General features: G+C 64.3%; 58 protein-coding genes and 1 pseudogene (1 of these 59 only partly in view). 27 read left to right on the top strand and 32 right to left on the bottom strand.

All coding sequences use genetic code 11. The features are described 5' to 3' along the window. Positions 1–1,007, bottom strand: partial view of an acetate--CoA ligase gene (gene acs, locus ACIPHM_RS23380; protein WP_400333714.1) — the 5' portion only. 976 nt of this gene lie to the left of the window's left edge; the window shows 1,007 of its 1,983 coding nt (coding positions 1–1,007); it begins with the start codon at positions 1,005–1,007; its stop codon lies off the left edge, out of view. Positions 1,008–1,334: 327 nt separating this feature from the next. Here acs and ACIPHM_RS23375 point away from each other — a divergent pair, with 327 nt between their 5' ends. From ACIPHM_RS23375 to hemP, 13 genes are all read left to right on the top strand, one after another. Beyond that, positions 1,335–2,252, top strand: coding sequence for a DMT family transporter (locus ACIPHM_RS23375; protein ID WP_400333735.1), 918 nt, complete (start codon positions 1,335–1,337; stop codon positions 2,250–2,252). A 215-nt stretch (positions 2,253–2,467) separates the two neighbouring features. After that, a complete protein-coding gene (locus ACIPHM_RS23370) occupies positions 2,468–3,043 on the top strand; it encodes a TIGR00645 family protein (protein WP_400333712.1) in 576 nt (191 codons plus the stop codon). Positions 3,044–3,058: 15 nt separating this feature from the next. Continuing rightward, positions 3,059–4,582, top strand: a complete 1,524-nt coding sequence (locus ACIPHM_RS23365) for a fumarate hydratase (protein ID WP_400333710.1) — start codon at positions 3,059–3,061, stop codon at positions 4,580–4,582. A 328-nt stretch (positions 4,583–4,910) separates the two neighbouring features. After that, entirely contained in the window at positions 4,911–5,390 is a 480-nt protein-coding gene (gene bfr / locus ACIPHM_RS23360) for a bacterioferritin (RefSeq protein WP_400333707.1), read from the top strand. 115 nt (positions 5,391–5,505) lie between these two features. Beyond that, the gene (murI, locus tag ACIPHM_RS23355) at positions 5,506–6,375 is read left to right on the top strand and encodes a glutamate racemase (RefSeq protein ID WP_400333705.1); all 870 of its coding nucleotides are present in this window, start codon (positions 5,506–5,508) and stop codon (positions 6,373–6,375) included. A 113-nt stretch (positions 6,376–6,488) separates the two neighbouring features. Further along, on the top strand, positions 6,489–6,749 hold the full coding sequence (locus ACIPHM_RS23350) for a bacterioferritin-associated ferredoxin (RefSeq protein WP_400333703.1): 261 nt from the start codon (positions 6,489–6,491) through the stop codon (positions 6,747–6,749). A gap of 400 nt (positions 6,750–7,149) precedes the next feature. Beyond that, on the top strand, positions 7,150–7,866 hold the full coding sequence (locus tag ACIPHM_RS23345) for an energy transducer TonB (protein WP_400333700.1): 717 nt from the start codon (positions 7,150–7,152) through the stop codon (positions 7,864–7,866). A 39-nt stretch (positions 7,867–7,905) separates the two neighbouring features. Continuing rightward, positions 7,906–8,643 carry a MotA/TolQ/ExbB proton channel family protein gene (locus tag ACIPHM_RS23340; protein WP_400333698.1) on the top strand — a complete coding sequence of 246 codons (738 nt, stop codon included), beginning with the start codon at positions 7,906–7,908 and terminating at the stop codon, positions 8,641–8,643. A gap of 27 nt (positions 8,644–8,670) precedes the next feature. Then, complete coding sequence (locus tag ACIPHM_RS23335) at positions 8,671–9,096, top strand: ExbD/TolR family protein (protein WP_400333695.1); 426 nt, start codon at positions 8,671–8,673, stop codon at positions 9,094–9,096. Positions 9,097–9,345: 249 nt separating this feature from the next. Beyond that, on the top strand, positions 9,346–10,242 hold the full coding sequence (locus ACIPHM_RS23330) for a pirin family protein (protein WP_400333692.1): 897 nt from the start codon (positions 9,346–9,348) through the stop codon (positions 10,240–10,242). A 168-nt stretch (positions 10,243–10,410) separates the two neighbouring features. Then, positions 10,411–10,821, top strand: a complete 411-nt coding sequence (locus ACIPHM_RS23325; RefSeq protein ID WP_400333690.1) for an OsmC family protein — start codon at positions 10,411–10,413, stop codon at positions 10,819–10,821. Positions 10,822–10,919: 98 nt separating this feature from the next. Further along, positions 10,920–11,390, top strand: a complete 471-nt coding sequence (locus ACIPHM_RS23320) for an SRPBCC family protein (protein ID WP_400333687.1) — start codon at positions 10,920–10,922, stop codon at positions 11,388–11,390. Positions 11,391–11,555: 165 nt separating this feature from the next. Next, positions 11,556–11,798, top strand: coding sequence for a hemin uptake protein HemP (gene hemP / locus ACIPHM_RS23315; RefSeq protein WP_400333684.1), 243 nt, complete (start codon positions 11,556–11,558; stop codon positions 11,796–11,798). Between the two features lie 390 nt (positions 11,799–12,188). Here hemP and ACIPHM_RS23310 read toward each other — a convergent pair whose 3' ends face one another. The 3 genes from ACIPHM_RS23310 to ACIPHM_RS23300 form a co-directional block, all read right to left on the bottom strand. Next, entirely contained in the window at positions 12,189–12,596 is a 408-nt protein-coding gene (locus ACIPHM_RS23310; RefSeq protein ID WP_400333682.1) for a heme-binding protein, read from the bottom strand. A gap of 143 nt (positions 12,597–12,739) precedes the next feature. Beyond that, the gene (locus tag ACIPHM_RS23305) at positions 12,740–13,528 is read right to left on the bottom strand and encodes a YdcF family protein (RefSeq protein WP_400333680.1); all 789 of its coding nucleotides are present in this window, start codon (positions 13,526–13,528) and stop codon (positions 12,740–12,742) included. A 184-nt stretch (positions 13,529–13,712) separates the two neighbouring features. Continuing rightward, positions 13,713–14,210, bottom strand: a complete 498-nt coding sequence (locus ACIPHM_RS23300) for a Dps family protein (RefSeq protein ID WP_400333678.1) — start codon at positions 14,208–14,210, stop codon at positions 13,713–13,715. Between the two features lie 308 nt (positions 14,211–14,518). Between ACIPHM_RS23300 and ACIPHM_RS23295 the strand changes: the two genes are divergently transcribed. Continuing rightward, on the top strand, positions 14,519–15,169 hold the full coding sequence (locus ACIPHM_RS23295) for a thiamine phosphate synthase (protein ID WP_400333675.1): 651 nt from the start codon (positions 14,519–14,521) through the stop codon (positions 15,167–15,169). 112 nt (positions 15,170–15,281) lie between these two features. Here the strand turns inward: ACIPHM_RS23295 and ACIPHM_RS23290 are convergent, their stop codons facing one another. The 3 genes from ACIPHM_RS23290 to recG form a co-directional block, all read right to left on the bottom strand. After that, positions 15,282–16,730 carry a catalase gene (locus tag ACIPHM_RS23290; RefSeq protein WP_400333672.1) on the bottom strand — a complete coding sequence of 483 codons (1,449 nt, stop codon included), beginning with the start codon at positions 16,728–16,730 and terminating at the stop codon, positions 15,282–15,284. Positions 16,731–17,160: 430 nt separating this feature from the next. Continuing rightward, positions 17,161–18,105 carry a LysR substrate-binding domain-containing protein gene (locus ACIPHM_RS23285; RefSeq protein WP_400333670.1) on the bottom strand — a complete coding sequence of 315 codons (945 nt, stop codon included), beginning with the start codon at positions 18,103–18,105 and terminating at the stop codon, positions 17,161–17,163. A 123-nt stretch (positions 18,106–18,228) separates the two neighbouring features. Then, positions 18,229–20,568 carry an ATP-dependent DNA helicase RecG gene (gene recG / locus ACIPHM_RS23280; RefSeq protein WP_400333668.1) on the bottom strand — a complete coding sequence of 780 codons (2,340 nt, stop codon included), beginning with the start codon at positions 20,566–20,568 and terminating at the stop codon, positions 18,229–18,231. A 131-nt stretch (positions 20,569–20,699) separates the two neighbouring features. On the opposite strand from recG, the gene queA reads away from it, so the two are divergent. From queA to ACIPHM_RS23250, 6 genes are all read left to right on the top strand, one after another. Further along, entirely contained in the window at positions 20,700–21,782 is a 1,083-nt protein-coding gene (gene queA, locus ACIPHM_RS23275; RefSeq protein ID WP_400333666.1) for a tRNA preQ1(34) S-adenosylmethionine ribosyltransferase-isomerase QueA, read from the top strand. A gap of 161 nt (positions 21,783–21,943) precedes the next feature. Next, positions 21,944–23,074: a tRNA guanosine(34) transglycosylase Tgt gene (tgt, locus tag ACIPHM_RS23270; protein WP_400333664.1), complete on the top strand. Its 1,131-nt coding sequence runs from the start codon at positions 21,944–21,946 to the stop codon at positions 23,072–23,074. Between the two features lie 224 nt (positions 23,075–23,298). Continuing rightward, the gene (yajC, locus tag ACIPHM_RS23265) at positions 23,299–23,565 is read left to right on the top strand and encodes a preprotein translocase subunit YajC (protein ID WP_233179920.1); all 267 of its coding nucleotides are present in this window, start codon (positions 23,299–23,301) and stop codon (positions 23,563–23,565) included. A gap of 133 nt (positions 23,566–23,698) precedes the next feature. Then, complete coding sequence (gene secD, locus ACIPHM_RS23260; protein ID WP_400333661.1) at positions 23,699–25,591, top strand: protein translocase subunit SecD; 1,893 nt, start codon at positions 23,699–23,701, stop codon at positions 25,589–25,591. Positions 25,592–25,615: 24 nt separating this feature from the next. Beyond that, the gene (gene secF / locus ACIPHM_RS23255) at positions 25,616–26,590 is read left to right on the top strand and encodes a protein translocase subunit SecF (RefSeq protein ID WP_400333658.1); all 975 of its coding nucleotides are present in this window, start codon (positions 25,616–25,618) and stop codon (positions 26,588–26,590) included. Between the two features lie 210 nt (positions 26,591–26,800). Beyond that, a complete protein-coding gene (locus tag ACIPHM_RS23250) occupies positions 26,801–27,493 on the top strand; it encodes a cytochrome b/b6 domain-containing protein (protein WP_400333655.1) in 693 nt (230 codons plus the stop codon). A 90-nt stretch (positions 27,494–27,583) separates the two neighbouring features. Here ACIPHM_RS23250 and ACIPHM_RS23245 read toward each other — a convergent pair whose 3' ends face one another. After that, entirely contained in the window at positions 27,584–28,033 is a 450-nt protein-coding gene (locus ACIPHM_RS23245; RefSeq protein WP_400333653.1) for a c-type cytochrome, read from the bottom strand. Between the two features lie 212 nt (positions 28,034–28,245). Then, positions 28,246–29,619: an adenylosuccinate lyase gene (gene purB, locus ACIPHM_RS23240; RefSeq protein ID WP_400333650.1), complete on the bottom strand. Its 1,374-nt coding sequence runs from the start codon at positions 29,617–29,619 to the stop codon at positions 28,246–28,248. A 140-nt stretch (positions 29,620–29,759) separates the two neighbouring features. Here purB and ACIPHM_RS23235 point away from each other — a divergent pair, with 140 nt between their 5' ends. Then, entirely contained in the window at positions 29,760–30,386 is a 627-nt protein-coding gene (locus tag ACIPHM_RS23235) for a glutathione S-transferase family protein (protein ID WP_400333648.1), read from the top strand. On the opposite strand, the gene ACIPHM_RS23230 is transcribed toward ACIPHM_RS23235, so the two are convergent. The 12 genes from ACIPHM_RS23230 to ACIPHM_RS23175 form a co-directional block, all read right to left on the bottom strand. After that, a complete protein-coding gene (locus ACIPHM_RS23230; protein ID WP_400333647.1) occupies positions 30,314–31,609 on the bottom strand; it encodes a transglycosylase SLT domain-containing protein in 1,296 nt (431 codons plus the stop codon). The two genes, ACIPHM_RS23235 and ACIPHM_RS23230, sit on opposite strands and share 73 nt — an antisense overlap. Next, entirely contained in the window at positions 31,606–32,778 is a 1,173-nt protein-coding gene (locus ACIPHM_RS23225; RefSeq protein WP_400333644.1) for an EscU/YscU/HrcU family type III secretion system export apparatus switch protein, read from the bottom strand. The genes ACIPHM_RS23230 and ACIPHM_RS23225 overlap by 4 nt, the downstream gene beginning before the upstream one ends. A gap of 7 nt (positions 32,779–32,785) precedes the next feature. Next, positions 32,786–33,610, bottom strand: a complete 825-nt coding sequence (gene sctT / locus ACIPHM_RS23220; RefSeq protein ID WP_400333642.1) for a type III secretion system export apparatus subunit SctT — start codon at positions 33,608–33,610, stop codon at positions 32,786–32,788. 5 nt (positions 33,611–33,615) lie between these two features. Next, positions 33,616–33,882, bottom strand: coding sequence for a type III secretion system export apparatus subunit SctS (sctS, locus tag ACIPHM_RS23215; RefSeq protein ID WP_400333640.1), 267 nt, complete (start codon positions 33,880–33,882; stop codon positions 33,616–33,618). Positions 33,883–33,901: 19 nt separating this feature from the next. Next, entirely contained in the window at positions 33,902–34,552 is a 651-nt protein-coding gene (gene sctR / locus ACIPHM_RS23210; protein ID WP_400333637.1) for a type III secretion system export apparatus subunit SctR, read from the bottom strand. A 137-nt stretch (positions 34,553–34,689) separates the two neighbouring features. Further along, positions 34,690–35,772 (bottom strand): hypothetical protein, encoded by a 1,083-nt coding sequence (locus ACIPHM_RS23205; RefSeq protein WP_400333635.1) that lies wholly within the window; start codon positions 35,770–35,772, stop codon positions 34,690–34,692. Further along, complete coding sequence (locus tag ACIPHM_RS23200) at positions 35,762–36,244, bottom strand: hypothetical protein (RefSeq protein WP_400333633.1); 483 nt, start codon at positions 36,242–36,244, stop codon at positions 35,762–35,764. Before ACIPHM_RS23200 ends, ACIPHM_RS23205 begins: the two co-directional genes overlap by 11 nt. 44 nt (positions 36,245–36,288) lie before the next feature. Beyond that, positions 36,289–36,699: a hypothetical protein gene (locus tag ACIPHM_RS23195; RefSeq protein WP_400333630.1), complete on the bottom strand. Its 411-nt coding sequence runs from the start codon at positions 36,697–36,699 to the stop codon at positions 36,289–36,291. Continuing rightward, complete coding sequence (locus tag ACIPHM_RS23190) at positions 36,675–38,039, bottom strand: FliI/YscN family ATPase (protein WP_400333628.1); 1,365 nt, start codon at positions 38,037–38,039, stop codon at positions 36,675–36,677. Before ACIPHM_RS23190 ends, ACIPHM_RS23195 begins: the two co-directional genes overlap by 25 nt. Position 38,040: 1 nt before the next feature. Next, entirely contained in the window at positions 38,041–40,110 is a 2,070-nt protein-coding gene (gene sctV, locus ACIPHM_RS23185; RefSeq protein WP_400333626.1) for a type III secretion system export apparatus subunit SctV, read from the bottom strand. Continuing rightward, on the bottom strand, positions 40,107–40,496 hold the full coding sequence (locus ACIPHM_RS23180; protein WP_400333623.1) for a hypothetical protein: 390 nt from the start codon (positions 40,494–40,496) through the stop codon (positions 40,107–40,109). Before ACIPHM_RS23180 ends, sctV begins: the two co-directional genes overlap by 4 nt. Positions 40,497–40,652: 156 nt before the next feature. Beyond that, positions 40,653–41,312 (bottom strand): two component system response regulator, encoded by a 660-nt coding sequence (locus tag ACIPHM_RS23175; protein WP_400333620.1) that lies wholly within the window; start codon positions 41,310–41,312, stop codon positions 40,653–40,655. 322 nt (positions 41,313–41,634) lie between these two features. On the opposite strand from ACIPHM_RS23175, the gene ACIPHM_RS23170 reads away from it, so the two are divergent. The 5 genes from ACIPHM_RS23170 (at position 41,635) to ACIPHM_RS23150 (ending at position 46,083) form a co-directional block, all read left to right on the top strand. Beyond that, a complete protein-coding gene (locus tag ACIPHM_RS23170) occupies positions 41,635–42,180 on the top strand; it encodes a hypothetical protein (protein ID WP_400333617.1) in 546 nt (181 codons plus the stop codon). A 47-nt stretch (positions 42,181–42,227) separates the two neighbouring features. Next, positions 42,228–43,850, top strand: a complete 1,623-nt coding sequence (locus ACIPHM_RS23165) for an EscC/YscC/HrcC family type III secretion system outer membrane ring protein (protein WP_400333614.1) — start codon at positions 42,228–42,230, stop codon at positions 43,848–43,850. Next, positions 43,847–45,223, top strand: a complete 1,377-nt coding sequence (gene sctD / locus ACIPHM_RS23160; protein WP_400333612.1) for a type III secretion system inner membrane ring subunit SctD — start codon at positions 43,847–43,849, stop codon at positions 45,221–45,223. Before ACIPHM_RS23165 ends, sctD begins: the two co-directional genes overlap by 4 nt. Next, positions 45,198–45,437 (top strand): EscE/YscE/SsaE family type III secretion system needle protein co-chaperone, encoded by a 240-nt coding sequence (locus ACIPHM_RS23155; protein ID WP_400333609.1) that lies wholly within the window; start codon positions 45,198–45,200, stop codon positions 45,435–45,437. The genes sctD and ACIPHM_RS23155 overlap by 26 nt, the downstream gene beginning before the upstream one ends. Before the next feature lie 232 nt (positions 45,438–45,669). Next, positions 45,670–46,083, top strand: a complete 414-nt coding sequence (locus ACIPHM_RS23150; RefSeq protein WP_400333606.1) for a hypothetical protein — start codon at positions 45,670–45,672, stop codon at positions 46,081–46,083. 87 nt (positions 46,084–46,170) lie between these two features. On the opposite strand, the gene ACIPHM_RS23145 is transcribed toward ACIPHM_RS23150, so the two are convergent. From ACIPHM_RS23145 to ACIPHM_RS23095, 11 genes are all read right to left on the bottom strand, one after another. Beyond that, the gene (locus ACIPHM_RS23145) at positions 46,171–47,301 is read right to left on the bottom strand and encodes a TyeA family type III secretion system gatekeeper subunit (protein WP_400333604.1); all 1,131 of its coding nucleotides are present in this window, start codon (positions 47,299–47,301) and stop codon (positions 46,171–46,173) included. Beyond that, on the bottom strand, positions 47,294–47,983 hold the full coding sequence (locus ACIPHM_RS23140) for a hypothetical protein (protein WP_400333601.1): 690 nt from the start codon (positions 47,981–47,983) through the stop codon (positions 47,294–47,296). Before ACIPHM_RS23140 ends, ACIPHM_RS23145 begins: the two co-directional genes overlap by 8 nt. Beyond that, positions 47,959–48,597 (bottom strand): type III secretion system domain-containing protein, encoded by a 639-nt coding sequence (locus tag ACIPHM_RS23135; protein ID WP_400333599.1) that lies wholly within the window; start codon positions 48,595–48,597, stop codon positions 47,959–47,961. The genes ACIPHM_RS23140 and ACIPHM_RS23135 overlap by 25 nt, the downstream gene beginning before the upstream one ends. After that, positions 48,594–49,421, bottom strand: coding sequence for a type III secretion system inner membrane ring lipoprotein SctJ (gene sctJ / locus ACIPHM_RS23130; protein WP_400333596.1), 828 nt, complete (start codon positions 49,419–49,421; stop codon positions 48,594–48,596). Before sctJ ends, ACIPHM_RS23135 begins: the two co-directional genes overlap by 4 nt. Continuing rightward, positions 49,418–49,705 carry a type III secretion system inner rod subunit SctI gene (sctI, locus tag ACIPHM_RS23125; protein ID WP_400333594.1) on the bottom strand — a complete coding sequence of 96 codons (288 nt, stop codon included), beginning with the start codon at positions 49,703–49,705 and terminating at the stop codon, positions 49,418–49,420. Before sctI ends, sctJ begins: the two co-directional genes overlap by 4 nt. 83 nt (positions 49,706–49,788) lie before the next feature. Continuing rightward, entirely contained in the window at positions 49,789–50,238 is a 450-nt protein-coding gene (locus tag ACIPHM_RS23120) for a DUF1039 domain-containing protein (RefSeq protein WP_400333592.1), read from the bottom strand. After that, complete coding sequence (gene sctF / locus ACIPHM_RS23115) at positions 50,235–50,453, bottom strand: type III secretion system needle filament subunit SctF (protein ID WP_400333590.1); 219 nt, start codon at positions 50,451–50,453, stop codon at positions 50,235–50,237. Before sctF ends, ACIPHM_RS23120 begins: the two co-directional genes overlap by 4 nt. Next, positions 50,450–51,250 (bottom strand): helix-turn-helix transcriptional regulator, encoded by an 801-nt coding sequence (locus tag ACIPHM_RS23110; RefSeq protein WP_400333587.1) that lies wholly within the window; start codon positions 51,248–51,250, stop codon positions 50,450–50,452. Before ACIPHM_RS23110 ends, sctF begins: the two co-directional genes overlap by 4 nt. A gap of 218 nt (positions 51,251–51,468) precedes the next feature. Then, complete coding sequence (locus ACIPHM_RS23105) at positions 51,469–53,070, bottom strand: FMN-binding glutamate synthase family protein (protein ID WP_400333584.1); 1,602 nt, start codon at positions 53,068–53,070, stop codon at positions 51,469–51,471. A gap of 73 nt (positions 53,071–53,143) precedes the next feature. Then, positions 53,144–54,316 (bottom strand): tRNA 2-thiouridine(34) synthase MnmA, encoded by a 1,173-nt coding sequence (gene mnmA / locus ACIPHM_RS23100; RefSeq protein WP_400333582.1) that lies wholly within the window; start codon positions 54,314–54,316, stop codon positions 53,144–53,146. Further along, the gene (locus ACIPHM_RS23095; RefSeq protein ID WP_400333580.1) at positions 54,313–54,789 is read right to left on the bottom strand and encodes an NUDIX hydrolase; all 477 of its coding nucleotides are present in this window, start codon (positions 54,787–54,789) and stop codon (positions 54,313–54,315) included. Before ACIPHM_RS23095 ends, mnmA begins: the two co-directional genes overlap by 4 nt. A 469-nt stretch (positions 54,790–55,258) precedes the next feature. Between ACIPHM_RS23095 and ACIPHM_RS23090 the strand changes: the two are divergent. Continuing rightward, positions 55,259–55,614 (top strand): annotated as a pseudogene (locus tag ACIPHM_RS23090) (NAD(P)(+) transhydrogenase (Re/Si-specific) subunit alpha); the annotation flags it as partial.

Genomic DNA, 55,614 nt, shown 5'->3' with positions numbered 1-55,614 from the left:
AACACGACCTGCGTGGCTCCCACGGCCAGCGGGCCGTAGGCGATGTAGGTGTGACCGGTGATCCAGCCGATGTCGGCCGTGCACCAGAAGACGTCGTCCGGCTTGATGTCGAAGGTCCACTGCATCGTGAGCGACGCCCACAGCAGGTAGCCGCCCGTGCTGTGCTGCACGCCCTTGGGCTTGCCCGTCGAGCCCGAGGTGTAGAGGATGAACAACGGATGCTCCGCGCCCACCCACTCCGGCTCGCATTGGTCCGATTGGCCAGCGACGAGATCCTGCATGACTTCGTCGCGACCGGCCTGCATCGTCACATTGCCGCCCGTGCGGCGATAGACGATCACCGACTTCACATGGTCGCAGCCGCCCATCGCGAGCGCTTCGTCGACGATGGCCTTTAGGGGCAGCGCCTTGCCGCCGCGCATCTGCTCGTCGGCGGTGACGATAGCCACGGCGCCCGCGTCGATCACGCGCTCGTTGAGGGACTTGGCTGAAAAACCGCCGAACACGACCGAGTGGGTCGCGCCGATGCGCGCGCACGCCTGCATGGCGACCACGCCCTCGACCGACATCGGCATGTAGATGACCACGCGATCGCCCTTCTTCACGCCCTTGGCCTTGAGCGCGTTCGCAAAGCGGTTCACGCGCGCGAGCAGGTCGCGATAGGTGACGGAGGTCACCGTGCCGTCGTCGGCTTCGAAGAGGATGGCGGGTTTGTCGCCCAGGCCCGCTTCGATCTGGCGGTCCAGGCAGTTGTAGGAAGCGTTGATCTGACCGTCTTCGAACCACGTGTAAAACGGGGCGTTGGTCTCGTCGAGGACTTTGGTGAACGGCTTGTGCCAGGCCAGATTCTCGCGCGCCTGACGCGCCCAGAATCCCTCGTAATCTTTCTCGGCCTCGGCGCACAGCGCCTCATAGGCGGGCATGCCGGAAATGTTCGCGTTGGCGACCAGCGCCGCCGGCGGCGCGAAAACGCGCTGCTCCTGCAATACCGATTCAATTGCTGCCATGAGTTGTCCCCTCTTATGGATATGCAAAAACGATTGCAATTAAGCCTAAAACGAATCGCTGACGTCACATTAAGACGAGCGACTTACTAACGCCTTACACTGGTGCATCGGGCTGGGGAGTCACACGCGTGGGACTCACGCGGACGCGTCGCCGCAACGCAGCAGACTGTGGCGTATTCGCTACAATCCTACCCGCATCCCCCTTATCCCGCCACCCCGGACTCGCCCGAAGCGCCCGTGAATTCGACATCTACGCCTCAATCACCCGGTGACAGCGCCTCCTCGTCCAGCGCCACGACGAACGCCACGGCGACACGCACCGACCGGCTGTTCGCCCGCTTTCCGAGTTTCGCGCTGGCGCTGTCCATGACGCTGGTGGGCGCGAACGTCGGCATCGGCAAGACCATGGTCGCCGTGATGCCCGTGGCCGCCTTTGCGCTGTGGCGTTTCGTAATCGCCATCGTCGCCCTCGCGCCCCGCTACCGCCCGTCCGCCATGCGGCGCGTGACCCGCACCCAATGGGCGCACCTCTTTGTGCAGACGTTCTTCGGCACGTTCCTCTTCACGCTGCTCATGCTCTCGGGCGTGCGCATGACGACGGCGACCGCCGCCGGGGTCATTACCGCCACGCTGCCCGCGTGCGTGGCGCTGCTGTCCTGGGCGGTGCTGCGCGAACACCCGTCGCGCCGCACACTCGCGAGTATCGGACTGGCGATTGCCGGGGTGGCGCTCCTCAACGTCTCGCGCGGCGATGCCCACACCTCCGGGGCGAGCAGCGGCGCATGGCTGGGCAACGCGCTGGTGCTGGGCGCGGTCGCGTGCGAAGCGATTTACGTGATCGTGTCGAAGCGGCTCGCCGCCGAACTCCCGGCCATCGACATCTGCGCCTATACGCATCTGATCGGCGGCGCGATGATGCTGCCGTTCGGCGTGGCCGGCCTGATGGCGGTGGACTACGCGTCGCTCACCGCGGGCCACTGGGCGCTCATCGTCTGGTACGGCCTTGCCGCGAGCGTGTTCGCATTTTTCCTGTGGATGCGCGGGATTCGGCACGTCAGCGCACAACTTGCAGGCGTTTTTACCGCGATGGTGCCGGTGGCCGCCACGGCCTACGGCGTGATCTTCCTGGGCGAACGGTTGTCGGTCGCGCAGGGCGGCGCGCTGGCGCTGACGATCGCGGGGATCGTGCTCGCGGCGCTCCCATCCGCCGGGACGCGAAAGACGCCATTGCCGGCAGAAGGCTGAATCGGACGCGGCACCCCGCGCAAGACGTTGTAAAATGCCGGCCATACCGCATTTCGCGACGCCACATCCGTGACATGGAAACCGTCACTGAACGGCGAGTTGCAACAATGGCAAATTGCGAATTGCTCCGTGGTTCCGTATTTGATGTGCGTAACTGATAACTACAGCCTGCGCCCAGACGCGCAGGCCAATGTCCTCGATCCGTCTAAATAGCCATGTCGACTCCCGGCCGCCCGTTCGCCGCGCCGATGCGCCCCCTGCCTCGCGTCGTTTTCTTCAGCCGCTGGCTGCAACTGCCGCTGTACCTCGGACTGATCGCCGCGCAAGGCGTGTACGTCTACAAGTTCCTCGTCGAACTCTGGCACCTGATCTCTCACGCGGCGACCTTCGACGAAACGCAGATCATGCTCGTCGTGCTCGGCCTGATCGACGTGGTGATGATCTCGAATCTGCTCATCATGGTGATCATCGGCGGTTACGAGACGTTCGTCTCCCGCCTGGGCGTGGAAGGGCATCCCGACGAGCCGGAGTGGCTCGATCACGTGAACGCCGGCGTGCTCAAGGTGAAGCTGTCGATGGCGCTCATCAGCATCTCGTCGATCCACCTGCTCAAGACGTTCATCGATGCGTCCCAGCAAACGCAGCACACCATCATGTGGCAAGTGATCATTCACTGCGCCTTCCTGCTTTCCGCCCTGGTCATGGCCGTCGTCAACAAGATGACGAACGACAGTCACGCCCCGGCGTACGCAACCCCGCAGCACGTCATTACAAACACCAGTTCCCACTAAGTCGAGAGCCGTTTCATGTCTACCGTCATTAAAGAAGACGACGTCATTCAGAGCGTCGCCGGTGCCCTGCAGTACATCAGCTACTACCATCCGGACGATTACATTCAGGCGTTGGGCCGCGCCTACGAGGCCGAGCAAAGCCCCGCCGCCCGCGACGCCATTGCGCAGATCCTGACCAACAGCCGCATGTGCGCCGAAGGCCGTCGTCCGCTGTGCCAGGACACCGGCATCGTGACCGTGTTCGTGAAGGTCGGCATGAACGTGCGCTGGGACGCCAAGCGCAGCCTCACCGACATGATCAACGAAGGCGTGCGTCAGGCTTACCTGCACCCGGACAACGTGCTGCGCGCCTCGATCGTCGCGCCGCCCGAAGCCGGGCGCAAGAACACGAAGGACAACACGCCCGCCGTCATCCACTACGAAATCGTGGAAGGCGACAAGGTGGACATCACGGTCGCGGCCAAGGGCGGCGGCTCGGAGAACAAGTCGAAGTTCGTGATGCTCAACCCGTCCGATTCGATCGTCGACTGGGTCGTGAAGACGGTCCCGACGATGGGCGCCGGCTGGTGCCCGCCGGGCATGCTCGGCATCGGTATCGGCGGCACGGCGGAAAAGGCCATGGTGCTCGCCAAGGAATCGCTCATGGACCCGATCGACATCCATGACGTGATCAAGCGCGGCCCGCAGAACTGGAACGAAGAACTGCGTATCGAGCTGTTCGAGAAGGTCAACGCCCTCGGCATTGGCGCGCAAGGCCTCGGCGGTCTGGCCACGGTGCTCGACGTGAAGATTCTCGACTACCCGACGCACGCCGCGTCCAAGCCGGTCGCCATGATCCCGAACTGCGCCGCGACGCGTCACGCGCACTTCACGCTGGACGGCTCGGGCCCGTCGTTCCTCGCCGCACCGTCGCTCGACGCATGGCCGAACGTGCACTGGGCACCGAACACCGAGACGAGCAAGCGCGTCGATCTGGACACGCTCACGCCGGAAGAGGTCGCGAGCTGGACGCCGGGTCAGACCCTGCTGCTCTCGGGCAAGATGCTCACGGGCCGCGACGCCGCACACAAGCGCATTGCCGACATGATCGCCAAGGGCGAACCGCTGCCGGTGGACTTCAAGGGCCGCGCGATTTATTACGTCGGCCCGGTCGATCCGGTGCGCGACGAAGTCGTCGGCCCGGCCGGTCCGACCACGTCCACGCGTATGGATAAGTTCACCGACATGATGCTGTCGAAGACGGGGCTGGCCGTCATGATCGGCAAGTCCGAGCGAGGACCCGCCGCCATCGAAGCCATCAAAAAGCACAAGGCTGCGTACCTGATGGCCGTGGGTGGCGCTGCGTACCTCGTGTCGAAGGCCATTCGTGCCGCGCGCGTGCTGGCCTTCGAAGACCTCGGCATGGAAGCGATTTACGAGTTCGACGTCAAGGACATGCCGGTGACGGTGGCCGTCGATTCGACCGGTGTCTCCGTGCACCAGACCGGTCCGAAGGAATGGCAAGCCAAGATCGGCAAGATTCCGGTCGCAGCGGAATAAGCGTCGTCGTACTGTGTAGGGGTACTGCATCACGCAGTACCACTACGCACCCCGCCACCCGCTGCATCACGCACTTCAATGCGGCCGATGGCATCGCGCCGCTCGGTCCTCAGAAGAAAACCCGGCAAAGTCCGAGCTTTTTTCATCCGCTCCCCCTCGCTGCCTGGCGATCGTCGATCCGATCGACCGAAATGACACACAATGCAGCGAGAATAGATCGCATTACCATTCGCACCTCGGTTCACGAAAAGCCTTGCAGGGCTTGGCTTTCCGCGCTTTTCAGGCTACTCTTCAACCGCTTGCAAACTGCATAAAACAGGGATCCGAAATGAAAGGCGACAAGAAAGTCCTCGAACTACTCAATGCCCAGCTCAAGAACGAGCTGACGGCGATCAACCAGTACTTTCTGCACGCCCGCATGTACAACCACTGGGGCCTGACCAAACTCGGCAAACACGAGTACGACGAGTCCATCGGTGAAATGAAGCACGCCGACAAGCTGATCGAACGCATCTTCATGCTCGACGGCCTGCCGAACCTGCAAGATCTGCACAAGCTGCTCATCGGCGAGACCACCGAAGAAATTCTTCAGTGCGATTTGAAGCTCGAATACATCTCGCAGAAGACCTGCAAGGAAGGTGTCGCGCATTGCGAAAGCGTCAACGACTTCGTCTCGCGCGAACTCTTCAATCAAATCCTGCACGACACCGAAGAGCACATCGACTGGCTGGAAACCCAGATCGAACTCATCGCCAAGGTCGGCATTCAGAATTACCAGCAGTCGGGCATGGCGTCGTTCGAAGAATAAGCCCGACAACCCGCAAAACCCAGATAATAAAAGCGCTTCGCCGCACCGGCATCGGTTCGCAGGCTTTGCGCTAAAATTTCGGGGCCGGCAATTTGCCGGCCCTTTTTCATTTGCCATGCCCTCCAACGCGCCGATTGGCGTCTTCGATTCCGGCCTCGGTGGCCTCTCGGTTCTGCAGGCCGTTCGCGCCCTGCTCCCGCACGAGTCGCTGCTGTATGTCGCCGACTCCCGATACGCTCCCTACGGAGAGCGCCCCGACGCATTCATCGAGCAGCGCAGCCTTGCCATCGGTCGATGGCTGCGCGAGCGCGGCGCCAAGGCGTTCGTCGTCGCCTGCAATACGGCGACGGCCCACGGCGTGGCGACACTGCGCGCGGACCACGCGTGGCCGGTCGTCGGTGTCGAGCCGGGGATCAAACCCGCGGCGGCGGCCTCGCGCAGCGGTGTGATCGGCGTGCTCGCCACGGCGGCAACGCTACGCAGCGCACGCTTCGCGGATCTGCTCGCGCGACACACCGCGCAGGGGCAGCGATTCCTGTGTCAGCCCGGCCACGGGCTGGTCGAGCGCATCGAAGCGGGCGACGTCGATTCGCCCGCGGTCATGAGGCTGCTCGACAAGTACATCGCGCCGATGATCGTGCAAGGCGCCGACACGCTCGTGCTCGGCTGCACCCATTACCCGTTCCTGATCCCCGCCATTCAACGGCATTTCGGCACGGCGCTCACGCTCATCGACACCGGTGCCGCCATCGCGCGGCAGCTTCAACGCAGACTTGAAGCCGACGATCTGGGGGCTCCCGTGCTTCCGGGCACCGGTGGCAGTCTTGCGTTGTTCACCACCGCCAATGCCAATGCGCTACAGACGATGGCCGACCGGCTGCTGAATGCCGCACCTGACGTAGTGACCGTCGAGATTGCCGAGACGGCGCCGCAAGCCGCAGCCGGCCTCGCATCGCCCGCAAACCTTCCCATCATTCCCGCCTGACACCCTGTTTGTATATCCCTTCGCGTGCCATGGGATAGGTCGATGGCACTTGCAAAACACGGCAACTTAAATAATAATTATTCTCATTAGTGTTACATTTTGACGTTTTCATCATGATCGTCTGCGTCTGTAAATCCATTTCCGATCGTCAGATCAAGGCTTGTCTCGACGCCGGTGCCACCACGATGGAAGATCTCCAGATCGACCTCGGTGTTGCGCTGTGCTGCGGCAAGTGCGGTCCGTACGTCGAAGAAATGGTGGCGGGTGCCACGCCGTGCTGTGGTCGCGCCTGTGGCGGTTGCTGCCAGTCGACGCACGTCGAAACGTCGACGGAAGTCGTGGTGGTGCGTCAGGAGCTCGCACTGGCAGCCTAAGTGCTGCGATGTATGAGGTGAGGCGCGCCCTCGCCACGCGTTATCGGCATTATCCGTTTCGAACCGTTTGAATTTCGCCGACGTGACCGGCTTCAGCCGATGTCACGGGGCAACGGAGCCAGCCAGGCGTCTCGCGGCGCCATGCGCCAGCCAGCGACTCGTCACCGTGGAGGTGTCAGATGGAACTCCTGATTGGCTTTGTTTCGACGTTATGTTTATCGTTTTTCCTGTTTCGAAGGTGAGTTTGAGCACGGTTTTTGACTCACTGCGTTCGCCGACCGCGCCCCTTGGCGCGGTTTTCCTTTGATCGTACGTCCGGCCTATTCTGAACTCCGAGGCTTCGCACACCGCGCTTCACTCACCGTTCACCGCCGCAAATTAGCGTACCCTAGCCGTTATCATGTCGACCGCCGTGCCCCCCGTCGTGACCCCATCCGGCATTGCGCTCGCGCAATTCCGTGATCCGCTGACGTCGCCGCGAGCCATCGCGATTGCGGCAGCGATCGTTGCCGTTCACATTGCCGCCCTCGTGGGTCTGTCGCACCTGCGTAACGACCCCGAAAAGGCAACGATCGAGCCGACGACCTTCACCGCCACGATCATTCCGCTCACGCCCGCTCCGACGCCGCCACAACCCGCGCCGCCCAAGCCGCAGCCGGAACCGCCCAAGCCGAAGGTCGCCCCGCCGCCGCCCAAACCGCGCGAGCAGCCGAAAAACGCCATCACGCAAAAGGCAGAGCCCGTCGCCCCGCCTCAGCAGACGGCCGAGCCGGTGCAGCAAGCCGCGCCCACACCGCCGGCACCGCCCGCCCCCGCACCGGCCCCCGCGCCGTCGGGTCCGATCGAAGGCCTCGCGGTGAAGTGCGACGAGCCGCGCGTGGTGTACCCAACGCAATCGCGTCGCGTTGGCGAGGAAGGCACCGTCACATTGCGTCTCGTGATCGATACGCGAGGTGTGGTCTCGAGCGCCAATGTCGTCAAGTCGAGCGGCTTCCCCCGTCTCGATCAGGCCGCCCGCACCGCCGCGCTGGCGATGCGCTGTGCGCCCCCGATGCAGAATGGCCGGGCGGTGGAAGCCGCGGCGACCAAACCGTTTAACTTCAATCTGAACGATTAACGTTACGATCTACGAACTGGATCTTCCGAGGAACGAAAAATGCAAGAGTATGGTTTGAGCCACGTCTGGTCGCAGGGCGATTTCGTCACGCGCGCCATCGCGATCGTGTTGCTGGTGATGTCGGTGCTGTCGTGGACGGTCATCATCATCAAGGGCACGCAAGTCTTCCGCCTGAGCCGCCTCACGCGCACCGCCGAGCCGGACTTCTGGCACTCGGAGAATTTCTCCGCCGGTCTGCAGAAGCTGGGCGAATCGGGTCAGAACAATCCGTTCCTCGCGCTGGCCCTCGCTGGTCAGGACGCCGCCGAACACCACCGCCAGAGCCAGCCGCATCTGCACGACAAGATGGACGTGAGCGACTGGATCACGCGCGCGCTGAAGAACTCGGTGGACGATACGGTTTCGCGCCTGCAAAGCGGTCTGGCCATGCTGGCCTCGATCGGCTCGACCTCGCCGTTCGTCGGTCTGTTCGGTACGGTGTGGGGTATCTATCACGCCCTGCTGGCCATTGGCGCATCGGGTCAGACGACCATCGACAAAGTGGCCGGCCCGGTGGGTGAAGCCCTCATCATGACCGCCTTCGGTCTGTTCGTGGCCATTCCGGCCGTGCTCGGCTTCAACGCCCTGACGCGCGCCAACAAGGGCATCGTCTCGAAGCTCAACCGCTTCGCGCACAGCCTGCACGGTTACTTCCTGACCGGCGCCAACGTGCATTCGACGCAGTTCGCGAACAACGTCACGCCGGTGCGCAAGTCCACGTCGGCCAGCGCCAGCTAAGCCGCCGCGCAAGAGAAGGAGTTCGCTATGGCTATGGGTTCATACAGCAGCGACGACGGTGCCGATGACGCCATGATGAGCGAGATCAACATGACGCCGCTCGTCGACGTCATGCTGGTGCTGCTGATCATCTTCATCGTGACGCTGCCGGTGCTCAATCACGCGGTCAAGCTCGACCTGCCGCAGGCGAGCAGCCAGCCGGAAGACACCAAGCCTGCCAAGGTCGACCTGTCGATCCAGGCAGACGGCAGTGTCTTCTGGGACAAGCAGCAGATCGACGACGCAACGCTCAAGGCGCGTCTGGCGCAGGCCGCCGAAGCGCAGCCGCAACCGGAACTGCACCTCTTCGCCGACAAGAACGTGCGTTACGAAAGCGTCGCCAAGGTGCTCTCGGAAGCCCAGACGGCAGGCGTCACCAAACTCGGCTTCGTGACCGAACCGCAGACCAAGTAAGTCCGGTAAATACACGAATCGCAGAAGCTCGAGCGCGGTGCTGGTCACCGCGCTTTTTTTCGTCGCGACGATTCGAAAACCTCTGCGTTTGGACGAACTTGTGCGTCATTGTTCCAATCAGGTAACAATCCTTCCTGTGTTACGGGCTACTCCCGGTGCCATTCGCCCCGATATAGTTTGGGCATGACATTGGACGCGCACACGCCCGGCTATCTTCGTCGGCGATGCGTCCCCACAGGAGATTTCCCCATGAGCACCCCCCACGCCCGCCCGGTCGCCCGTGTCTTCACGGCAACGCAAACACAGGAAGGCGCAGGCTTTTACGTCAACCGCCCGTTCCCGACGCGCATGCTGGCCGACTTCGATCCGTTCCTGCTGCTCGACGAGATGGGCCCGATGCAAGTGCCCGCCGGTGAAGCCAAGGGCGCGCCGGATCACCCGCATCGCGGCTTCGAGACCGTCACCTATCTGCTCGCTGGCGAGATGGAGCACCGCGACTCGCAGGGGCACGCCGGCAAGCTCAGGCCCGGCGATGTGCAATGGATGACGGCGGGCGCCGGGGTGATTCACTCCGAGATGCCCTCGCAGGCGTTTCAACAACGTGGCGGCGAGATGCACGGCTTCCAGTTGTGGGTGAACCTGCCGCGCGCAGACAAGATGATCGCGCCGCGTTACCAGGAGCTCCCGGCCGCAGGCATTCCGAGTGCGACGAGTGCAGACGGTAAGGTGCTTGTGCGCGTCATCGCAGGCGAAGCGCTGGGCACACGCGCCGCCATCGAAACACGCACGCCGATCCTGTATCAGCACTTCACGCTGCAACCGCAGGCGTTGCTCGATCATCCGGTGCCGGCGGACTTCAACGTGTTCGCCTATGTGGTCGAGGGCGAGGGGCATTTCGGTGCCGAAGCCACACCGGCCAAGGCGCATCAGATGGTCGTGTTCGGCAACGAAGGCGAAGGCGTAATGGTGCATAACGACGGTGACAAGCCGCTGTCGTTCCTGCTGATCGGCGGCAAGCCGCTCGGCGAGCCAGTGGCGCGCTACGGTCCGTTCGTCATGAACACGGAAGGCGAGATTCGTCAGGCGATTCTCGACTTCCAGGCCGGGCGCATGGGGCATATTCCTGCTTCCGTCCCCCGTACCTGACGTTCGGCATCTCATGCTCGGGCGGCCCTGTCGTGAATGGCCGGGTAAGCCGCGCACGTCATTCCGCCGGCCCGGCGAAATTGGGTCACAATGGCACTCAGAGTGCGTTGTGGCCCAATCTTCGCCGGGCCGCTTTCATTGAAGCCCGCAGGACTCACAGGAGCTGCCATGGCCGCAGAAGCGATTGTCACCGCCCACTTGGGTGCCGCCGGATATACCACCCCGCTATCGGACGGCAAGCATGAATGGCTCGCCGACGAGCCTGCCTCGCTCGGTGGCGGCGACCTGGGTCCCGCACCGGCAGCACTGCTGCTGTCGAGTCTCGGCGCCTGTACGTCGATCACGTTGCAAATGTACGCGCGTCGCAAGGAATGGCCACTCAAGGAGGTGAAAGTCACGCTCGCGATGAATCCGGACGGCAAGCCGCCTGCCGGGACCACGCAAATCACGCGCAAGATCGAGCTCGCCGGAGATTTGTCGGAGGTACAGCGTCAGCGCCTCTTGGAAATCGCCAATGCGTGCCCAATTCACAAAGTGTTGTCGGGCACCATCGCCATCGACAGTTCGTTGGTTGAATAACGGCGGAATAACGATTTAACGCTTGCGTCATATTCGACGCGATGCCAGGCGCGCTCCCAAAGCGCGCAGGCCGTCATCGATTTGAAGGGGAAATAGACTTGCAGTACGAACACCTGATCGAGGTCAACGACCTCCTGAACCCGCTGGCCCCCGCACTCTCGCGCGACCAGTTGTGGCGCGGCCTCGTGCTGCGCGCCGAACAGCCGGAGGCTTTCGTGCTGGGGCTCGACGAATGCATCATGCACGAGCGCACAGGCGACACGCTGACCCGGGAGTTGCGCTTCGGCGAGACGGTGGTGCTCGATCGGGTCGTCTTCGAGGCACAGGAATCGGTGCGCTACGAAACGGCGGCCACCGACGCGCACGCCGGTGGCACCCTCACAATGCGTATAGAAGAGCCGAATCCAACGCATTATTTTGTGCGATTCACCTACAGCACCACGCTGCCGGAAGACAGCGCGAGCGCCGACACGCGGTACAGCGAGTTTGTAAAATCGGCGTACCGCGAGGCGGATATCGACACCGTGCGAAGGATCCGAGAGCTTGCCGAGCAAGGCGCGCTGGACTGATCGCCCCTTTGCAGCGTTATTTGCCGGGCGATGCCTGCCACCGTCCGGCAACCTGAAATTAGATAAAACCTACTGACATCAAAACAACAATAGTCAAATTCAAATATAAATGGGAATGATTCTCATTTAGTATTCTTCTCACAGTCAGCCACACGGATTAGCGAGATGACCGCAAGCCATACCACTGCCCGCCAGACCCCGCCTGCCACGGCACCGCGCCGCACTTTGTCGGTGTCGCGTACGCAAGTGGCCAGTCCGGTAGCAGAGAAACCGGCCAGCCAAACCACGAGTCGCGTGCTGACGAGCGATCACTTGTTGCAGGGCACACATTGCGTGAACATCCTGCACAACGGACAGACTTACCAGCTACGCGCTACGCGTTACGGCAAGTTGATCCTGACGAAGTAAGTATCCGAATCGGTAAGTCGGTAAAGAATTTTGGCGGTGGCAAGACCACGACCTTGCCGCCACCTTCACCGAGTTTTGTGGGGACCACCTCGCCTAAGAGGTGTTTGGCAGTAGCCAGCGAACGCAACGCGATCCCATGTAGTTACGGCAAGCCCCTCTCTACCTGCGTTGCGCGCCAGCCAAGCCACTTTTTTTGTCCATCCACCCGGATTTCATTGATGTTCTCCTCGTGGCCCGACCTGCCAAGCCTCAGGTTGGGTCAATCGGCCTGACAAGCCTTTAACCCGTTCGAGAGGACGGGTTTTTTCTTTGCCACAAAAAAAGCATCGCCAGCTTTCATTGGCGATGCTTTTGTCTTTCCGGCGCCGGGCCAGTGCCGCCCGGTCAGCCTCAGCGGGCGGTCACGGCGGCGATGCCCGCGCGCGCGATCTGCGCGTCCTGCGCCGACTTCACACCCGACACGCCCACGGCGCCGATAACGTTGCCATCGACGATGATGGGCACGCCCCCTTCGAGCATTGCGGTATTCGGTGCGCTCAGGAAAGCGAAGCGGCCGCCATTGATCATCTCTTCGAATGCGCCGCTCTCGCGACGGCCGACTGCCGAGGTCTGCGCCTTGCCCAGCGACATCATGGCCGTGCTGGGGGCAGCGCCGTCCATACGATGCAGCGACAGGGCGTGACCACCGTCGTCGACGATCGTGATGCACACGTTCCAGCCATTCGAAGTGGCTTCCGCCACGGCTGCGGCGTTGATCTTCTGCACGTCTTCAACGCTCAGGACAGCTTTCGTCTTCATACGTCTCTCTCGTTTAAGGTTGGCAATTCAAGGGGCTCGCAACTGAAGCATGCCCCCGGGAAATCCGTCTTTCTTCTCTTTCTTCTTCCTGCTGGCTGCCTACGATGCCCTAGCTTCGTGACACCTCGCGGGCAGCCGAGCGCTCAATGGCCCACGCTCAGCGCCATCCACTCGCGCATCGCCGAGCGCGTCGTGCTCAGGCCTTCGATAGTGGGCCACCAGCCAGCTACGGCGTCGGGCGCGAGCGTGGTGACATGGCAGCACGGTGCGGGTATCACCGTCAGCCCGGCACGCTCGAACTGATCGAGAGCGCGGCGCATATGCCAGGCACTCGTGACCAGATAAACACGCGATACGCCGACGTTGCTCAGCATACGCGCGCTGAAAGTGGCGTTTTGCGCCGTGTTCAACGATTGTCCTTCGACCCAGCGCACCGGTACGCCAAACTCGTCGGCCAGTACCTGCGCCATGAGGGGGCCCTCGGCCATCTGACCGCTCGGACTGCCACCGGAGACAAGCACGGGCAACTGCGCACGACGCGCCAGAAACGCGCCGTAACGCAACCGGGCGAGCGTGGCTTCGCTCAGGTCCATGTTATTTTCGCGACCGTATTCAGGCGCGCCGAAGCCCGCCCCGCCACCAAGAATCACCACGGCCTGCGGCAACGTGGCTGCCGAACCCGCGACCTGCCGCGCGGCGTCGAGCGCCTTCAGATCGACCGGCGCGCCGACTTCGAGCGGACGCGACAGTTGGTGGCCGACCCAGGGCATCGCCTGTATCCATAAGGCCAGCGCGGCGACGAACGCAAGCCCTCTGCCGATGCGCGGCCAGCGCCGCCAGACGACGAGCGCCACCCCTGCGAGCACCAGCACATTGGCGGGCGGCAGAAACAAGCTAACGAGGAGATTGCGGGCGACCCAGTCGAAAGGCATCCGGCGAGTGTACTGGACTGCACGGCAGAGTGCACTTTTTCTCTACGACGTTTCCCGTCCGATAAAGCACGAGACGTGCCGCATGAGACGGCGACGCTTGCCGTGCATGCGACGCCAATGAAAAACGCCCGTGCGCAGGCACGGGCGTCAGGAACATCGGGCGCTTCGGCGTAACGCGAGGCGCTTACGCCAGCAGGCTGCGCAGCATCCACGCGTTCTTTTCGTGAAGCTGCATGCGCTGCGTGAGCAGGTCGGCGGTCGGCTCGTCCGAAGCAGCGTCAACGACCGGGAAGATCCCGCGCGCGGTGCGCGTGACCGCTTCCTGCCCTTCGACCAGTTGACGAATCATCTCTTCGGCCACTGGCACGCCTTCGGCCTCGGGAATCGACGACAGCTTCGCGAATTCCTTGTACGTGCCCGGCGCCGGGTAGCCCAGGGCACGAATCCGCTCGGCAATCTGGTCGACGGCCAACGCGAGTTCGTTGTACTGGCCTTCGAACATCAGATGCAGCGTGTTGAACATCGGACCCGTGACGTTCCAATGGAAGTTGTGCGTCTTCAGGTACAGCGTGTAGGTGTCCGCCAGCAAATGGCTCAATCCGTCGACGATACGCTTGCGATCCTTGTCGCTGATGCCGATGTTCACGCTGGCCACATTGGCCACACTATTCTTCTTTGCCATGATTTTTTGACTCCTTTGCTGTGCCGTCTCTCGCGACTGCCGGGAGACGCGCTGAAATAAAAACGCCGGTCTGCCAATGCCCGGCAGGCACCGCCCGAGTATAGCGATGTCGTGTGACATCTCCGGTGTGGCCGCTGGCGCATTTGCGTCTGATGCCATGCGCGGCGCGATGTTCCGCACTATGCGGCTCCGTACTTTCCTTGAGAGGCTCGCCCCGGCATTCCGGTTACACTGCGCCCGTACCCAACGATTTCACAGACTCCGCTGACCGCCTGTCGATGCCCATACGTCTTGCCGGAACGTCGCGCATGAGCGCCGTCGCCAACGACACCTCCCCCGACACCCCGCCCATGCTGCCCCGCCAACTTCTGGTGACGCCCGATGTCGCTTCGCGCGCGCAGATCGCCACATTCGCGTCGCAACTCGCGCAGGCGCTCGCGCGTGGCACCCGCCTCGTGCAACTGCGCAACCGCTCGCTCGACGCCGACGGCTACCGCGCCCTCGCAGAAAGCGCCCTGGCACTCACGCACGCCGCCGGGGCGCAGCTCATCCTCAATCCGCCGCATGACGTCGCCGATCGCTGGCTCGATGCGGCCGGCGGCATGCATGCGGGCACCGTGCCGCAGGCAGACGGCTGGCATCTGACCAGCGCGCGCCTCATGGCTTGCGAGACGCGTCCTGCGGGTTGGCGACTGGTGAGCGCCGCCTGCCACGACGCCGTGCAACTCGCGCAGGCCACACGCCTCGGCCTCGATTTCGTCACACTCTCGCCCGTGCTCGCCACGGCGACACACCCCGACGCCACGCCGCTCGGCTGGCCCGCCTTCACCGCCCTCGCCGCGCAAACCGCACTACCGGTCTTCGCACTCGGCGGCATGCGTGCCGAGACCCTGACGAGCGCACGAAATGCGGGGGCTTACGGCGTCGCCGCGATCCGCGCCTTCTGGCCTGGCGCCTAAGACGTCGCCAAACATCTCCAAACGGGCCTCGGCAATGCCTGCGCGGGGACGGTAATTCACCGTCCCCGCCACACTGCCGACAGCCTTCCTGCTACCCCTCAGCAGTCATGCATTACTTCGCGAGTGCCGCGCGCGCAGCGATCACGCCTTGCGCGTAGGCCGGATCGATCTTCGCGAAGTGACCGATCTGACGGTCTGCGACATCGTCGGGCACGCCTTGCATCGACGCAGCGATGTTGCCGAACAAACGCGCTTTCTGAGCCTCGTCGAACAGACGGAACAGGGCACGCGGCTGCGAGTAGTAATCGTCGTCTTCGCGATGATCGAAGCGCTCGGCCACGCCGCCCACGGCTTGTTGCGGGTCGCGGTACTCGGCCTGCTCGGCAAACGCGCCATAACGGTTCGGCTCGTAGTTCGGCGTGCCGCCCAGATTGCCGTCCACCCGCATGGCGCCATCGCGATGGAAACTGTTATGGAACGGGCACTTCGGCGCATTGACCGGAATCGCGCTGTGATTCACACCGAGGCGGTAGCGCTGCGTGTCGCCGTACGAGAACAGACGTCCCTGCAACAGACGGTCCGGCGAGAAGCTGATACCCGGCACCACGTTGCCCGGATTGAACGCCGCCTGCTCGACCTCGGCGAAGTAGTTCTCCGGATTACGGTTCAACTCCAGCACGCCCACGTCGATCAACGGGTAGTCCGCGTGCGGCCACACCTTCGTGATGTCGAACGGATTGAAGCGATAAGTCGCGGCGTCCGCCTCGGGCATCACCTGCACCTGCATGCGCCAGCGCGGAAAGTTACCCGCCTCGATGGCATCGAACAGATCGCGCTGATGGCTTTCGCGATCGTCGGCCACGATTTGTGCGGCCTGCGCGTTGGTCAGGTTCTCCACGCCTTGCATCGACTTGAAGTGGAACTTCACCCAGAAGCGCTCGTTGGCCGCGTTGATGAAGCTGAACGTATGCGAGCCGAAACCGTGCTGCTGACGATAGTTCTTCGGAATGCCCCGATCGCTCATGAGGATGGTGATCTGATGCAGCGATTCCGGCGAGCGCGACCAGAAGTCCCATGCGGCCGTCGGGCTGCGCATATGGGTCTTCGGATCACGTTTTTGCGTGTGGATGAAGTCGGGGAACTTGAGCGCGTCGCGAATGAAGAACACGGGCGTGTTGTTACCCACGAGATCCCAGTTGCCTTCGTCGGTGTAGAACTTCAGCGCGAAGCCGCGCACATCGCGCTCGGCGTCGGCGGCGCCGCGCTCACCGGCGACCGTCGAGAAGCGCAGAAACACCGGCGTTTCCTTGCCGACGGATTCAAACACCCGGGCACGCGTGAATTTCGTGATGTCGTGCGTGATGGTGAGCTTGCCGAAGGCGCCCGAGCCCTTCGCGTGAACACGACGCTCCGGAATCACCTCGCGGTCGAAGTGCGCCAGCTTTTCGAGAAGCCAGACGTCCTGAAGCAATGCCGGGCCACGCGGGCCGGCCGTCTGCGTGTTCTGGTTGTCGGCGACCGGCGCACCGGCGGCGGTTGTGAGTTTGTTGGTATCGGACATGTGACGCTCTCCTGTTTCCTGGTTCCTGATCGGGCAATCGCTCGCGACTCACGCGCCCATCAGGGCGAAGTCGGCAAGTACGTGTTCCAGCGTGGTTTCGATGTCGTGCAAATAAGCCTTGAGTTGAGTCATCGCGGGCACCTCGAATGCGTCTTTCTGCGGGGGCAGTCATCGGCGTCCGATGGCTGCGTTGCGTATGTCTGGCGGCGGTTTCAAACGCACGTTGCTAGATTAATTATTTTTATTAAAACAGTCGAATTAATCGTTTTTATATATGCCATAGCCAAAAGCAATACGCCGCGGCACGGGGCAGCGGCGTATTGATGGCGATGGCGGGTGTCGCTTGGTGGGGACTGGAAACCTGGTGAGGCTCGAGCAGCAATATCGGGGCAGGCCGGGCACACATCGCGCCGCCTGACGCCCCTGCGGATCAGTTGGACGTGACGGGCATATCGAGCGGAATCACGCCCGGCAGGTTGCACCGGGCGACGGCCTGCGCGACGGCTTCGATCGCCGGCAGGCGCGTGAAGCTCTTGCGCCATGCGAGCACGACGCGACGGTCGGGCACCGGTGCCGAGAACGGCACGTAGCTCAGCAGGCTGTCGGGCTCCTGCGTCTGGGGCACAGACGTCTTGGGCAGCACTGTGATGCCAACGCCGCTGGCGACCATCTGACGAATCGTTTCGAGCGACGAGCCTTCGAATGTCTTCTGAATGCCGTCGGCGTTCTGCGAGAAGCGCATCAGCTCGGGGCACACACCCAACACATGATCCCGGAAGCAATGCCCGCTACCGAGCAGCAGCATCGTTTCCTGTTTGAGATCGGCGGCGTCGATCTGCGCCCGGTTGGCCCACGCGTGCGAGCGCGGCAGCGCCACGACGAAGGGCTCGTCATAAAGCGGACGCACCATCAGCCCGCTCTCCGGGAACGGCAACGCCATGATCGCGGCGTCGATCTCGCCCTGCTTGAGCAGCTCGATGAGTTTGAGCGTGTAGTTCTCTTGCAGCATCAGCGGCATCTGCGGCGTGGTCTCGATCATTTGCTTGACCAGCGCCGGCAGCAGATACGGTCCGATCGTGTAAATCACGGCCAGCCGCAGGGGGCCGGCGAGCGGATCGCGGCCCTGCTTGGCGATTTCCTTGATGGAGAGGGTCTGCTCGAGCACGCGCTGCGCCTGCGCCACGATCTGCTCGCCAAGGGGCGTCACGCTGATTTCCTGTGCGCCACGCTCGAAAATCTGCACGTTCAACTCGTCTTCGAGCTTCTTGATCGCCACCGAGAGCGTCGGCTGGCTGACGAAACAGGCTTCCGCCGCGCGTCCGAAATGGCGTTCGCGCGCCACGGCAACGATGTACTTGAGTTCCGTGAGGGTCATGTCGTCCTAACCTGTGTAAATTAATCGAATTACCGCAATCGATAGATTTTGTTTTTTATAGCACAATCGGACGGCAAATGCCCGTTTTCGGACGACGCCTTTGCCGTCATCATCCCGACTGCATCACGCCTTCAGATAGTCTTCGCGCGCCCCGAGCCAGCGCTCCAGATGCGCCGCTACCGCGCCGGGATGCGACTTCAGCAGCGTGTCGGCCGCTTCCTGCACGCCGGGAATCATCCAGGCGTCCTCGTTCAGATCGACGAAGCGCAACATTGCCGCGCCGGATTGCCGGGCTCCGAGAAATTCGCCGGGGCCGCGGATTTCCAGATCGCGCCGCGCGATGACGAAACCGTCGGTGGTCTCGCGCATCGTCTGCAAGCGCGCCTTCGCGCCCATCGACAGCGGCGAAGCGTACATCAGCAGACAGACCGATTCCGCCGAGCCGCGCCCGACGCGTCCTCTCAACTGATGCAACTGCGCAAGGCCGAAACGCTCGGCGTGCTCGATCACCATCAGCGACGCGTTAGGCACATCCACCCCCACTTCGATCACGGTCGTCGCCACCAGCAGATGCGTATCGCCGCGCGTGAAGTCCTCCATCACGGCGGCCTTCTCCGCTGGCGAGAGGCGGCCGTGCACGAGGCCCACGCGCAGTTCGGGCAACGCCGCGACCAATTGCGCGTGCGTGTCGACGGCGGTCTGCAACTGAAGCGCCTCGCTCTCCTCGATCAGCGGGCAAACCCAGTACACCTGACGTCCGGCGAGCGCCGCCGCGCGCACGCGATCGATCACCTCTGGACGCCGCGTGTCACTGATCAGTTTCGTCACGACCGGGCTGCGGCCCGGCGGCAACTCGTCGATGACGGAGACGTCGAGATCGGCGTAGTACGTCATGGCGAGCGTGCGCGGGATCGGCGTGGCGCTCATCATCAACTGATGTGGCATGGCGTTCGCGCCCATGCCCGCGGTCTGCATCTTGCTGCGCAGCGCGAGACGTTGCGCTACGCCGAAGCGGTGCTGCTCATCCACGACCGCCATGCCCAGGCGGGCGAACGTGACCGTGTCCTGAATAATCGCGTGGGTGCCGATAACCAGTTGGGCTTCACCACTGGCCACCCGCGCGAGCGCCTCGCGCTTTTCCTTCGCCTTCATGCTGCCTGCGAGCCACGCGACTTGCACGCCCAGCGGCGTGAGCCACGCCGAGAGCTTGCGCAGATGCTGCTCCGCAAGGATTTCGGTCGGCGCCATGATCGCCGCCTGAAAACCGGTGTCGATTGCCTGGGCAGCGGCGAGCGCCGCGATGATGGTCTTGCCGCTGCCCACGTCGCCCTGAAGCAGACGCTGCATTGGATGCGCCTCGGCCAGATCGGCGCGAATCTCGGCCCACACGCGCTGCTGGGCACCCGTCAGACGGAACGGCAGCGCGGCTTCGAAGCGTTCGAGCAAGCCACCCGGCACGTGCGCGCCGAGGGCCGGCGCGGCCAGACGGCGACGCGCCGCCTGCGCCCGCTTGAGCGAGAGTTGCTGCGCGAGCAACTCCTCGCACTTGATACGTAACCATGCGGGATGCGAACGCTCCATGAGCGACGTCTCCGAAACATTCGGCGGCGGGGCATGCAGCAGACGCACCGCGTCGGCCAACGCCGGGAGCGGATGCTCAGGGCCAATGGCGTGCTGAAGCAATCCGGCGGGCAGCAACTCGGGAAGCGGCGTGCGATCCATCGCGTTGTGAATCGCCTTGCGCAGATACGCCTGCGACAGACCTGCCGCGCTCGGGTACACCGGCGTGAGGGATTCGGGCAACGGGGCGGCGGTGTCCTGCACGACGCGATACGCGGGGTGCACCATCTCCAAGCCGAAAAAACCACCCCGCACTTCGCCGCGCACCCGCACGCGCGTGCCGATAGCGAGCTGCTTTTGCTGGCTGCCGTAGAAATTCAGAAAACGCAGCACCAATTCGTGCCCTTCGTCAGCGATGCGTACCACCCACTGACGCCGCGGACGGTACGCAACGTCGCTCGACGTGACCACGCCTTCGACCTGCGCCAGTTCGCTCGGCAGCACCTCGCCGATCTTGCGCAGCGTGGTTTCGTCCTCGTAGCGCATCGGCAGATGCAGGATCAGGTCGATGTCGCGTTTGAGGCCGAGTTTGGCCAGCTTATCTGCGCTGCCGGCGCCTGCTTTTTTGGCAGCAGGCTTCGCATCTTTAGCGGGTTTGGCGTCTTTCGCCGATTTGGCGGACTTCGCAGCCTTCGGGGATTTGGCCGACGCCGGCTCGTCAGCACCGCTCTGCGTTTGCGCAGGCGAGCTCACGCGCTTGGCGCCCCCCTTGGCACCGGGCTTGGCACTTTTGGCTGCGGGACGCGGCGAGGCGTCTGCCGGTTCGCCTGCGGTATCGGCAAGATCCACAAGGTCGGCAGGGACGTCGTCAGGCGCGGTGGCGGGCATTCTGCGTTCGGTCATGCAGTCGCGAGTCGGGGGCTTCGGAAGCGTTCATCACCCGCAAAGCGCGCACCATACCGGCAGGCTTGCGGACGAACCAAGTAAAATGGCGGTTTCAGGGTCTGTTCACCCTGAGCATTGTAAACGCTGTGATGTATACCCTTTCCGATTTCGATTTCGACCTTCCGCCCGAACTTATCGCGCAGACCGCGCTCACCGAGCGCACCGCCAGCCGCTTGCTGGAGGTCGACGGCAGCATCACGCCGCCCCATCTGTATGACCGGCACTTCGCCGATCTGCCCAACTTGCTCGCGCCCGGCGACCTGCTCGTATTCAACGACACGCGCGTCATCAAGGCGCGCCTGTTCGGCCAGAAAGCGAGCGGCGGCAAGATCGAGGTGCTCGTCGAGCGCGTGATCGACAGCCGCACCGCGCTCGCGCAGATTCGCGCCAGCAAGAGTCCCGCGCCCGGCACCGTGCTGCGACTGGCCGACGCCTTCGAAGTCACCGTGGGCGAGCGCGTCGAGCCGTTCTATACGCTGCATTTTCCCGACGACTGCTACACGCTGCTGGAAACCTACGGGCGTCTGCCGCTGCCGCCGTACATCGAGCACGATGCCGACGCCGCCGACGAAACCCGCTATCAGACCGTCTACGCCCGCAATCCGGGGGCGGTCGCCGCGCCGACCGCCGGCCTGCATTTCGACGACGCGCTCTTCGCCCGTCTCGACGCGCTGGGCGTGCAACGCGCCACGCTGACGCTGCACGTCGGCGCAGGCACGTTCCAGCCGGTGCGGGTCGACAACCTCAACGAGCACAAGATGCACTCGGAGTGGTACGAGATCACGCCCTCGCTGGTGGACGCCATCGCCGCCACGCGCGCGCGCGGCGGACGGGTGATCGCCGTGGGCACGACGTCGATGCGCGCGCTCGAATCGGGCGCGCAGGCCACGCTGGCCGCCGGCGGCGCGCCGGCTACGCTTCGTGCCGGCAGCGCCGAGACGGACATCTTCATCACGCCGGGCTATCGATTCCAGTTGGTCGAGCGTCTGATCACCAACTTCCACTTGCCCAAATCGACGCTGCTCATGCTCGTGTCGGCGTTCTCGGGCATGGAGACGATCCGCGCGGCCTATCGCCACGCCATCGAGCAGCGCTACCGCTTCTTCAGCTACGGCGACGCGATGATCCTGTCGCGCGTGGAAATTCAGCACGCACCGAAAGCCGCGGCCTGAAACCCTCTCGATGAACGAATGGCCGCGGGGCGCGCGGCCGTCCGAGGCGAGACAGACCCGGTACAATAGCGCCTTGGCCGCGCATGGGGCGCTGGCCGCTTTTTTTGACGTCCCGAGCGGGCGCCGGCTTGTGTTGCCGGTGGTGCCGGGGCGCACGACACATGCTCAAGTTCGAACTCATCACCACCGACGGGCAAGCCCGCCGGGGGCGCGTCACGCTCAACCACGGCGTGGTCGAGACGCCCATCTTCATGCCCGTCGGCACGTACGGCTCGGTCAAGGCAATGTCGCCGGTCGAGCTCGTCGAAAACAACGCCCAGATCATTCTCGGTAATACCTTCCACCTGTGGCTGCGCCCGGGGCTGGAGACGATCGCCGCGCACGGTGGCCTGCACCGCTTCATGGGCTGGGATCGTCCGATTCTCACGGATTCCGGCGGCTTTCAGGTGTTCAGCCTCGGAGAACTGCGCAAGATCAGCGAAGAAGGTGTGAAATTTGCGTCGCCCGTGAATGGCGACCGTCTATTCCTCTCGCCGGAAATCTCGATGCAGATCCAGCGCGTGCTCAATTCGGACATCGTCATGCAGTTCGACGAGTGCACGCCGTACGAGATCGACGGCCGTCCGGCCACGGAAGTCGAGGCCGGCCAGTCGATGCGCATGTCGCTGCGCTGGGCCAAGCGCTCCATCGACGAATTCAACCGTCTCGAGAACCCGAATGCGCTGTTCGGGATCGTTCAAGGCGGCATGTACGAGCATTTGCGCGACGAATCGCTCGCCGGTCTGTCGGAACTGGACTTCCACGGCTACGCGATTGGCGGACTGTCGGTGGGCGAACCGAAGGAAGACATGATGCGCGTGCTGGAGCACGTGGCGCCGCGTCTGCCCGCGAACAAGCCGCACTACCTGATGGGCGTGGGCACGCCGGAAGATCTGGTGGCCGGTGTGGCGGCAGGCGTCGACATGTTCGACTGCGTGATGCCTACGCGCAATGCGCGCAACGGCTGGCTGTTCACGCGCTTTGGCGATCTGAAGATCCGCAATGCCTCGCATAAGAGCGATACGCGCCCGCTGGACGAAACTTGCGACTGTTACACCTGTCGAAACTTCTCGCGCGCCTATCTGCACCACTTGCAGCGAGCCGGGGAGATTCTGGGTGCGCGGCTCAACACCATCCACAACCTGCATTACTATCTCACGCTGATGCAGGAAATCCGGGATGCCATCGAGGCCCACCGATTCGACGCGTTCGTCACCCAGTTCCGGGCCGATCGCGCGCGCGGCGTGCAGTGACGGCCGGGACCCGGAAACGGGTACCGAATCCTCGGGGGAACGGGGTCGGGCAGTGGTAAAATGCCGGGCTTGGATCCTGCATCCTCGCACCGAAACACACGCCGCGCGTGTCGGGAGACCGGCCACACGCGGCTTTTACACGTCTTACATAAGGAGAACCGAACGTGCTGATTTCCGAAGCCTTCGCTCAGACGGCAGGCGCCGCCAGCCCGACCAGCAACCTGATGAGCTTCTTGCCGCTCGTGCTGATGTTCGTGGTGTTGTACTTCATCATGATCCGTCCGCAGATGAAGCGTCAGAAAGAAACCCGCAACATGCTGGCGGCCCTCGCCAAGGGCGACGAAGTCGTGACCTCGGGCGGCCTGGCCGGTCGTATCTCGAAGGTCGGCGAGACCTTCGTGACCGTGGAGATCGCCGAGAACGTCGAGATCAACGTGCAGAAGGGCGCTATCACCACCTTGCTGCCCAAGGGCACCATCAAGGCGCTCTGATCCTTCGCACAACCGCATGCGGCCGCCCTTACCGGCGGCCGCAGTGCATGGCGGCGCCGGTCGACTCGACGGCGTCATCATGCAAGAGGTCTGAAGCACGGTTTGCCATGAGGCATCACCCTAGCCTGCCGCTATGAATCGCTATCCTCTCTGGAAGTACATCGTCATTCTGGTGGCTCTCGCCATCGGGGTGCTCTACACGCTACCGAACCTGTTCGGTGAAACGCCGGCGGTACAGATTTCCAGCGTCAAGGCGACCGTCAAGGTCGATCCCTCGACGCTTTCGCGCGCGGAAGACGCGCTCAAGGCACAAAACATCGCCTACACCGGCGCAGTGTTCGACAGCACGGGCAACAATCCGAGCGTGCGTATTCGCTTTGCCGATACGGACACGCAGCTGCGCGCCAAGGATCTTCTCCAGACGTCGCTGAACACCGACCCGACCGACCCGACCTTCGTCGTCGCGCTCAACCTGCTGTCGGCCTCGCCGGAATGGCTCTCCAGGATCCACGCGCTGCCGATGTACCTCGGCCTCGACCTGCGTGGCGGTGTGCACTTCCTGCTGCAAGTCGACATGGCCGGCGCGATCACCAAGCGTCTGGACGCGGCGGCCGCCGATGCCCGCACGCTGCTGCGCGACAAGAACATTCGCCACAACGGCGTGACGCGCACGGACAACGGTATCGAAGCGGCCTTCAGCACGCAGGCAGACGCCGACCGCGCCCGCAGCGCGCTGAGCGACGGCCTGCCCGACCTCTCCTACGCCACGCAAGCCGGCCCGAACGGTACGTTCAAGGTCGTGGGCTCGTTCACGGACGCGGCCCGTCGCGCGGTGCAGGACAACGCCGTCAAGCAGAACATCGTCACGCTGCATAACCGGGTGAACGAACTCGGCGTGGCCGAGCCGGTGATTCAGCAGGAAGGCCCGGACCGTATCGTGGTGCAGTTGCCCGGCGTGCAGGACACGGCCAAGGCCAAGGACATCATCGGACGCACGGCAACGCTCGAAGCGCGTTTGGCCGATCCGGACGCTCCGCGTCTGATCTCGGCAGACACGCCGGTGCCCCCGCAGGACGAACTGTTCCTGCACGGCAATGGCGCGCCGGTCATGCTCAAGCGTCAGGTGATTTTCAGCGGCGACCGCATCACCAGCGCATCGGCAGGCTTCGACGATCACCAGCAACCGTCGGTCAACATCAAGCTCGACGCCGCAGGCGGGCGCGTGCTGCGCGACGTTTCGCGCGACAACATCGGCAAGCCGATGGCCATCGTGCTGTTCGAGAAGGGCAAGGGCGAAGTGCTGACGGTGGCGAACATCCGCAGCGAACTGGGTCAGAGCTTCCAGATCACCGGTATGGGCTCGGCACAGGGCGCGAACGATCTGGCGCTGCTGCTGCGCGCCGGCTCGCTCGCCGCGCCGATGGAAATCATCGAAGAACGCACGATCGGCCCGAGCCTCGGTGCCGATAACGTGCAAAAGGGGGTGAATTCGGTGCTGTACGGCCTGGTCGCCATCGCCCTGTTCATGATGATGTACTACATGCTGTTCGGCGTGTTTTCGGTGATCGCACTGCTGTTCAACCTGCTGCTGCTCGTGGCCGTGCTCTCGATGATGCAGGCCACGCTCACGCTGCCGGGTATCGCCGCTATCGCGCTCACGCTCGGTATGGCCATCGACGCCAACGTGCTGATCAACGAACGTATCCGTGAAGAACTGCGTGCGGGGGCGTCGGCACAGAAGGCGATTTCGCTGGGCTTCGAGCATGCCTGGGCGACGATCGTGGACTCGAACGTGACCACGCTTATCGCCGGTCTGGCGCTGCTGGCGTTCGGTTCGGGCCCGGTGCGCGCGTTCGCCGTGGTGCACTGCCTGGGTATTCTGACTTCGATGTTCTCGGCCGTGTTCTTCTCGCGCGGTCTGGTCAACCTGTGGTACGGCAGCCGTCGCAAGCTCAAGACGCTGGCGATCGGTCAGGTCTGGCGCCCGGACGGTGCGACGAACGCACCCGACGCGGGCGAGCAATAACCGCAGGCGCGAGAGGAAACAGTCATGGAATTTTTCCGCATCAAGAAAGACGTGCCGTTCATGCGGCACGCCCTCATCTTCAACGTCATCTCGGCGCTTACGTTCCTGGCGGCGGTGTTCTTCCTGCTCACGCGGGGCTTGCACCTGTCGATCGAGTTCACCGGCGGTACGGTCATGGAAGTGGCCTACACGCAGGCGGCCGATCTCGAGAAGATCCGTGGCGAAGTCGGCAAGCTCGGCTATCGCGATGTGCAGGTGCAGAGCTTCGGCACCTCGCGCGACGTGATGATCCGTCTGCCGATTCAGAACGGGTCTGACGGCAAGCAAGTCACCAGCGCGCAGCAAAGCGACGCTGTGATGACCGCGCTCAAGGCCGACGCCCCCGACGTGTCCCTGCGTCGCGTGGAATTCGTCGGTCCGCAGATCGGGCACGAGTTGTTCACGGACGGTCTGCTCGCACTGACCTTCGTCGTCGTGGGCATCATCATCTATCTGTCGTTCCGCTTCGAATGGAAATTCGCAGTGGCCGGTGTGATCGCCAACTTGCACGACGTGGTGATCATTCTCGGCTTCTTCGCCTACTTCCAGTGGGAGTTCTCGCTGGCGGTGCTCGCAGGGGTGCTGGCGGTGCTGGGCTACTCGGTCAACGAATCGGTCGTGATTTTCGACCGGATTCGCGAGACCTTCCGCAAGATGCGCAAGGCGACGGTGCAGGAAGTCATCGACCACGCGATTACGACGACCATGTCGCGTACGATCATCACGCACGCGAGCACCGAAATGATGGTGCTGTCGATGTTCTTCTTCGGTGGCCAGACGCTGCACTACTTCGCACTCGCACTGACCGTGGGTATTCTGTTCGGTATCTACTCGTCGGTGTTCGTGGCGGCAGCGCTGGCGATGTGGTTCGGCGTGAAGCGCGAAGACCTCATCAAGCATGCCAAGGACGACGAAGAAGGTGTCGATCGCAACGACCCGAATTTCGGCGCACGCGTCTGACGGGCTCACGCCCCCAGCGCCTCGTCTGCGCGCGATCTGAGAAAACCGCCGGCCTGTCCGGCGGTTTTTTTTCGTTCGTCGATGGCGTGGGCGCCCCTGCGCACGCGCCGCTGATGCCGCGCGCCGACAGGCTCGACTGAGTCCGAACGTGCAGCCGTGATGGGCTTACGGTAATCTCGCGGAATTCGCTATTGACGAGAGCTCACACTGATGAAGCCGATCCGCATCTGGGACTTGCCCACCCGACTGTTCCACTGGTCGTTTGCCGCGCTGGCGGTCGCCGCATACGTGACGGCCAAGACCGGCGGCAACGCGATGATCTATCACTTCTGGTGCGGCTATGCGGTGTTCGCGCTGCTGCTCTTCCGTCTGGTGTGGGGCATTGCCGGGCCGCGCTATGCGCGCTTCAGCGCGTTCCTCACCGGCCCGCGCACGTTCTTCCGCACGTGGCGCGCCCGCCCCGACTCGGGCACCGACGCGCGCTTCGCTGGCCACACGCCGCTGGGCGGCCTGTCGGTGATCGCAATGCTGCTGTTCTTTGGCATTCAGGTCGTGCTGGGACTGTTCTCGAACGACGATATTTTCAACGACGGGCCGCTCGTCAAGTTCATCGACAAGGACACGAGCGACATGCTAACGGGCTGGCACCTGCGCAATCATTGGGTATTGATCGCGCTTGTGGCGCTGCACGTGCTGGCGATCGTGTATTACCGCGTCGCACGCAAGAAGGATCTGATCAGGCCGATGATCCTAGGCGACAAGACGCTTGCGACGCCCGCGCGCCCGGCGCGTGACGATTGGCGTGTGCGAGCGGGAGCGCTGGTGCTTGTCGTGCTGGCCTCGGCCGTGGTGTATCGCATCGTACATCTGGCACCCGCCGTGGCAGCGCTGCCGTCGTATTGACGCTTGTTGACGCTTGACGTTATCGTCGCCCAATGAAAAAGCCGGTCGCTTGAAAACGACCGGCTTTTTTCGTTCCGACGCGAAGAAGACTTACTTCGCCCGGAAGTTGTCGTGGCAGCTCTTGCAGGTCTGCGCGGCTTCACCGAAAGCGGTCTTGATCGACGCGAGGTCGCCGCCCTTGGCCACGGTGTTGAGCTTCGCCACCGCCGTTTCCATCTTCTCGGCGGCTTGCTGGAACTTCGCCTTGTCGGAGAAGACTTCCGGTTTGGCGCGGCTCTTTGCATTCGTCTGACCGCCTTCGAATGCCGGCCAGGGCAATTTCGAGAGCGTGGCGACGAGTTCGGCGTTCTTCGCGACGTCGTCCTTGTTGAACGGGGCGTCGCCCTTCACGACCGCACCCATGCGGCCGAAGTGATTTCCGAGCAGGAAAAGCGCCGACTGACGATACTCAACGGCGTCATCGGCCTTGGCGAACTGGGCTTGAGCGAGTGCCGGCACAACGGCGGCGGCAAGCGCTGCAACTGCGAGAGTGAACTTCATTTGTAGGGTTCTCCTTATCGTTTGTGCGGCTATGATACACAGCTACCCGCGAGCGTGTATGCCGCAGTTGTCATAGGGTCATATGCGGGTCATTCGCGGATCGCTCGCACGGTCGTAAGCATCACTAAACAGAGCGCCGCCATGCAAAACGGGCCGCAGATGCGGCCCGTTTTGTTGATGCGAAAGCGCCCGATGTTTGGGCTTAAGCCTACTTAAACGCGCTTGGCGAGCGACTCGGCAATGCCGACGTAATTCGCAGGCGTCATTTCGAGCAGACGTGTCTTCTCGTCTTCCGGAATGGCGAGATTCTTGATGAAGGCATGCAGCCCTTCGCGGGTAATGCCCTTGCCGCGCGTGAGCTCCTTGAGCTGTTCGTACGGATTCGGCACACCGAAGCGGCGCATCACGGTCTGCACCGGCTCGGCCAGCACTTCCCACGTGTTGTCGAGGTCTTCGTTCAGACGCTGCGGGTTGACTTCGAGCTTGCCCAGACCGCGCAGGCACGAGTCATAGGCGAGCAGGCTATAGCCGAACGCCACGCCGATATTACGCAGCACGGTCGAGTCCGTCAGGTCACGCTGCCAGCGCGAGACCGGCAGCTTGTCGGAGAGGTGACGCAGCACGGCATTGGCCAGACCGAGGTTGCCTTCCGAGTTTTCGAAGTCGATCGGGTTGACCTTGTGCGGCATGGTCGACGAACCGATCTCGCCGGCCTTCGTCTTCTGCTTGAAGTAGCCGACCGAGATGTAGCCCCAGATGTCGCGGTTCAGGTCGAGCAGGATCGTGTTGGCACGGGCTATGGCATCGAACAGCTCCGCCATGTAGTCGTGCGGTTCGATCTGGATCGTGTACGGGTTGAACGTCAGTTTCAGGCGCTCCTCGATGACGGTCTTCGAGAACGTTTCCCAGTCGTAGTGCGGGTAGGCCGACAGGTGGGCATTGTAGTTGCCGACGGCGCCATTCATCTTCGCGAGCAACTCGACGCGGCGAACGCGCTCAAGCGCACGTGCCAGACGCACCGCCACGTTGGCCAGTTCCTTGCCGAGCGTGGTCGGCGACGCCGGCTGGCCGTGCGTGCGCGAGAGCATCGGCTGGGCGGCATGCTCACGCGCCAGTTCGCCGAGTCTGGAGACCAGCGATTCGAGGGCAGGCACGATCACCTCGTCGCGGGCGCCCTTGATCATCAGGCCGTGCGAGGTGTTGTTGATGTCTTCCGATGTGCAGGCGAAATGGATGAATTCGCTTGCCTTTTCGAGTTCTTCCTGGCCCTCAACCTTTTCCTTGAGCCAGTACTCGACGGCCTTCACGTCGTGGTTGGTGACTTTCTCGATGTCCTTGATGCGCTGCGCATCGGCGTTCGAGAAGTTCGTGGCCAGATTCAGCAGGAACGTCTCCGCATCGGCCGAGAACGGGGCAATTTCGGCAAACTTGGCCTTGGACAGGGCGATCAGCCAATGGACTTCGACCGTCACGCGATGACGCATGAATGCCGCCTCGGACAGCCACCGACGCAGTGCGTTGGTCTTGCTGGCGTAACGGCCGTCGAGCGGGGAGAGCGCGGTCAATGGGGAGAATTCGTCGGACATGGCACTGGGCACCGAAAAAGAAAACCGGGGAGCCGGCGAGGCGCCAGACTCGGAAAGGCCAGTATTTTACCATTCCCCGGCGGCGGCCATCCCGCACGTTATACTCTGCTGCGCGCTACAGCGATTTATCAAGGATTCACATGAAGTTGATCGGTGCCCTCGCCAGTCCCTACGTTCGAAAAGTCCGCATTGTGCTGGCTGAGAAAAAGCTCGACTACAAGCTCGAGCTGGAGAATGTGTGGGGCGACGACACCCGTATCCAGCAGTCGAACCCGATCGGCAAAGTGCCGTGTCTGGTGATGGAAGACGGCGAAGCCGTGTTCGATTCCCGGGTGATCTGCGAGTACCTGGACACTCTCTCCCCGGTCGGCAAGCTGATTCCGCCGTCGGGCCGCGAACGCGCGGAAGTCCGCTGCTGGGAAGCCCTCGCCGACGGGCTGACGGACGCCGCCGTGCAGATTCGCGTCGAGGGCATGTTCCACGACGAAGCGTCGCGCTCGCAGGTGTTCATCGCCCGTCAGCTCGGCAAGATCGAAGAAGGCCTGCGGGCGATGGCGCGCGGCCTGGACGAGCGTCAGTGGTGCGCGAGCAACCGGCTGACGCTGGCCGACGTGGCCGTTGTCTGCTCGCTCGGCTATCTCGATTTCCGGTATCCGGAGATCAACTGGCGCGAGCCTCATCCCAACCTTGCCCGTCACTTCGAGCGCATGTCCGCACGCGCCTCGGTCGCCGACACCGTTCCCACGGACGTGATCTCCGCGCTTTGACGGCTGGCGGGCGCGTTGTTCGGGCTTGCCGGGCTTGCCGGCCTTATTGGGCTTGCCCCGCGCCTCGCGTGCCCCGAGGCGGCGGAAAGACCCGGGCGTGCGTCGCGCGTACCCTTTGCCCCGCGCCCACTGCGCGCCTCAAGCCCAGTGGGCCTGAGCGCCGCACCGGTGGTTCGCTCGCGAGCACGCGACGGGATGGCGACGGCAGGCTGATCGCGTCCCCGGCCGCTGCCGGCCGCCCCCCGCTTTCCGGTCCCGCCTGCCCTTTGCGCTTCGGCCGACGGGCTGCGCGTAATCAGCGTCCCCAGCCCCTGCAACAAACGCCACGCGTGCGCTGTCTGGTCCTCGTGCGCCTGCACGAGCGGCGCGGGCGCGGGATTTGACGGCATCGAACGCTTGGCGGGAGGCGCGTCCGCCTGCGCGACGGGCGGCGCGTTGCCGACGTCACGCAAGCGCGAATACCCGGCCAACACCTTGCGCACGTAATTCTGCGTCTCCGGAAACGGCGGCACCTGACGTCCATACCGCAAGACGGCGCCCTCCCCGGCGTTGTAAGCCGCCAGCGCGAGCGTCACATCGTCATCGAAGCGCGACAACAGCCAGCGCAGATACGACGCGCCCGCACGCAGGTTCTCGGCGGGATCTTCCAGACGTCGCACGCCGAAACGCTGCCCCGTGCGCGGCAGCACCTGCATCAGCCCGATGGCGCCTCGTCCCGATACCGCTTGCGGGTCGTAACCCGACTCGATGTCGATAATCGCGTGCAGCAGCGCGGCGTCGAGCGACTTGGCCTGCGCGGTGCGACGAATCAGTGCGTCGAAAGGCAGGGTTGCCCGGGGCTGTCCCGAGGCAGCCGCTTGCGCTGTTGGGTTCGACGGCGGGGCACGCTCCGGTAAGTCTGGACGCGTTGCCACCGCGCGCGCATCACGCGCCACCACTTTTGGGGGCATCACTGAGGGATCACGCTCCGGCAAGACCGGAAGCGCTACCACCGCGCGCGCATCAAGAGCCACATCACGCACCACATCGCGCGGCGGCATCGTCGACTGGCTCGGCACCGGCACCGGCACCGGAACAACGATTTGCGCATCGGTCATGCGCGGGTGGAGCGGTAGCAATCCGCGATCCGTCGACGCCAGCGCCGACAGTGCACTCAGCCCCAGCACGCCGGCCACGACCATGCGCCGTCGCGCGCGCGAAAATTTCGTCGGCAGCGTGCTCATACGCCCTCCTTTTCGCCGGTGCGTCCCGGCGCATTCGGGGCATCAGGCCCTACATCGCGAACTTCATCGCGCCCTTCCTCCGGCAGCCCATCCCCTTCATCCGGCACAGCTTCCGGCGTCGCCTCAACCTCATAAGGCAGATCGAGCGCGAGGCGCAGAATTGCGGCCACGGCGTCGAACAGATCAGGGGGAATGGGGGCGTCGATCTCGACATCGTTCATGAGACGCCGCGCCACCGGCACATGCTCGACCACCGGCACGCCTTCGCGCTCCGCGAGCTCGACAATCCTTCGTGCGCGCGCGTTGCATCCCTTTTCGATGACCAGCGGCACGGCCGTCTCGCCGGGGACGTAGCGCAGACAGATCGCGAGGCGCGTCGGGTTGCGCACCACCGCTGTCGAGCGTTTGACGTTGTCCGACAGGCTGCCGCTCTCGATCGTCTCGCGGTGAATATCGCGCCGCTTGTTCTTGAGCTCGCGGTTGCCTTCGACTTCCTTGGTCTCGCGCTTGATTTCGTCGTGAGACATCATGAGTTGCTTGCGCAGTTGATACTTCTGATAGGCGAAGTCGAGCCCGCCGAACACCACATAGGCGACGACAAGCACCGCCATCAGCCAGAACAGCAAGCGGGCCGTGAGCATCAGGCCGCACGACGCCCCGCACTGCGGCAGCGCCGTGAGCGAGGGCGTGTACTGCCGGATCAGATAGAAGAAGACCATGCCCAGCACAGCGACCTTGACGAGCGATTTACCGAACTCGAACAGCGACTGCAGCGAGAACAACTGCTTGGCCTTGGCGAAGGGATCGATGCGTTCGTACTTGGGCCGGATGACCTCCGGCGCGACCAGCGCGCCCACCTGCAAGATCATCGCGAGCCACGTCGTCACGACCAGCAGCACCGCAAGCCCGCCCCCGAAGCGCACGAAAACCAGCAGCGACGGCCCGAGCATGCCCTGCACCGCTTCGTCCACCGGATCGTGCAGCACGAGCAGCATGCGCGAGATGAGGGCTTGCAACGCGTCATAGAGCGCCGGGCCTTCGAACATCAGCCATGCGAGCACCGCGCCGAGCTGCATGCACACGGCAAGGTCGGCACTCTTCGCGACGCGGCCCTTCTTGCGCTCGTCCTCGATCTTCTTGCGTGTCGGCGGCTGACTCTTTTCGCTCATGCGCGCCTCACGATGCGGGTACCGGCAGCGCCAGCGCCGCCCACGCACGAAACACGTCGGGCAGGCGGTACCAGCCGGCCAGCGGCACGGCAACGGCGAACGGCAGGCTCGCCACCGTGACCAGCAACGCCATCGCACTTTTCACCGGCATGGCGAGAAAGAACACGTTGAGCTGCTGCGCCGCGCGATTGATGAAGCCCATCGACATATCAACGAGCACCATCACAACCATGGCGGGCAACGCCACCGCCACGCACATGACCTGCATCGCCTGCCAGAGCGACAACAGCCACGCCAGCGCGGCGTCGTCCCATCGCCACTGTCCGCCGATGGGCAGCGTGGTGTAGGAGGCGTACAACGCCGTGAGCAGCGCGTGCGCGGCCGGTGTGACGAAGAAGAGCACGCAGAGCATCTGCGTGAGCGCAATGCCGAAGACCGACGATTGCGCGCTCATGAGCGGGTTGAGCACGCTCGCCATGGACGCACCGCGCATCGTGTCGATCACGTAGCCCGTCATGTCCACGGCCCAGAACGGCAGCGCCGCCACGAATCCCAGCAGGCCGCCGATGAAGAGTTCGCTCAGAATCAGCAGCGCCCAGCCGCCCCATTGCGACGGCATGTCCGGTGTGGCGTGCACGAGAGCCACGACCGGCAACGCCAGGGCGAGCACCATCGCATTGCGCAACAGGCCCGCGCCAAGCATGCCGACGGAGAGCACGGGCAAGAGCATGGCAATGCCCAGCGGACGCAGCATCGCAACGCCCCATGCCAACACCCACCCGAACAGGTCGGCCCACAGCGGCGAGAGCAGCGAGTCGAAGGAGGACGTCATGCCGCTCATCCCATCCGGCTGATCTGCTCGAACGCACCGTTCGCGTAGTTGAGCAGCACATGCCCCATCCACGCGTAGCTCGCGGCGAGCGTGATCGATACGGCAATGAGTTTGATGAGGAACTGCACGGTCTGGTCCTGCACCTGCGTGAGCGCCTGCACGAGGGAGACCAGCACCCCCACGGCGGACGCCACCACGACTGTCGGCAGCGACATCAACAGGGTGAGCCAGAGCATTTCGCTCGTGAGATTGACGACGATGGCTTCACTCATCGGTGGGCTCCATGCGTTGTCATGCGTACGAGAGCATCAACTGGCGCACCAGTTGCTCCCAACCGTTCATCATCACGAAGATCAGCAGCTTGAACGGCAGCGCAATGGTCATGGGCGAGACCATCATCATCCCCATCGCGAGCAGAATGTTCGAAATCACCAGATCGATCACGACGAACGGCAGATACAGCAGCAGACCGATCTTGAATGCCTCGGCCAACTGGCTCATCGCAAAGGCCGGCATCAGGACGAGCAGGGAATCGGCGCCGAGCCGGTCCCGATGGGCCTCGGGCCACATCTCGCCGCCCAGACCGGCGAAGAAGTCGCGTTGTCTCGCGTCGGTGTGACGAACGAGGAATGCGCGATAGGGAGAGAGCACACTCGCGTCGACATCGGCCACGAAGCTCTTCGACGACAGCGACACGGGACGCTTCTCAAGGTTGTCCTCGATGTCGAACGCGACCGGCGCCATGATGAAGCAGGTCAGCACGAGCGACAGGCCGTAGATGGCGATGTTGGGCGGAATCTGCTGCGTGCCCAGCGCATTACGAAGCAGCGCGAACACCACGGCGAGTTTCAGAAACGCGGTCCCCAGCACCACCAGCAACGGCATGATCGATAGCAGCGACAGCAGTACGACGAGCTGCATCGGGTGGTCGAGCAGGGACATACGAACTCCAATGAGCGCCGCAGGCTGCGGTCCTTGATTGCCGGTCAGCGCTGACGAAATGGATGGAAACCGGACGAAGCCGTCAGAAGGGATCGCCGTGCGAACGCACGGCGAGGTGGTGCAAATGCCAGAGGATGTTAGGTCGTCGCGGAATGCACGCCCATCGGGTCACCACCCGAAATCTCGTCGACGGGGGCGTCGGGACTTGCCGGCGTGCCATCGATTTGCACCGCGAGGCATCCGTCGCCGAAACTCAGCAAACGCCCGCTCGCCCACGGGGCGCCGTCGCGCCAGAGAGTGATGCGATCGGCGGCCAGTGCATTCGCTGTCGCTGCGGGGTGTCCGGCGGGGTGGCCCGCGCGCCAGGCCATCAACCAAGGAATGGGAATTCGCCCTTCGGCGATGACCGCGAACAGGCGGGTGCATGTCGGTGGGGGGTGCGCATTCGCGTCCTCATGCCCGCCCGAGGCACGGCGCTCCAGCGTAACGACGCGACGTCCCGCGGGCTGGCCATCGCGCATGGCAATCGCGTGCTCGCCGTCCAGCAACCAGTACTCGCCCGAGCGAACATCCGCGGCAACGTCGAGCAGCACCGCACCGCCGTCGAGCTGGCTATCGCACAGCGCGGCGGGCAATTCGGCCCATCCCGCGACCAGCGGGCAACGTCGCTCGGGCAGCCCCGCAGGGTCGAGCGGCACGTCACCGGGCGTCGCCTGCTGGCAGCGCTCGCGTAACCACGAAGTCGCGCCGTCGAGATACTGCAACGCGAGGCGTCTGTCATCACGCACCAGCACTATGCCAACGCGCCATGCCGTCTCCACGGGCTCACGGGCGATGGCCATGCCCTGCGGCCATGAGGCGAGCGGTGCCGGCGCCTCCATGGGGTCACCGCTCATGCGTCCCGTGGCCAGCGTGAGCGACGCAGCGCTCGCCTGCCATGCGGGCGGCAATGTGTCCCACGACGGCACCGGCAAGCTCGGTGCAAGCCAGTCCGACCATTGCTGGGCGTCGCACCAGAAGCGCGTGCGGCCCGCCACGCCTTCGTCGACATGCGCCGTCACGATAAGGCCGTCGCCTCCCGCGTGAAGCCAGCCGACGCGCACTTGCGTGTCGTCCTCGATGAACGTCACGCAACCGGCGCCTGCGAGCAGATCGTCAAGGGGACTGTCGACAACGGTCCTCAGCGCCTGGGCATTCGATGCATAACACTCATGGGACATAGCGCGCCTCGACTTCGATCGTGACGGGCAAGGCGAGGCGCGACGTCAGCGTCCGGGAGAGGGGCCCCCGATGCGCGAGCAGACGCCGGTACATCGCGAGCTGAATGCACAGCAGACTCACCGTGATGCCCTGCCGCCCGCGCCGGGCTTCGACGACCAGCGTATCGAGCGCACCGCCATGCACGATGACGCGCAGCGCGCTTGCCCCATCCCAGTTGGCATCCTGACGCGCGTGCCAGACACGCAGCCAACGCAGCACGTCGGCCGGTCCGCTCACGCAGGCGGCGGGCTCGGACATCAGCGAAAACGTCCGTTCGCCCCTGTCGCCCTTCCCGCCTTTGCCGCCCGTATCCCCCTTGTCGCCATGCCGTCTAAGCTGACCTGTTGACGTTTCCCCCCGATGCGATGTGGTTCGGTCGGACAGGCTGGCGAAAACGTCGATGGACAGGCCGCTGCGGTGAATGGTACTCATCGTGAATTCCTCGTGATGGCGATGGTTGGGAAGCCTGCTCGGATTCAACTGCGGTAAAGCCTCAGCAGTTCGCGCAATTTCTCTTGCTTGCGTGCGTTTGCCTGAAGATGTTCGCGTTGCGCTCGCAAATTCGCCTCGGCCTGCTTCGCGCGGGCGAGCGCGCTGCCGTGCCGGGCCTGCGCCTCACCGAGGGCGGCGCGCTGCGCCTCCACGGCGCGCGACGCCCCGTCGGCTTCGCGCTGCCCGTAGACACCGCCACGCAGCAAGGCGTCCTGCCACGCGTGACGCTGCGCCTCGCACGCGCGCTCGCTGGCGACGACTTCGGCGTCGGCCTCGCGCGCCGCCTCCGTCAGACGTGCCAGTGCCGCGCGCAGGCTCGCTTCGCGACGTCGCGCGAGCACCGCCAGCGCCGCGATGCCCTCGCGATCCTTCAGTTCGCGAGATGTTCGAGCCATGCGAGGGTGTCGTCGAACGGCGCAACGTCGTGCTGTGCCTGACACAGAAATGCGCGGATGTCGGGAGCTCGCGCGAGCGCCTCGTCGGTATCGGGATCGTTGCCCGCCTGATATTCGCCAACGCGAACCAGCAGCTCGACGTCCGCCGCCAGCGCCATGGCGCGTCTCACGCGCGCCGCGCATTCGACATGCCGCTCACCGGCGACTTGCGACATCACGCGCGACAGGCTCTTCGCGACATCGATGGCGGGATAGTGGTTCTCCTGCGCGAGACGCCGCGACAGCACAATGTGACCGTCGACAATCGATCGCACTTCGTCGGCCAGCGGATCGTCGAGGTTGTCGCCCTCGACGAGCACCGTGTAGAACGCCGTGATGCTGCCGCGCTCGCCCGTGCCGGCCCGCTCCAGCAGCCGTGGCAGACGCGCATAGAAACTCGGCGGCAGACCGCTCGTCGCGTTGAGCGGCTCGCCCGCGGCCATGCCGATATCGCGCACAGCGCGCCCGAAGCGTGTGAGCGAATCCATGAGCAGCAGCACGTCCTTGCCCTCGTCGCGAAACGCTTCGGCGATCGCCGTCGCGGTGTAGGCGGCCTTCATCCGCTCCAGTGCGGGACGATCGGAGGTCGCCACCACGCAGACCGTTCGCGCACGCGCCTGAGGCGTGAGTGCCTGTTCGAGAAACTCGCGCACCTCCCGGCCGCGCTCGCCGATCAGCGCGAGGACGATCACGTCGGCATCCGCGCCCTGGCACATCATCGCGAGCAATGTGCTCTTACCGCCGCCCGCCGCCGCGAAAATGCCAAGACGCTGGCCGCGTCCGCACGTCAGCATGCCGTCAATGGCACGAATGCCGATGGGTAACGTGTTGGAGACCAGCGCTCGACGCATGGCCGGCGGCGGCTCGGCATCCAGCGCACGCCATTCGATGTCTGGCGGCCGGGTGTCGTTGACCGAGGTTCCGGGGACCAGCGCACGCCCGAGTCCGTCGAGCACCTCGCCGATCAGATGCTCGCCGACCGCCACGCGCGACGCAGTACCCAGCGCCTGTACCAGCGCGCCGTTGGCCACGCCATTCGGCTCGGCGTAAGGGGCCAGCCAGACGTGCCGTCCCTCGACCGCAATGACCTCGGCATCGAGTTCGGGCGACAGCACACGGCATTGCTCGCCGAGCGCGGCACCGGGCAATTGCGCCCGCATGGCGTTCGACGTGATCTTGTCGATGCGTCCGTATCGGACTTCGCGGCGCGTCGCGCGGCGCAGGTCGTCGCACGCCTTGCGTTGCGCGTCGAGCGTGCGGCGCAGACCGCTGGCAATGCGCGTGGCGTCCGGGCGGCGCATCTCAGGCGGCCCCCTGCACGTCGATGGTGCCCAGCACGCGCACATGCGGCTCGTCCGCCACTTCCTGGAACGACAGCACCGGCAAGTCCGCACGCTCGCGCTCGATCAGCTTGCGCACAAAGCGACGCACGTCCATCGCTGTGAAGAGCACGGCGGGTGTACCGTCGTGGGCGTTCACCGCACCGTCGATGGCATTGAGGATCGCATCGGTTTGCTCGGGATTCAGATCGGCGTAGGAGCCGGAGGACGTCTGGCGCACTGCAGCGCGCACGGTGTCTTCGATGCCACGCCCCACGTTCCATCCGGTGATGTGTTCAGTGCCGCGACGAAAGCGGCGCGTGATATGCCGACGCAGACTGATCCGCACGTACTCCGCCAACATGATCTGATCGCGCTCGCGCGGCGCCCATTCGATGAGCGCCTCGAACACGCGCCGCAGGTCGCGAATCGACACCCCTTCGGCAACCAGTCGTTGCAGCACTTCGGCTGTGCGGCTGATCGGCAACTGACGCTGCAATTCCTTGACGAGTTCGCCGTAGCGCTCCTCCATGGCGTCCATCAGGAACCGCGCTTCCTGAACGCCGATGAAATCGGCGGCATGCGCGTCGATGACGAGCGAGACGCAATGTGCCACGCGCGCCGGACCTTCGATCACCTTGCCGCCGAGCGCCAGCCATTCGGCGCGCTGTGCGTCATCGAGCCAGACGAGGGTCTGCCCGCCAAACGGCAACGCAGTCTCGCGCGGCGCCCCGGCGGCGAGCCCCCGCAGGACGGGCATCGGGTGCGCGGCGTCGTGCAGCGCCAATGCCGCGTCGGGCGCAACGTCGATGGTCATCACGCTCTCGTGATAGAGCTGGATGTCGAGCGTGCCGCCCGGCAAGTCGGCGTCGGCCACGACCTGCACCTCCGGCATCGGCACGCCGAACTGCTCGAACTTCTGATTGCGCAGCGCGTCGATGCACCCGGTGTACGCCGTCATGCCACCGCCGGCCTCCACCAGGGTCGCGCTCACTTTGGCCATCAATGGCTGCGCGCCGGGCTTGCCGGGCTTCGCGGTTGAACTGCCGGCGTCTGCCGCGGCTTGAGCGCTCGCGCCGTCGCGCGCGCGCCGCGTCACCCACCAGGAGGCGCAACCGGCCAGTGCGGCGAGCAGCAGAAAGTAATGCATCGGGAAGCCGGGAATCAAGCCGAACAACGCGAGCACCACCGCCGCGAGCGTGAGCGAGCGCGGCTGAGCCGCGAGCTGATCGGTCAATTCGCGCGCCAGATTGCGACGCTGCTCCCCCGGCACCCGCGTCACGATAATGCCCGCCGTCACGGAGATGAGCAGTGCGGGAATCTGCGACACCAGCCCGTCGCCGATAGACAGAATGGCGTAAATCGCCGCCGCGTCGCCCGCGCTCATGCCGCGCATGAACACGCCAACGCCGATGCCGCCCAGCAGGTTCACGACGATGATGACGAGCCCGGCGATGGCGTCGCCCTTCACGAATTTCATCGCCCCGTCCATCGCGCCGTAGAACTGACTCTCCTTTTGCACAACGCGACGCAGACGCTTCGCCTCGGCCGCATCGATGGTGCCCGCACGCAGATCGCCGTCGATACTCATCTGCTTGCCCGGCATGCCGTCGAGCGAGAAGCGCGCGCCCACCTCTGCGACCCGCTCCGAGCCCTTCGTGATCACGATGAAGTTGACGATCGTGATGATCAGAAACACGATCATGCCGACGACGATGTTCCCGCCCGCCGCAAAGTCGCCGAAGGTGTACACGATGTCGCCCGCGTCGGCATGCAGCAGAATCAGCCGGCTCGTGCTGATCGTGAGCCCGAGCCGGAACAGCGTCGTCATCAGCAGGACGGAAGGGAAGGCGGAGAAATCGAGCGGCTCGTTGATGTACAGCGCGACCATCAGGAGAAGCAGCGACAAGCCGAGGTTGAGCGCGATGAGCAGATCCATCACCGATGGCGGCATCGGGATGATGATCATCAGGACAGTCACCAGCAGCAACGCCGCCAGCACGATGTCCTGGCGGCCTGCGGCAGCGCGAAGCCACGTCAACACGTGCGTCACAAACGAACCTCCCGTTGTTGCTGCGCGTCGATGCGCTCGAGCAGACGGCGCATCCGGGTCAGGCACGACGACCATTCGATGACTTGCGAGCCGGCGTTCGCGGGCGGTGTGGCGATCAGCATCGGACGTCCCTGCGCTACGCAGGCGCGCACCGGAATGCCGAAACTCCATTCGGGAGCACAGGTTTGCAACAACAAGGGCAACCACCGCTGCGCGTGGGCGGCGCGATGGATCAGCGTCAACACCAGCGTCACCCCGCGCGCATCGACCTCGATCATCAGCACGCACGGCGCGAGCGCAACGCGCATGCGCGGCGTCACGCGTTGCGGCGGCAGCGCCAGCAATTCGAAAAGCTGTTCGAGCTTACGTTGGGTCTGGGTGTCCATCGGCGATCTTGCGTTGGGAAGGTGCGTGCGGTGAACGCAGAACACGGGAACGGTCTGAAAAACGGCAGCAGGCATGGTCGCGCATACGCATCGGCCGAGGCTATCCGGCGCAGACCTGAAATGCTTCGCCGGCGCTGCGCCGAAGCACGACGAGTCTCACAGCATCATGCGCAGGCGATGCGCCCAGTTCACGATGTCGGCAACGTTGTGCGCGTCGAGTTTTCGCATCATGTTCAGGCGATGCGTCTCGACCGTCTTCACACTGATCGACAGCAATTGGGCAATATCTCGATTGCGCTGCCCTTCCGCCACCAGCTTGAGCACCTGGCGCTCGCGCAACGTCAGCAGCTTCTCGGGGAGTTCCACGGCGCCCGGGCTTGGTGTGAACGGCATTCCCCCCGGGTCGTGCACGATGCCGAACACGGCCGGATCGACGAAGCGCTCGCCGCGCATGGCGAACCCCACGGCGCTGAGCAGCGTTTCCCGGGAACTGCTCTTGAGCACGAAGGCGCTGGCGCCGGCGTCGAGCGACTGGCGGGCGCGCTCGCCGTCGTCGCTCGCGGAGTGAACGACGACGCGCAACTCCGGCCAGCGCTGAACGCACTGCCGGATCACGTCGACGCCATCCATGCCAGGCAATCCCAGATCCAGCATAAGGAGCGCCGGCCGATGCACGACGCAGGCTCGGTACACGTCGAGTCCGTTCGTGACTCTGGCCAGCACGCTCCACCCGAGATCGTCTTCGATCAGGCGGCAAAGCCCGTCGGCCAGCAATTCATGGTCCTCGACAATGATGACACCGGTACACCCTGTCATTCGTAGCTCCTGGACATTTGGTCGTTAGCATTCATGCGGATTTTTGTTCACTTTCTTTCGACTTCGGCCCAATCGGGCGAATCTTGTGCTTTCGCCTGACATACGGCGTAGGAAAACGCCGCGTATTGCCGGTAACGTCAGCGACTTCAGGTCTGTGCCCGATGGTGTTCACGACACAGCGCTTGATAATGACGGTCCTTGTTCGCTCAGCGGGCCGGACGGCGCCAGGTCTTCGCGCCGCTTCACCTGATGCCGCATGCGCCCCGAGCCCCCTGTCTGTCCTTCGTCCCCGGCGCGCTTGCGCTGTCACCTTCAGATACCTATGCGTTTGCCATTTGCGCTTGCCGCTCTCGACTGGATTGCCCCGCGCGACGTACAGGGTGCACGCCTCGCGATTGATCTCGACGGCCATCGCGGCTGGACCTGTCCCGCCGCGGGTGGCTACTGCGTCGCGACGGCAGTGCAATGGCCTGACGGACATGCGTCGCCAGCGCAACCGCTCGCAGCGGCCTTTGACGACCGACAGCCCGCCGACGCAGCGCTCTCACGCTGGCTCACGCGTGTCTCGCTCGCACTGGCCGGGCAAGCCGAGTTGCGCGACGACAATCTGTACGTCGCGAACGATGTCCTCTGGTGGGTGCACCGTTTCGATGGCGACGAATCCGCCGCGCGCGTGGAAGCCCAGCTTCGCCGCCAGTTGCTCGCCTGCGCCATGATGGCGTCGCAAACGGACGGACCACCGCCCGGGGCATCGCCGGCGTGCGCCACGGTTTCCCCCTGCGCTCCACCGCTCGCATCGGGCACCGACGCGCACGCCATCGGCGCAGCGCTCGCCGCCCGGCGGCTGCGAGCCATGCAACGCTGCTGATCATGCGGTGCACTCTCTCGCCCGCGCGCCCTCGGCGCCTTCTGCGCTTGCTCACGCTGCTGGCCGGATGCCTGTGTGTCGCGCCGGCCATCGCCGCGCCGTCCGCATCGTCGAGCGCACCGTCCACACCGCTCTGGCGAGGCGGCCCCTTCGTCTTTCAGAGCGCGGGCACGCCACTGGCGGAGCTGCTACGCGACTTCGGCGCGCATCACGACATTCCGACGGTAGTCAGTGCGCAAGTCGACGACCGCTTCATCGGCACGCTGCCTGCCGGCGATGCGCAGGCAACCCTCGATGCACTTTCGGAACGTTATCGGCTTTCGTGGTACTTCAACGGCCAGACGCTGAACGTCTATAAGTCCAGCGAGGCCGCGCGGCGTCTCATGCCACTACGTCACGCGTCGCCCGGCGACCTGCTCGCCCATCTGCGCGACGCCGGGGTGTTACACCCGCGACACTGCGTGGCACGGGCGATTCCGGCAACACGTGCGCTCGAAATCGCAGGCGTTCCCGCCTGCATCGAAACGGTGACGATGCTCGCCGAATATCTCGAACGAGACGCCCGCGATCAGCAAGAGAGCGAAGAGACCATCAAGATATTTCCCCTCAAATTCGCGACGGCAGACGACACAAGGTACTTTTATCGCGGGCAGGAAGTCGTGGTCCCGGGCGTGGTCAGCGTACTGAAGGATTTGATTCTCGGTGCGGGACCGCTCGTCGCCACTGCCTCAACCGGTGCGTCGACCAGTGCGTCGACATCGGCCGGCAGCACCAGCACGGCCACCGATTTCGCCCTCGCCACGGCCACGCGCACCGGCACACCGCGCTTTTCCGCCGATCCGCGTCGCAACGCGGTTATCGTGCGCGAGCGCCGCCGCAATCTGCCGATTTACGCGGACCTTATCGCGCAGCTCGACATTCGTCCGCGTCTGGTCGATATCTCGGTGGCCATCATCGACGTGAACGCCAGCGACATCGCCGAGCTTGGCGTCGACATCTCCGGCAGCGCCAGGCTCGGTGGCTTCGGCAGCGTGTCGCTCAACGCCCAGACGAGCGAGAGCGACGGCGGCACATTCACCACGCTCGTTGGCGACACCAACAAGTTCATGCTCAATCTGAGCGCGCTGGAGCGCAACTCCAAGGCCCGCGTGCTATCGCGGCCCTCCATCGTCACGCTCGACAACATGCAGGCCGTGCTCGATCGCAGCATCACCTTCTATACGAAAGTGTCCGGCGAGAAAGTCGCAAAACTGGAGAGCGTGACGTCGGGATCGCTGCTGCGCGTCACGCCCCGGCTCGTGCCGATCGATGCGAATGACGCTCAGGACGGGGCGCGTGAACAGGTGATGCTGACGCTCAACATCGAGGACGGCGGTGAAGTGCGCAGCGAGCGTAACGCTCGCAACGAAGTGCCCACCATCCGCAACTCTTCGATCTCGACGCAGGCTACGCTCCAGGCAGGACAATCGCTGCTGCTGGGCGGTTTCGTGCAAGACGCGCAACACGAACACGAACGCAAGATTCCCTTGCTGGGCGATTTGCCGCTCATCGGCCGCTTGTTCAGCTCGACGAGCAACCGCAACGACAGCGTCATGCGTCTGTTTCTGATCAAGGCAGAGCCTGCGGCTGCGACTTCAACGTCGATCCCGTCTGCAGGCCCGAGCGCATGACCATGCTCACGCTGACGCTCCTTGACGGCCCGCTCGCCGGACGCCCGATGCCGCTGCCGTCCGGCACGCTCACCCTCGGCCACGGCGATTCCGATATCGCCGTGGCGCTCGACCATGACGGTCAGGTCACGCTGAGCATCGACGACGACGCTGTCAGGCTGCTCACGCCGACGTCCGTCTGGGTCGATGGGATACCGCTTTCTCCGGTAAGTGACAGCGCCTCTAGTCCGGATGCCGGCGTCTGCGATGCCCCCGCGCTCCCGCTTCACACGGTGATCGATCTCGCAGGCCTGGGGCTATGGCTCAGCGATGGCAGCCAGAGCGCGCCCGTGCCGATGCCGAAGCGTCCGGCGCGGGGTGTTGTGGCGTCTTCTACGTCATCTACGCCGAGTGCGGCCGAACGGCCCGTGCCCGCTGCAACGGCCGAACGTTGCGCCCCCCGGCGTGAACGTGGCCGCCGTCGCTCGCCCGCGGCGTGGCTCGCCGTGACCGGCTTGTCGCTGTTCATCGCTGGTGCGGGCGTGGCGATCTGGCGAACGGGGACCGCGAACGTCATCTCCCGCCCGCCCCAGCCCGACGCACTGAAAACCCTCGCCGCCCGCATCGCCCCCGGCGTCTCGCTCACGACCGCCGGCGACGCCGTACGACTGTCCGGCGGCTGCATCGACAACGACACACGCGCCCGGCTGCGCGCCGAGGCTCGCTGGCTGGGGAAAGTGTTGAGCGACGAGACATGGTGCCCGGAGAACGCCATGCAGTCGGTGAGTACGCTGTTGCGTCTGCATGGCTTCGTCAACGCGCAAGTGAGCGTGACGCCGGACGGCACCGTCCTCATCGGCGGCCCGCTCGTTGCCGACGGTCGCTGGCGGGCGGCGTCCGACGCACTCGACGCGCTTGCACTGCCGCATGGCTGGCGCGTGGCCGAGGGCACGATCAACAGCCTGGAGCGTTTGGTGAGAACGTTGCGCGACGCAGGTCAGCTACGCGGCATCGACATCTCCCGCGATCGCAACGGATGGCGGCTCACGGGCGCACTCTCGACAGGGCGGCAAGCATCGATGAAGGGCATCGTGGAGGCCTGGAATACCGCCGCAGACGCCATGCCCTTGCGCATGGAGCCCCTGCCGCCACCGATTCCGACGCTGGGCGAGACGGGCTTCTCCGCACCGCTCGTGAGCATCGGCGGTGCGCCCGGTGCGCCCCGGATCACGCTCGCCGACGGCACGCGTCTTGCGCAAGGGGTTCGATTGCCGGGCGGCACACGAGTCATTGCCATCCATCCGGACGGCGTGTCGATCGGCGCGCACGACCGCCTCTTCTATCTGCCATTGACACCGGAGACCCAGCTTGACGATTCGTCTGACCCATATTGAAGACGCGCTCGCGGCCGCACCCGGCCCCGTGTCGCGCGATGTCGGCGCGCAGCTCGATGCGGCGCGTCAGTCGCTGGAGAAGGCATTACGTACACCGCTCTCGCCCGCGCAGCACACGCAGGTGCAGGCACAGATGCAGGCCGTTCAGGCCGCCGGTGAGATTCTCGAACGTATCGCGCGTTGCTACGGCACGTCGTACGGACGGTCGTCGTAAAGGCAATCACGGATCGGACGGCGATGATTTGTGCGGGGGCGCCGAACGAGATTGGGAGTACAGCACGCGCGTGCGCAGAAGCGACAACGCGGTTCGCGCGACCAAAGTCCGCGTCGGTCGATCGTGGGAACCTTCTGCATCGTCCCCCGGTCGCGTGGCTCGCATTCCCGGCTCTGCCGTATGACGCTTGCACGGGGCGCGTCACCGACTTCCTCCACTCTGCACGCTTACCATGCCCAGTTACGATCTAGCACAAACTCTCGTCGAAGCTCTGAAGTTGATCGGCTGCGACCCAAGCAAGATCGACGCCGTCGACAACCACTCGCCCATCGAACTGACGTTCAACGCTTCGCCCAGCATCATCGTGGAGACGGTGGACCGACAGGTGTGCAGCATTCACGCCGTGGTAGCGACAGACGAAGCCGCCCGGCTGCACAGAGCGAACAGCGAGCGACTTCTGCAATTTCTGATTGAGCCCGCCGAATGGGCGGTCACGGGACATGTGCAATTACGCGAACGTGACAATCGTCTGATTCTGCACGCGCAAGTCCGGGAGAGCGCGGCCGCGGAGGCAGAACCTTTTGCCCAGGCACTCACTGATTTCTACGACCGGATCAAACTCTGCCGGGAACATCTGCGCGCCTGAGCCTCGCGCGTTCGCGTCGCGCGCGTCGTCTGCGGCACCGCTTGGCGCATGCGAAATGCGCCAGTCAATTTGACGAAGTCAGCGACGTCAGAGCGCGTTGCCCTCACACGCGATGTCGGTACGCCAGGCGTCCAACGCCTCTTCGAGAGCTTCGCGCTGTGTCTCGTCGCGAAAACACCCTTCGTGAGCCGACTTGATCAGTTGCGTGAGTTCTCGTGCGAATGCGTAACGCGCATCGACCGTCGCCACCCCCAGATACGCCGCACGCTGTGCGAGCCATTCCGCGCTCGCCCAGGGCTGATCGAGCAACGTGAGCGTCTGCGCGATCATCGTGTCCGTCTCGAACGCGCGACAGCCTGCCGTGCGCATGACAAGCGCCGATTGCTCGCAAGCCGATTCCAACGTGAGGAACAAGACCACGCGACGAAGATCGTCGACGACGGCGGACAAGCGTTGCGTATCCGCATCGGCCTGATTGGCGCCCAACTCCAGCCCGAGTGCCTGCATGAGCGCACGCAGTCTCGCGCGACGCTGCGAAAAACGACGGCATTCGTCGAACCATTGCGTGAGCGAGCGCTGTGCCCCCTGCGCCTGACGGAAGAGCGACTTGAGTTGTTGCAGCAGCCCCATTCCCGGAGATTTCCCGTCAGCGCATTCGAGCGCCGCGAACGCTTCGATGGCCCACGTCTCGGATGCCGTCAATTCGTCCAGCGTGCGACGCAAACGCGAGCGCGTCCCGACATCGAGCCCCCCATCGGCCAGCCAGGCCGCAACGACCAACGCCGCGTGACCCGCCGACATTTGCGTCTGGCGGATCAGTTGATGGGGATCGGGGACGAAAGGAAGATCGCGCAATTGGCCTCGCAGCGTCTCGAACTGCACACTGTTGACCCGCGCAAACCGGTGCATCTGTTGTTCGAACAGGGCGCGCGCGCGTTGCTTGTCGTCGCGCACGTCACGCTCGCCCGTTCGGCGGAACCGCACGCCGAGCGCGAAGCTCAGGTTCTCCTGCGACTCCGCAAAGGCCGCTTCCTCGTTCTGCGCGATAGCGGCTTCGACCAGCGCAACGTGGCCCGGCAGGTCTGCAAAAGTGCCACGCGGCGATTTGCCATCGCCTTCGAGCGCCTGCCATTCGTCCGCCAGTATGCGTTCGAGCGCCGGATTTTCCCGGGGCAATTGGATGCCGGAAGGGCGGGACGCCGGTAGACGCTCAACCATAGGCGACCTCCAGATTCGGCGCCACGCGCAAACGCTCGATGACCCCCGCCAGATCGGCGTCGAGATCCAGGCACACCGTGACCCATTCGCTCTCGATGCGCGCCTGATGAGCGCTCAGTGAGGCATCCGCCGAGCACGGGAGCATGATGTCGGCGTGACGCAAGGCATTGGCGACGGCGTCGTAATGCGCAGGCGGCACACGCAGCACGAGCGCGCCTTCCCGAACGAGTCCCGGCAACGCCTGTCCCACGCGATGTGCAAAACGCTCGCCCGTGTCGAGCGAGCCGACAAAATTCGATAGCGCACCGGTCAGGGCGTCGGCCACGCGACGCTCCAGCGAGCGCACGATCTCGCGCTCCATCGACGCCTCGTCGACCAGCCATTCCACCGTCTGCACGACGGCCGCTTGCCGCGCCGTTTCCGCCAGCGCCGCCGCCTCTTCCTGAGCCCGTTCCTGCGCCGCCGCCTGCCACGCGTGGCGCAGCGCTTCGACCTCGCGCCGGGCCTGCTCACGCTCGGCCAGCGCGGCGTCTCGCTCGGCCCTGGCCTCGTCCATCCAGCGCGCGCGACGGCCGGCCTGCTCGCGCAACAGCGTCAGCGTTTCGCCGGAAATCACCGGCCCCGCCGGAGCGGGGCCGTCAATCGCTTCGATGGACGTCAATGCAAGGTCGATGACATACATAGCATCTTCTCCAGCGCCACGAGGCGCGGCCAAATATCGTCCTCGACGAGCGTGCCGTCGGGCAAAGGCAACGCGCGGGCCTCTGCGGACGGTGGCAGCAAGATCCGCGCCGCCGCGCGCACCGTCGCCACATCGTCGGCCGATGTGACCGGCGCGGCGTCGAGACGCGCCCCGGTGAGCGCCAGTGCCGCGTCGGCGATCTGCTCCGGCGCGTACGCGGTGCGCGAGGGCCAGTCGCGACGCGTGAGCAGCAACCTATCGCATTGCCACGCGTCGAGCCATGGCGACAGCGCGCGACGGTACGTTCCGAGCAGCAGATAGTCCGGGCAGCCCAGCATGCGCAAGCCGTGCGCCAGCGACACACGGCGCAGACTGCGCACAAGCCGCAGCATCGCGCGCGCCGTGTCGCTCTGCGGGGGCACACAGTCGGGGGCCAGCGCCGAGGCGGGCCATCCGCGTCGCGCGATCAGGAGACGGTCGACGTGCGCCCGGCACGCCGGATGCCGCTCATAGGACGCCCGCCACGCCGCCATCCCGAACGCCTCCCACCACCCCGCGTCCATATGCGTGCCGGGTTGCCAGATCAGGCTGGCGAGCTGCGTGTGCGCGTTCACGACGCCCTCGATACGCGCTCACGCAAGCGAGCCACCCAGGTGTCACGCCGGCGCCACGCCATCACCCCAGCGACCACGAACGCGATCCCCGCCACCGCGACCATCGCCCAGCCCAGCAGCGCACGCCATCGTCGCGCAGCACCGTCGCCGTCAATGCTCGCCCCCGCCGATGCCGACGTCCCGATAGCGGCCCGCGGCAATCGATAATCCGCCGGCTGCAACACGATGCTGATGCGCTCGGGCGACACGCCCGGCACGCTGTCGTGCACCAGACTGCGGATGTCGGTCATGCGCTGGGTCATATTGACCTCGGGGCTGTACTTCACGAAGACGGCAACGCCTGGAGGCAGCGTGGTGCGTCCGGACGTATCCGTGGGCACCTGTGCGATGGAGACTTCGGCCACCATCACGCCGTCGAGCGCCGCGAGCATGCGCTCCAGACGCTGTTCCTTGAGGAAGATGAGTTTCGCCTGCTCCTGCAAGGGCGAGCTTACGAGTTGACCCGCCGGGAAGACGTCTTCGACCGACGCGCGTTTCTGGCGCGGCAAGCCATGCTGACGCAGCACTTCGACGCCACGCACGAAATCGTTGCGCTCGATGCGAACCGTCATGCCGTTGGCGTCGGCGCGCTTGTCTGCCTGAAGTCCGGAGACGAGCAGCAACGCGAGCATCTGATTGGCTTCCGTCTCGCTCAATGCGCGATGCAACTCGACCTTGCAGGCGGTGAGTGCCAGCAAGAGCGTGCAGACGAGCAAACCCCGGGCGCGGGCACAACCTTTTTGGAGACGCGCGACGAAGCCGGCAAAGGGGACAGCTTGCGTCATTGCATGTGAACCAGCTTGTTGACGCCTTGCGTTGCCGCGCCGGTCGCCTTCGCGACGAACTCAAGCGCGAGCACACGCTCGGTGATCTCGCGCTGCGCGGCGAGCATGCGGACCGGATCGTCGAGCATGCGCTCATCCATCGTCACCCGCTGTGCGAGATGTTCCGTGTTGCCCGCGAGTTTTCCTGCGGCGCTTAACAGATGATGTTCCGGCAACGACGGCGCACTGGCGAGCGCCTGTTCGAAACGTGCCGCGTCGGTTTGCGTGACGGAGGTCTCTGCCACTGAGGTCATCCAAACCGGGGCGGCTTTCGCCGGCACCTCGGTGGAGGGCGCTTGCGCGACAACGTCTGCGATCGAGAGAGTCGTCATAACGAAGAAATGGGAGATGAGAACGAGGTGGAGGAGACAGAGCACGCCTGCGAGGATGACGCCGAAGCCGCTGTCGAGCGGCACGCTTGCGCCGCATGGAGCCAGTGAGTGAGCGCGTTAGTCGCGTTAGTCGCTGTAGCCGCCCCGTCGCCCTGCCCGGAAGCGGACACCCGGGCCAGACGAACACGCGCGGCATCGGTATCGCCGAGCGCGAGGAGCAGCGCCACATGCAGGCACTCGCGCACTTCTGCATCCGGCACGAGCGACGGCAGTGCGCGCAAAATCGCGCGAACTTCCGTCTTCATGCCCTGGTGCGCCCCGGCGAGCGCCAGCGAGATGACGTGCTGACGGACCGTGGCATCCAGCCATGGCGTGACGATCTCGTGTGGCGCAGATGGTTCAGATGACGGCACAGACGATGCCGCGAGCGGTGACACGGCCATCATGCAATCTTGGCGATGATGCCCATCAGCGTATCCTTGATGAGCTTGATCGTCGCGCTGTGCAGACCGACCATCGTGGAGAACTGCTGCAACTTGAACTGCACATCGAGCATCTGCCGGGGATCGTTGACTTCCCGCGCGCGAACCGCCTGCGTCGCTTCATCCGACATGCTGCGCACGCCCTCCGACATGCCGCGATGGATCTCTTCGACGTTCATATCACGCCCCCATCCGTCACCGCACCGTGCCCTGCGACCAGATCGGCGCGCATGGCGGCGTAAGCGTCGGCACGCGGCATCGCCACACGACGTCCACCGCGTTGCGGCGGCGTGCCAAGACGAATCTCCGTCGGCGCGCAATCGAAGCGCTTGCGGAACGTGTCGGTGAAATGCGCGTGATTGGTGAAACCGCACTCCAGCGCGATATCGAGCACCTTGTGACGCGTCGAGAGCAGCAGATCGCGCGCGAGCCGCAGCCGTCGCTCGAGCAGCCATTGCTTGGCAGGCATACCGTACGTCTGCTGGAACAGATAACGGAATTTGCGCAGCGGCATACCGAACTCTTCCGCGAGGCGTCCCACCGGCCACGGCCGATGGAAATTCGCTTCGACGAAATCGAACAGCGAGTGGCTGCCCGCAATCGTCTGGCGCAACATCGCCGAGAAATAACGCTGGTCCCGGCACAGACAGTAGACGTAGAAGAACCGCAGCATCGCCATGTGGTCGACGTTCTGCAACGTCATGGCCACATCCACCATGCTCGGCTCGAGAATCAGCGTGCGAGCCGCCTGCCGGTGAAAGACGCCAAGCGGACGCCGATCGAGCAGATCGACGACATCCGGATACAGCGCCTGCAAATCGCAAGCGTGAAAGTCATGCGACACCACCGGCCCTGGGGCATCGATCGTCGCATCCGAACTGGTGGCAGTCATGCTGCCCGCAGGCAACGTGTGGACAAGACCGCTCACATTGAGTTTGACGTCGTGGCGGCTGATCAAAAATCGAACCGTACTCATAAGCTCCTCCTCTGGCGACAATCCGTCGGCGGGATGACAAAGTCGAAGCACACACGATAGGCGAGTACGCGCGCGAGCATCATCCGGTGGAAACCTTAATGTGGGTCGCAGCCCCCCGCACTTTTGGCTTTTGGGAAGAAAACTTTCGATAAACACAAAAAACCCGACGCACGATGGCGTCGGGTTTTCTTTGACGAGACAAACTTACCGCAATTGCCTCAGGCGGCTTGCGCGGCAGCGAAACTGTCGGCGCGTGCCATCGGCCAGTATTTTTCGTATAGCTGATAACGGAACTGACCGCGCAACAAATCGCCCGGCTCCAGATACTTGAGTGACTCCGACATGAGACGAATCTCATTGGACGACACGCGCTCGACGATGTGATGCGCGCGCAGGTCCGACGGATGCGACAGCCCCGCCGCCTGAATCAACTCCTGCAACGCGTGCAACGTATGCGAGTGGAACTGATGAACGCGCTGCGCCTTGTCCGGCACCACGAGCGCCCGCTGACGCAACGTGTCCTGCGTCGCCACACCTGTCGGGCAGCGATCCGTATGGCACTTCTGCGACTGAATGCAGCCGATGGCGAACATGAAGCCGCGCGCCGAATTGCACCAGTCGGCACCGATCGCGAGCGTGCGAGCGATATCGAACGCCGTAACGATCTTGCCCGACGCGCCAATGCGAATCTTGTCGCGCAACCCCGCACCGACGAGCGTGTTATGCACGAGCAGCAGCCCTTCCTGCAACGGTGCACCCACGTGATCCGTGAACTCCAGCGGTGCGGCGCCGGTGCCCCCTTCCGAGCCGTCCACGACAATGAAGTCGGGCAGGATGCCGCTCTCGAGCATCGCCTTCACGATGCCGAAGAACTCCCACGGATGACCAATGCACAGTTTGAAGCCGGTCGGCTTGCCGCCCGAGAGCGTGCGCAGCCGGTCAACGAATTGCAGCAGGCCCAGCGGCGTCGAAAATTCGCTGTGACGCGACGGCGAGATACAGTCCTGCCCCATCGGCACCCCGCGTGTGGCGGAGATCTCCGGCGTGATCTTCGCGGCAGGCAGCACACCGCCGTGCCCCGGCTTCGCGCCTTGCGAGAGCTTCACCTCGATCATCTTCACCTGCGGCGTTGTGGCCTGCGCGGCGAACTTCTCGGCGCTGAACGTGCCGTCGTCGTTGCGGCAGCCGAAGTAGCCCGACGCCACTTCCCATATCAGATCGCCGCCTTGTTCCCGGTGATGCGGCGAGATGGAGCCTTCACCGGTGTCATGGATGAAGTTGCCGAGTTTCGCGCCGCGATTGAGGGCGCGGATCGCGTTGGCCGACAGTGCCCCGAAACTCATCGCGGAGATGTTGAAGATCGACGCCGAATACGGCTGCGCGCGATCCGGCCCGATGGTGACGCGAAAGTCGTGACCCTTCAGCACGGTGGGCGCGAGCGAATGGGCGATCCATTCGTAGCCCGTCGCCTTGACGTCGAGCTCGGTGCCGAACGGGCGGCTGTCGACGTCGCCTTTGGCGCGCTGATAGACGATGCTGCGCTGCGCGCGCGAGAACGGCGTCTCGGAGGTGTCGTCTTCTACGAAATACTGGCGAATCTCCGGCCGGATGAATTCGAACAGAAACCGGAAATGTCCCCACAGCGGGTAGTTGCGCAGCACCGCGTGGCGCTGCTGGACAATGTCCCAAACCCCGAGGACGACAAGCGCCGCAAACGGTAACGGCCAGAACGGATGCCAGCCGTCAGCCAACACCAACACGAGCGCGGCGACGAGCAACGCTACAGCGATCCAGAGAGCCAGAAATCGGCGCGAAAACATGAAACCTCCTTGCTTTTGTGGGGGGACACTCACCGGCCCTTGCCGGGTGTCCCCCCGGCAAGGGCCGGTGGCTTCAGTGCGCGTTGTGCGTGTTGAGGATGATGTGTTTCGAGACGGCAGCCGTTGTGGCGGCCTGCTTGTCGGTATCACCGGCGAGCGCAGGCGTCGTGGACGCGATGATGCCGCCGCCCAGACAGACTTCGCCGTCGTACAGCACGGCCGACTGACCCGGCGTGACGGCCCACTGTGCGTCGGAGAACGACAGCGTGAGAGCGCCGGCGCCGGCGTGCACGACTTCGCAGGCGGCGTCGGCCTGACGGTAGCGGGTCTTCGCACCGCAGCGCGTGCCCTCGGCCGGCGGCTCCCCTGCGACCCACGACAGGTCTTCGGCGTCGAGCGTGTTCGAGAGCAGCCACGGATGGTCGTGACCTTGCACCACGTACAGCGTGTTGCTCGCCATGTCCTTGCGGGCGACGAACCACGGCTCGCCGGAGCCGTCACGGCTGCCGCCCAGACCGATGCCCTTGCGCTGACCCAGCGTGTAGAACGCCAGCCCGACATGCTCGCCCACGACCGCACCGTCCGGCGTCTTCATCGGACCCGGCTGGGTCGGCAGATAGCGATTCAGGAAGTCGCGGAACGGCCGCTCGCCAATGAAGCAGATCCCTGTCGAGTCCTTTTTCTTCGCATTGGGCAGGCCGATCTGCGCGGCAATCTCGCGGACCTTCGTCTTCGGCATTTCGCCGAGCGGGAACATCGTGCGCGAGAGTTGCGTCTGGTTCAGACGGTGCAGGAAGTAGCTCTGATCCTTGGTGTGATCGAACGCCTTGAGCAGCTCGAAACGCCCTTCGCGCTCGCGCACGCGGGCGTAGTGACCGGTGGCGATCGTCTCGCCGCCCAGCGCCACGGCGTGATCGAGGAACGCCTTGAACTTGATCTCGGCGTTGCACAGAACATCCGGGTTGGGCGTGCGCCCGGCCGAATACTCTCGCAGGAATTCTGCGAACACACGGTCCTTGTACTCGGCGGCGAAGTTCACCGCCTCGACGTCGATGCCGATCAGATCGGCGACCGACACCACGTCGATCCAGTCCTGCCGGGTCGAACAGTATTCGCTGTCGTCATCGTCTTCCCAGTTCTTCATGAACAGACCGACGACGTCGTAGCCTTGTTGTTTGAGCAGCCATGCCGTGACCGACGAATCCACGCCGCCCGACATGCCGACTACTACGCGTTTTTGACTCATGTGTTGCCTTGCCCGCCGGTCAATGCCGGGTGGGTCTGAAGTATGGCGAGGTCGTAACGCACCCCTCGCAGGTAATCGTCCATGCAGCGCTCCAGAATCAGTGAGCGATGTCGCGAGCGCTGTGCGCGCACTTCGTCGGGCGTGAGCCAGAGCGTGCCGACGATACCGTCGTCGAGCGGGCGCGATGCATCTAATTCGCCCAGCGTGCCCGTGAAGGCAAAGCGCAGGTAGGCGATGTCTTCCGGCCCCGGCGCGAGATAGATGCCCAGGAGATGCAGCGGCTCGAACGTGTGCGCCGTCTCTTCGAGGACTTCCCGGCGTACGGCGTCGAGAATCGACTCACCCGGCTCCAGATGACCGGCCGGTTGGTTGATTAGCAAGCCCGCTCGCTTTTGCTCCTCGACAAACAGAAAACGGCCGTCGCGTTCGACGACCGCAGCAACCGTCACGTTGGGCTTCCAGCGTGCATCCATGACACATCCTTGCGGGACGCGGGGACCATTACCCTTGGCCGCCCCGATAAAAGCGTCATTTTACCGTCTGACGGGGTTTGGCGCTGGGAAAGGGCCGACGGTGCAACCGACCGGTCGGTCGGCCTCGTGGCCCGTTGTCCCCGGGGGCCGACAGATCGTCGATGACGATTGGGACATCCTCCTATGCCGTTTCGCGCAATAGGCGCGTCATGGTCTGTTTACCCGAAGGGAACGTGCCCGGAATTAGGGTGAACAGACCCTGATCTTCGGGTAAGCTTCGAGCACCAGCAAAGTGCAATGTGCAGGTGCAGTACCGCATCACCGGTTTGTGCAGTAGTTCGTATGCAGTGGTTTGTGCAGGACTAATGTCATCAGCGGCGAAACAGGTCATGCGTCTGTTCCGGCAGCGTACGTGCTGCGGCGCCTTGGCCGTTGATGAGATCAGTTCACAACCCCAAGGAGAGACGCAATGAAAATCGGCATTCCCGCCGAGACGCTTGCCGGTGAATCCCGTGTCGCGGCTACGCCCGAGACAGTGAAAAAGCTGGTGGCGTCAGGACATCAGGTCATTGTCGGACACGGTGCGGGAGACGCCGCCAGCGTGCCCGACGCCGCCTTCGCGGCCGCAGGCGCCACACTGAGCAACGCCGCCGACGCGCTCGGCGCCGAACTCGTGCTCAAGGTCCGCGCCCCCTCCTCCGACGAACTCGCCCAGATCCCGCGTGGCACCGTGGTCGTCGGCATGCTCAATCCGTTCGACGCCGAGAACAACGCGCGCATGGCGGCTGCGGGCATCATCGGTTTCGCTTTGGAAGCCGCGCCGCG

This window comes from Pandoraea sp. NPDC087047, from assembly GCF_044745225.1.
In the GTDB taxonomy this organism is placed as follows: Bacteria; Pseudomonadota; Gammaproteobacteria; order Burkholderiales; family Burkholderiaceae; genus Pandoraea.
Note: the sequence above shows the minus strand (reverse complement) of the source record. Positions and strands in the feature narration are given on the sequence as shown.

Bases quoted from the DNA above. Each gene is read 5' to 3' on its own strand.
- ACIPHM_RS23370 (WP_400333712.1), top strand. From the start codon at position 2,468: ATGTCGACTCCCGGCCGCCCGTTCGCCGCGCCGATGCGCCCCCTGCCT.
- ACIPHM_RS23365 (WP_400333710.1), top strand. From the start codon at position 3,059: ATGTCTACCGTCATTAAAGAAGACGACGTCATTCAGAGCGTCGCCGGT.
- bfr (WP_400333707.1), top strand. From the start codon at position 4,911: ATGAAAGGCGACAAGAAAGTCCTCGAACTACTCAATGCCCAGCTCAAG.
- murI (WP_400333705.1), top strand. From the start codon at position 5,506: ATGCCCTCCAACGCGCCGATTGGCGTCTTCGATTCCGGCCTCGGTGGC.
- ACIPHM_RS23350 (WP_400333703.1), top strand. From the start codon at position 6,489: ATGATCGTCTGCGTCTGTAAATCCATTTCCGATCGTCAGATCAAGGCT.
- ACIPHM_RS23345 (WP_400333700.1), top strand. From the start codon at position 7,150: ATGTCGACCGCCGTGCCCCCCGTCGTGACCCCATCCGGCATTGCGCTC.
- ACIPHM_RS23340 (WP_400333698.1), top strand. From the start codon at position 7,906: ATGCAAGAGTATGGTTTGAGCCACGTCTGGTCGCAGGGCGATTTCGTC.
- ACIPHM_RS23335 (WP_400333695.1), top strand. From the start codon at position 8,671: ATGGCTATGGGTTCATACAGCAGCGACGACGGTGCCGATGACGCCATG.
- ACIPHM_RS23330 (WP_400333692.1), top strand. From the start codon at position 9,346: ATGAGCACCCCCCACGCCCGCCCGGTCGCCCGTGTCTTCACGGCAACG.
- ACIPHM_RS23325 (WP_400333690.1), top strand. From the start codon at position 10,411: ATGGCCGCAGAAGCGATTGTCACCGCCCACTTGGGTGCCGCCGGATAT.
- hemP (WP_400333684.1), top strand. From the start codon at position 11,556: ATGACCGCAAGCCATACCACTGCCCGCCAGACCCCGCCTGCCACGGCA.
- ACIPHM_RS23310 (WP_400333682.1), bottom strand. From the start codon at position 12,596: ATGAAGACGAAAGCTGTCCTGAGCGTTGAAGACGTGCAGAAGATCAAC.
- ACIPHM_RS23305 (WP_400333680.1), bottom strand. From the start codon at position 13,528: ATGCCTTTCGACTGGGTCGCCCGCAATCTCCTCGTTAGCTTGTTTCTG.
- ACIPHM_RS23300 (WP_400333678.1), bottom strand. From the start codon at position 14,210: ATGGCAAAGAAGAATAGTGTGGCCAATGTGGCCAGCGTGAACATCGGC.
- ACIPHM_RS23295 (WP_400333675.1), top strand. From the start codon at position 14,519: ATGAGCGCCGTCGCCAACGACACCTCCCCCGACACCCCGCCCATGCTG.
- ACIPHM_RS23290 (WP_400333672.1), bottom strand. From the start codon at position 16,730: ATGTCCGATACCAACAAACTCACAACCGCCGCCGGTGCGCCGGTCGCC.
- ACIPHM_RS23285 (WP_400333670.1), bottom strand. From the start codon at position 18,105: ATGACCCTCACGGAACTCAAGTACATCGTTGCCGTGGCGCGCGAACGC.
- recG (WP_400333668.1), bottom strand. From the start codon at position 20,568: ATGACCGAACGCAGAATGCCCGCCACCGCGCCTGACGACGTCCCTGCC.
- queA (WP_400333666.1), top strand. From the start codon at position 20,700: ATGTATACCCTTTCCGATTTCGATTTCGACCTTCCGCCCGAACTTATC.
- tgt (WP_400333664.1), top strand. From the start codon at position 21,944: ATGCTCAAGTTCGAACTCATCACCACCGACGGGCAAGCCCGCCGGGGG.
- yajC (WP_233179920.1), top strand. From the start codon at position 23,299: ATGAGCTTCTTGCCGCTCGTGCTGATGTTCGTGGTGTTGTACTTCATC.
- secD (WP_400333661.1), top strand. From the start codon at position 23,699: ATGAATCGCTATCCTCTCTGGAAGTACATCGTCATTCTGGTGGCTCTC.
- secF (WP_400333658.1), top strand. From the start codon at position 25,616: ATGGAATTTTTCCGCATCAAGAAAGACGTGCCGTTCATGCGGCACGCC.
- ACIPHM_RS23250 (WP_400333655.1), top strand. From the start codon at position 26,801: ATGAAGCCGATCCGCATCTGGGACTTGCCCACCCGACTGTTCCACTGG.
- ACIPHM_RS23245 (WP_400333653.1), bottom strand. From the start codon at position 28,033: ATGAAGTTCACTCTCGCAGTTGCAGCGCTTGCCGCCGCCGTTGTGCCG.
- purB (WP_400333650.1), bottom strand. From the start codon at position 29,619: ATGTCCGACGAATTCTCCCCATTGACCGCGCTCTCCCCGCTCGACGGC.
- ACIPHM_RS23235 (WP_400333648.1), top strand. From the start codon at position 29,760: ATGAAGTTGATCGGTGCCCTCGCCAGTCCCTACGTTCGAAAAGTCCGC.
- ACIPHM_RS23230 (WP_400333647.1), bottom strand. From the start codon at position 31,609: ATGAGCACGCTGCCGACGAAATTTTCGCGCGCGCGACGGCGCATGGTC.
- ACIPHM_RS23225 (WP_400333644.1), bottom strand. From the start codon at position 32,778: ATGAGCGAAAAGAGTCAGCCGCCGACACGCAAGAAGATCGAGGACGAG.
- sctT (WP_400333642.1), bottom strand. From the start codon at position 33,610: ATGACGTCCTCCTTCGACTCGCTGCTCTCGCCGCTGTGGGCCGACCTG.
- sctS (WP_400333640.1), bottom strand. From the start codon at position 33,882: ATGAGTGAAGCCATCGTCGTCAATCTCACGAGCGAAATGCTCTGGCTC.
- sctR (WP_400333637.1), bottom strand. From the start codon at position 34,552: ATGTCCCTGCTCGACCACCCGATGCAGCTCGTCGTACTGCTGTCGCTG.
- ACIPHM_RS23205 (WP_400333635.1), bottom strand. From the start codon at position 35,772: ATGTCCCATGAGTGTTATGCATCGAATGCCCAGGCGCTGAGGACCGTT.
- ACIPHM_RS23200 (WP_400333633.1), bottom strand. From the start codon at position 36,244: ATGAGTACCATTCACCGCAGCGGCCTGTCCATCGACGTTTTCGCCAGC.
- ACIPHM_RS23195 (WP_400333630.1), bottom strand. From the start codon at position 36,699: ATGGCTCGAACATCTCGCGAACTGAAGGATCGCGAGGGCATCGCGGCG.
- ACIPHM_RS23190 (WP_400333628.1), bottom strand. From the start codon at position 38,039: ATGCGCCGCCCGGACGCCACGCGCATTGCCAGCGGTCTGCGCCGCACG.
- ACIPHM_RS23180 (WP_400333623.1), bottom strand. From the start codon at position 40,496: ATGGACACCCAGACCCAACGTAAGCTCGAACAGCTTTTCGAATTGCTG.
- ACIPHM_RS23175 (WP_400333620.1), bottom strand. From the start codon at position 41,312: ATGACAGGGTGTACCGGTGTCATCATTGTCGAGGACCATGAATTGCTG.
- ACIPHM_RS23170 (WP_400333617.1), top strand. From the start codon at position 41,635: ATGCGTTTGCCATTTGCGCTTGCCGCTCTCGACTGGATTGCCCCGCGC.
- sctD (WP_400333612.1), top strand. From the start codon at position 43,847: ATGACCATGCTCACGCTGACGCTCCTTGACGGCCCGCTCGCCGGACGC.
- ACIPHM_RS23150 (WP_400333606.1), top strand. From the start codon at position 45,670: ATGCCCAGTTACGATCTAGCACAAACTCTCGTCGAAGCTCTGAAGTTG.
- ACIPHM_RS23145 (WP_400333604.1), bottom strand. From the start codon at position 47,301: ATGGTTGAGCGTCTACCGGCGTCCCGCCCTTCCGGCATCCAATTGCCC.
- ACIPHM_RS23140 (WP_400333601.1), bottom strand. From the start codon at position 47,983: ATGTATGTCATCGACCTTGCATTGACGTCCATCGAAGCGATTGACGGC.
- sctJ (WP_400333596.1), bottom strand. From the start codon at position 49,421: ATGACGCAAGCTGTCCCCTTTGCCGGCTTCGTCGCGCGTCTCCAAAAA.
- ACIPHM_RS23120 (WP_400333592.1), bottom strand. From the start codon at position 50,238: ATGATGGCCGTGTCACCGCTCGCGGCATCGTCTGTGCCGTCATCTGAA.
- sctF (WP_400333590.1), bottom strand. From the start codon at position 50,453: ATGAACGTCGAAGAGATCCATCGCGGCATGTCGGAGGGCGTGCGCAGC.
- ACIPHM_RS23110 (WP_400333587.1), bottom strand. From the start codon at position 51,250: ATGAGTACGGTTCGATTTTTGATCAGCCGCCACGACGTCAAACTCAAT.
- ACIPHM_RS23105 (WP_400333584.1), bottom strand. From the start codon at position 53,070: ATGTTTTCGCGCCGATTTCTGGCTCTCTGGATCGCTGTAGCGTTGCTC.
- mnmA (WP_400333582.1), bottom strand. From the start codon at position 54,316: ATGAGTCAAAAACGCGTAGTAGTCGGCATGTCGGGCGGCGTGGATTCG.
- ACIPHM_RS23095 (WP_400333580.1), bottom strand. From the start codon at position 54,789: ATGGATGCACGCTGGAAGCCCAACGTGACGGTTGCTGCGGTCGTCGAA.